Source organism: Microbacterium sp. NPDC087665, assembly GCF_044743285.1.
GTDB lineage: Bacteria > Actinomycetota > Actinomycetes > Actinomycetales > Microbacteriaceae > Microbacterium.
The window spans coordinates 211,166-267,133 of sequence record NZ_JBIUWD010000002.1 but is presented as its reverse complement, the minus strand read 5'-3'; the positions used below and the strand labels follow the sequence as shown (position 1 = coordinate 267,133).

Annotated in this window: 54 protein-coding genes (1 of these 54 running past the window's edge); 31 read left to right on the top strand and 23 right to left on the bottom strand. The window is 68.1% G+C overall.

Annotation, left to right across the window (positions count from 1 at the left end; translation table 11 throughout):
- Together ACIOSY_RS04810 and ACIOSY_RS04805 are read left to right on the top strand one after the other, a co-directional pair.
- Positions 1-134, top strand: partial view of a glycosyltransferase family 2 protein gene (locus tag ACIOSY_RS04810; protein ID WP_400849849.1) — the 3' end only. The gene continues 946 nt to the left of window position 1, outside the view; the window shows 134 of its 1,080 coding nt (coding positions 947-1,080); its start codon lies beyond the left edge, outside the window; the stop codon is at positions 132-134.
- Positions 131-1,222: a UDP-N-acetylglucosamine 2-epimerase gene (locus ACIOSY_RS04805; protein ID WP_400849846.1), complete on the top strand. Its 1,092-nt coding sequence runs from the start codon at positions 131-133 to the stop codon at positions 1,220-1,222. The genes ACIOSY_RS04810 and ACIOSY_RS04805 overlap by 4 nt, the downstream gene beginning before the upstream one ends.
- Positions 1,223-1,235: 13 nt before the next feature.
- Here the strand turns inward: ACIOSY_RS04805 and ACIOSY_RS04800 are convergent, their stop codons facing one another.
- Positions 1,236-2,534, bottom strand: coding sequence for a lipopolysaccharide biosynthesis protein (locus ACIOSY_RS04800; RefSeq protein WP_400849843.1), 1,299 nt, complete (start codon positions 2,532-2,534; stop codon positions 1,236-1,238).
- 193 nt (positions 2,535-2,727) lie between these two features.
- Between ACIOSY_RS04800 and ACIOSY_RS04795 the strand changes: the two genes are divergently transcribed.
- From ACIOSY_RS04795 to ACIOSY_RS04775, 5 genes are read left to right on the top strand one after another with little or no spacing between them, the layout of a single operon-like run.
- Positions 2,728-3,339: an acyltransferase gene (locus tag ACIOSY_RS04795; protein WP_400849840.1), complete on the top strand. Its 612-nt coding sequence runs from the start codon at positions 2,728-2,730 to the stop codon at positions 3,337-3,339.
- Positions 3,336-4,433: a DegT/DnrJ/EryC1/StrS family aminotransferase gene (locus ACIOSY_RS04790; RefSeq protein WP_400849837.1), complete on the top strand. Its 1,098-nt coding sequence runs from the start codon at positions 3,336-3,338 to the stop codon at positions 4,431-4,433. Before ACIOSY_RS04795 ends, ACIOSY_RS04790 begins: the two co-directional genes overlap by 4 nt.
- Positions 4,433-5,437, top strand: a complete 1,005-nt coding sequence (locus ACIOSY_RS04785) for a Gfo/Idh/MocA family oxidoreductase (protein ID WP_400849834.1) — start codon at positions 4,433-4,435, stop codon at positions 5,435-5,437. The genes ACIOSY_RS04790 and ACIOSY_RS04785 overlap by 1 nt, the downstream gene beginning before the upstream one ends.
- A 44-nt stretch (positions 5,438-5,481) precedes the next feature.
- Positions 5,482-6,618 carry a UDP-galactopyranose mutase gene (gene glf, locus ACIOSY_RS04780; RefSeq protein WP_400849831.1) on the top strand — a complete coding sequence of 379 codons (1,137 nt, stop codon included), beginning with the start codon at positions 5,482-5,484 and terminating at the stop codon, positions 6,616-6,618.
- A 60-nt stretch (positions 6,619-6,678) separates the two neighbouring features.
- Entirely contained in the window at positions 6,679-8,832 is a 2,154-nt protein-coding gene (locus ACIOSY_RS04775) for a hypothetical protein (RefSeq protein ID WP_400849828.1), read from the top strand.
- 34 nt (positions 8,833-8,866) lie between these two features.
- On the opposite strand, the gene ACIOSY_RS04770 is transcribed toward ACIOSY_RS04775, so the two are convergent.
- Together ACIOSY_RS04770 and ACIOSY_RS04765 are read right to left on the bottom strand one after the other, a co-directional pair.
- Positions 8,867-9,805 carry an NAD-dependent epimerase/dehydratase family protein gene (locus tag ACIOSY_RS04770; RefSeq protein ID WP_400849825.1) on the bottom strand — a complete coding sequence of 313 codons (939 nt, stop codon included), beginning with the start codon at positions 9,803-9,805 and terminating at the stop codon, positions 8,867-8,869.
- Positions 9,802-10,803: a glycosyltransferase gene (locus ACIOSY_RS04765; RefSeq protein WP_400849822.1), complete on the bottom strand. Its 1,002-nt coding sequence runs from the start codon at positions 10,801-10,803 to the stop codon at positions 9,802-9,804. Before ACIOSY_RS04765 ends, ACIOSY_RS04770 begins: the two co-directional genes overlap by 4 nt.
- A 138-nt stretch (positions 10,804-10,941) precedes the next feature.
- Between ACIOSY_RS04765 and ACIOSY_RS04760 the strand changes: the two genes are divergently transcribed.
- From ACIOSY_RS04760 to ACIOSY_RS04750, 3 genes are read left to right on the top strand one after another with little or no spacing between them, the layout of a single operon-like run.
- Positions 10,942-11,421 (top strand): GtrA family protein, encoded by a 480-nt coding sequence (locus tag ACIOSY_RS04760; RefSeq protein ID WP_400849819.1) that lies wholly within the window; start codon positions 10,942-10,944, stop codon positions 11,419-11,421.
- Entirely contained in the window at positions 11,418-12,212 is a 795-nt protein-coding gene (locus ACIOSY_RS04755; RefSeq protein ID WP_400849816.1) for an ABC transporter permease, read from the top strand. The genes ACIOSY_RS04760 and ACIOSY_RS04755 overlap by 4 nt, the downstream gene beginning before the upstream one ends.
- Entirely contained in the window at positions 12,212-12,946 is a 735-nt protein-coding gene (locus tag ACIOSY_RS04750; RefSeq protein WP_400849813.1) for an ABC transporter ATP-binding protein, read from the top strand. The genes ACIOSY_RS04755 and ACIOSY_RS04750 overlap by 1 nt, the downstream gene beginning before the upstream one ends.
- A 15-nt stretch (positions 12,947-12,961) precedes the next feature.
- Here the strand turns inward: ACIOSY_RS04750 and ACIOSY_RS04745 are convergent, their stop codons facing one another.
- Together ACIOSY_RS04745 and ACIOSY_RS04740 are read right to left on the bottom strand one after the other, a co-directional pair.
- A complete protein-coding gene (locus tag ACIOSY_RS04745) occupies positions 12,962-13,555 on the bottom strand; it encodes a hypothetical protein (protein ID WP_400849810.1) in 594 nt (197 codons plus the stop codon).
- A 2-nt stretch (positions 13,556-13,557) separates the two neighbouring features.
- Positions 13,558-14,526: a glycosyltransferase family 2 protein gene (locus ACIOSY_RS04740; RefSeq protein ID WP_400849807.1), complete on the bottom strand. Its 969-nt coding sequence runs from the start codon at positions 14,524-14,526 to the stop codon at positions 13,558-13,560.
- 141 nt (positions 14,527-14,667) lie between these two features.
- Here ACIOSY_RS04740 and galE point away from each other — a divergent pair, with 141 nt between their 5' ends.
- On the top strand, positions 14,668-15,657 hold the full coding sequence (gene galE / locus ACIOSY_RS04735) for a UDP-glucose 4-epimerase GalE (RefSeq protein ID WP_400849804.1): 990 nt from the start codon (positions 14,668-14,670) through the stop codon (positions 15,655-15,657).
- A gap of 22 nt (positions 15,658-15,679) precedes the next feature.
- Here galE and ACIOSY_RS04730 read toward each other — a convergent pair whose 3' ends face one another.
- Both ACIOSY_RS04730 and ACIOSY_RS04725 read right to left on the bottom strand, forming a co-directional pair.
- Entirely contained in the window at positions 15,680-16,978 is a 1,299-nt protein-coding gene (locus tag ACIOSY_RS04730) for an O-antigen ligase family protein (RefSeq protein ID WP_400849801.1), read from the bottom strand.
- Entirely contained in the window at positions 16,975-18,390 is a 1,416-nt protein-coding gene (locus ACIOSY_RS04725; RefSeq protein WP_400849798.1) for an O-antigen ligase family protein, read from the bottom strand. The genes ACIOSY_RS04730 and ACIOSY_RS04725 overlap by 4 nt, the downstream gene beginning before the upstream one ends.
- 70 nt (positions 18,391-18,460) lie before the next feature.
- Between ACIOSY_RS04725 and manA the strand changes: the two genes are divergently transcribed.
- The 4 genes from manA (at position 18,461) to ACIOSY_RS04705 (ending at position 24,598) form a co-directional block, all read left to right on the top strand.
- A complete protein-coding gene (gene manA / locus ACIOSY_RS04720; RefSeq protein ID WP_400849796.1) occupies positions 18,461-19,588 on the top strand; it encodes a mannose-6-phosphate isomerase, class I in 1,128 nt (375 codons plus the stop codon).
- Positions 19,589-19,766: 178 nt separating this feature from the next.
- Positions 19,767-20,084: a WhiB family transcriptional regulator gene (locus ACIOSY_RS04715; RefSeq protein ID WP_400849793.1), complete on the top strand. Its 318-nt coding sequence runs from the start codon at positions 19,767-19,769 to the stop codon at positions 20,082-20,084.
- A 99-nt stretch (positions 20,085-20,183) separates the two neighbouring features.
- On the top strand, positions 20,184-23,219 hold the full coding sequence (locus ACIOSY_RS04710; protein ID WP_400849790.1) for a glycosyltransferase: 3,036 nt from the start codon (positions 20,184-20,186) through the stop codon (positions 23,217-23,219).
- Positions 23,216-24,598 carry a DUF5719 family protein gene (locus tag ACIOSY_RS04705; RefSeq protein WP_400849787.1) on the top strand — a complete coding sequence of 461 codons (1,383 nt, stop codon included), beginning with the start codon at positions 23,216-23,218 and terminating at the stop codon, positions 24,596-24,598. Before ACIOSY_RS04710 ends, ACIOSY_RS04705 begins: the two co-directional genes overlap by 4 nt.
- A gap of 30 nt (positions 24,599-24,628) precedes the next feature.
- On the opposite strand, the gene ACIOSY_RS04700 is transcribed toward ACIOSY_RS04705, so the two are convergent.
- On the bottom strand, positions 24,629-25,057 hold the full coding sequence (locus tag ACIOSY_RS04700) for a hypothetical protein (protein WP_400849784.1): 429 nt from the start codon (positions 25,055-25,057) through the stop codon (positions 24,629-24,631).
- Between the two features lie 79 nt (positions 25,058-25,136).
- Here ACIOSY_RS04700 and ACIOSY_RS04695 point away from each other — a divergent pair, with 79 nt between their 5' ends.
- A complete protein-coding gene (locus tag ACIOSY_RS04695; RefSeq protein ID WP_400849781.1) occupies positions 25,137-25,343 on the top strand; it encodes a DUF3499 family protein in 207 nt (68 codons plus the stop codon).
- 36 nt (positions 25,344-25,379) lie between these two features.
- Here the strand turns inward: ACIOSY_RS04695 and ACIOSY_RS04690 are convergent, their stop codons facing one another.
- The gene (locus ACIOSY_RS04690; protein ID WP_400849778.1) at positions 25,380-26,189 is read right to left on the bottom strand and encodes an RDD family protein; all 810 of its coding nucleotides are present in this window, start codon (positions 26,187-26,189) and stop codon (positions 25,380-25,382) included.
- Between the two features lie 16 nt (positions 26,190-26,205).
- Between ACIOSY_RS04690 and ACIOSY_RS04685 the strand changes: the two genes are divergently transcribed.
- A complete protein-coding gene (locus ACIOSY_RS04685; RefSeq protein WP_400850923.1) occupies positions 26,206-27,198 on the top strand; it encodes a stage II sporulation protein M in 993 nt (330 codons plus the stop codon).
- Positions 27,199-27,224: 26 nt separating this feature from the next.
- On the opposite strand, the gene ACIOSY_RS04680 is transcribed toward ACIOSY_RS04685, so the two are convergent.
- The 5 genes from ACIOSY_RS04680 to ACIOSY_RS04660 form a co-directional block, all read right to left on the bottom strand.
- The gene (locus tag ACIOSY_RS04680) at positions 27,225-28,532 is read right to left on the bottom strand and encodes a DUF58 domain-containing protein (RefSeq protein WP_400849775.1); all 1,308 of its coding nucleotides are present in this window, start codon (positions 28,530-28,532) and stop codon (positions 27,225-27,227) included.
- Positions 28,533-29,456: an AAA family ATPase gene (locus ACIOSY_RS04675; RefSeq protein WP_400850920.1), complete on the bottom strand. Its 924-nt coding sequence runs from the start codon at positions 29,454-29,456 to the stop codon at positions 28,533-28,535. It abuts the gene before it with no gap.
- A gap of 87 nt (positions 29,457-29,543) precedes the next feature.
- Positions 29,544-30,728 (bottom strand): DUF4350 domain-containing protein, encoded by a 1,185-nt coding sequence (locus tag ACIOSY_RS04670; RefSeq protein WP_400849772.1) that lies wholly within the window; start codon positions 30,726-30,728, stop codon positions 29,544-29,546.
- Positions 30,725-31,366, bottom strand: a complete 642-nt coding sequence (locus ACIOSY_RS04665; protein WP_400849769.1) for a DUF4129 domain-containing protein — start codon at positions 31,364-31,366, stop codon at positions 30,725-30,727. Before ACIOSY_RS04665 ends, ACIOSY_RS04670 begins: the two co-directional genes overlap by 4 nt.
- Entirely contained in the window at positions 31,363-32,829 is a 1,467-nt protein-coding gene (locus tag ACIOSY_RS04660; protein WP_400849766.1) for a hypothetical protein, read from the bottom strand. Before ACIOSY_RS04660 ends, ACIOSY_RS04665 begins: the two co-directional genes overlap by 4 nt.
- Positions 32,830-32,926: 97 nt before the next feature.
- Between ACIOSY_RS04660 and mtrA the strand changes: the two genes are divergently transcribed.
- The 5 genes from mtrA to hpf all read left to right on the top strand — a co-directional run bounded on the left by mtrA (position 32,927) and on the right by hpf (position 38,569).
- Positions 32,927-33,607, top strand: a complete 681-nt coding sequence (mtrA, locus tag ACIOSY_RS04655) for an MtrAB system response regulator MtrA (RefSeq protein ID WP_400849763.1) — start codon at positions 32,927-32,929, stop codon at positions 33,605-33,607.
- Positions 33,608-33,614: 7 nt separating this feature from the next.
- On the top strand, positions 33,615-35,294 hold the full coding sequence (mtrB, locus tag ACIOSY_RS04650) for an MtrAB system histidine kinase MtrB (protein ID WP_400849760.1): 1,680 nt from the start codon (positions 33,615-33,617) through the stop codon (positions 35,292-35,294).
- An 8-nt stretch (positions 35,295-35,302) separates the two neighbouring features.
- The gene (locus tag ACIOSY_RS04645; RefSeq protein ID WP_400849757.1) at positions 35,303-37,048 is read left to right on the top strand and encodes an LpqB family beta-propeller domain-containing protein; all 1,746 of its coding nucleotides are present in this window, start codon (positions 35,303-35,305) and stop codon (positions 37,046-37,048) included.
- 99 nt (positions 37,049-37,147) lie between these two features.
- On the top strand, positions 37,148-37,819 hold the full coding sequence (locus ACIOSY_RS04640) for a ComF family protein (protein WP_400849754.1): 672 nt from the start codon (positions 37,148-37,150) through the stop codon (positions 37,817-37,819).
- Between the two features lie 93 nt (positions 37,820-37,912).
- Complete coding sequence (gene hpf / locus ACIOSY_RS04635; protein ID WP_400849751.1) at positions 37,913-38,569, top strand: ribosome hibernation-promoting factor, HPF/YfiA family; 657 nt, start codon at positions 37,913-37,915, stop codon at positions 38,567-38,569.
- A gap of 63 nt (positions 38,570-38,632) precedes the next feature.
- Here the strand turns inward: hpf and ACIOSY_RS04630 are convergent, their stop codons facing one another.
- Entirely contained in the window at positions 38,633-39,961 is a 1,329-nt protein-coding gene (locus ACIOSY_RS04630) for a hypothetical protein (RefSeq protein WP_400849748.1), read from the bottom strand.
- Between the two features lie 76 nt (positions 39,962-40,037).
- The gene (locus tag ACIOSY_RS04625) at positions 40,038-40,652 is read right to left on the bottom strand and encodes a PadR family transcriptional regulator (protein ID WP_400849745.1); all 615 of its coding nucleotides are present in this window, start codon (positions 40,650-40,652) and stop codon (positions 40,038-40,040) included.
- Between the two features lie 166 nt (positions 40,653-40,818).
- Between ACIOSY_RS04625 and secA the strand changes: the two genes are divergently transcribed.
- Both secA and ACIOSY_RS04615 read left to right on the top strand, forming a co-directional pair.
- Positions 40,819-43,623, top strand: coding sequence for a preprotein translocase subunit SecA (gene secA / locus ACIOSY_RS04620; RefSeq protein WP_400849742.1), 2,805 nt, complete (start codon positions 40,819-40,821; stop codon positions 43,621-43,623).
- A gap of 66 nt (positions 43,624-43,689) precedes the next feature.
- Complete coding sequence (locus tag ACIOSY_RS04615; protein WP_400849740.1) at positions 43,690-44,919, top strand: pyridoxal phosphate-dependent aminotransferase; 1,230 nt, start codon at positions 43,690-43,692, stop codon at positions 44,917-44,919.
- Here ACIOSY_RS04615 and ACIOSY_RS04610 read toward each other — a convergent pair.
- A complete protein-coding gene (locus ACIOSY_RS04610; protein WP_400849738.1) occupies positions 44,840-46,087 on the bottom strand; it encodes a CpaE family protein in 1,248 nt (415 codons plus the stop codon). The genes ACIOSY_RS04615 and ACIOSY_RS04610 overlap by 80 nt on opposite strands.
- Entirely contained in the window at positions 46,084-46,704 is a 621-nt protein-coding gene (locus ACIOSY_RS04605; RefSeq protein WP_400849735.1) for an SAF domain-containing protein, read from the bottom strand. Before ACIOSY_RS04605 ends, ACIOSY_RS04610 begins: the two co-directional genes overlap by 4 nt.
- Before the next feature lie 99 nt (positions 46,705-46,803).
- Between ACIOSY_RS04605 and ACIOSY_RS04600 the strand changes: the two genes are divergently transcribed.
- On the top strand, positions 46,804-47,082 hold the full coding sequence (locus ACIOSY_RS04600; RefSeq protein ID WP_400849732.1) for a helix-turn-helix domain-containing protein: 279 nt from the start codon (positions 46,804-46,806) through the stop codon (positions 47,080-47,082).
- Here ACIOSY_RS04600 and ACIOSY_RS04595 read toward each other — a convergent pair.
- Positions 47,070-47,681 (bottom strand): hypothetical protein, encoded by a 612-nt coding sequence (locus ACIOSY_RS04595; protein ID WP_400849729.1) that lies wholly within the window; start codon positions 47,679-47,681, stop codon positions 47,070-47,072. The genes ACIOSY_RS04600 and ACIOSY_RS04595 overlap by 13 nt on opposite strands.
- 127 nt (positions 47,682-47,808) lie before the next feature.
- Between ACIOSY_RS04595 and ACIOSY_RS04590 the strand changes: the two genes are divergently transcribed.
- Positions 47,809-48,195 (top strand): Rv3235 family protein, encoded by a 387-nt coding sequence (locus ACIOSY_RS04590; protein ID WP_400849726.1) that lies wholly within the window; start codon positions 47,809-47,811, stop codon positions 48,193-48,195.
- A 24-nt stretch (positions 48,196-48,219) separates the two neighbouring features.
- The gene (locus tag ACIOSY_RS04585) at positions 48,220-49,704 is read left to right on the top strand and encodes a sensor histidine kinase (RefSeq protein WP_400849723.1); all 1,485 of its coding nucleotides are present in this window, start codon (positions 48,220-48,222) and stop codon (positions 49,702-49,704) included.
- A gap of 84 nt (positions 49,705-49,788) precedes the next feature.
- On the opposite strand, the gene ACIOSY_RS04580 is transcribed toward ACIOSY_RS04585, so the two are convergent.
- Positions 49,789-50,037, bottom strand: coding sequence for a WhiB family transcriptional regulator (locus ACIOSY_RS04580; protein ID WP_017203224.1), 249 nt, complete (start codon positions 50,035-50,037; stop codon positions 49,789-49,791).
- Between the two features lie 232 nt (positions 50,038-50,269).
- Between ACIOSY_RS04580 and ACIOSY_RS04575 the strand changes: the two genes are divergently transcribed.
- Complete coding sequence (locus ACIOSY_RS04575) at positions 50,270-50,656, top strand: hypothetical protein (RefSeq protein ID WP_400849720.1); 387 nt, start codon at positions 50,270-50,272, stop codon at positions 50,654-50,656.
- Between the two features lie 18 nt (positions 50,657-50,674).
- Here the strand turns inward: ACIOSY_RS04575 and bcp are convergent, their stop codons facing one another.
- Genes bcp through aroA form a run of 3 tightly spaced genes read right to left on the bottom strand, consistent with a single transcriptional unit; the run spans position 50,675 to position 53,550 of the window.
- The gene (bcp, locus tag ACIOSY_RS04570) at positions 50,675-51,148 is read right to left on the bottom strand and encodes a thioredoxin-dependent thiol peroxidase (protein WP_400849717.1); all 474 of its coding nucleotides are present in this window, start codon (positions 51,146-51,148) and stop codon (positions 50,675-50,677) included.
- 9 nt (positions 51,149-51,157) lie between these two features.
- Positions 51,158-52,228, bottom strand: coding sequence for a ribosome small subunit-dependent GTPase A (gene rsgA, locus ACIOSY_RS04565; RefSeq protein ID WP_400849714.1), 1,071 nt, complete (start codon positions 52,226-52,228; stop codon positions 51,158-51,160).
- Positions 52,225-53,550, bottom strand: coding sequence for a 3-phosphoshikimate 1-carboxyvinyltransferase (gene aroA, locus ACIOSY_RS04560; protein ID WP_400849711.1), 1,326 nt, complete (start codon positions 53,548-53,550; stop codon positions 52,225-52,227). Before aroA ends, rsgA begins: the two co-directional genes overlap by 4 nt.
- 49 nt (positions 53,551-53,599) lie before the next feature.
- Between aroA and ACIOSY_RS04555 the strand changes: the two genes are divergently transcribed.
- The 3 genes from ACIOSY_RS04555 to ACIOSY_RS04545 are packed head-to-tail and all read left to right on the top strand — an operon-like array spanning position 53,600 to position 55,851.
- Complete coding sequence (locus tag ACIOSY_RS04555; RefSeq protein ID WP_400849708.1) at positions 53,600-54,262, top strand: sigma-70 family RNA polymerase sigma factor; 663 nt, start codon at positions 53,600-53,602, stop codon at positions 54,260-54,262.
- A complete protein-coding gene (locus ACIOSY_RS04550; RefSeq protein WP_400849705.1) occupies positions 54,259-54,504 on the top strand; it encodes a zf-HC2 domain-containing protein in 246 nt (81 codons plus the stop codon). Before ACIOSY_RS04555 ends, ACIOSY_RS04550 begins: the two co-directional genes overlap by 4 nt.
- A gap of 42 nt (positions 54,505-54,546) precedes the next feature.
- Entirely contained in the window at positions 54,547-55,851 is a 1,305-nt protein-coding gene (locus ACIOSY_RS04545) for a GNAT family N-acetyltransferase (protein WP_400849702.1), read from the top strand.
- The last annotated feature ends 117 nt before the right edge of the window (positions 55,852-55,968 follow it).

Below are 55,968 nucleotides of genomic sequence, written 5' to 3'. Positions count from 1 at the left end.
CCTACCTTCTCTTCCTCCCCGTCTTCATCATCCCGTTCTGGCTCGGACTCGCGCGCGGCGTGCTGGTCCATCGCCGCGCGTTCTCGCGTCGCAGCGGGAAACGACAGGACTCCGCCGGAAAGGCAGATTCATGATCATCTTCATCTACGGAACCACGGCCGAAGCGATCAAACTGGCGCCGGTCGTTCGTCGACTCGACGCGCAGGGCATCCCGTACCGCCACTGGGTGACGCAGCAGCACACCGAGTCGCTGCGCAAGGCGATTCCCGAGCTGGGGTTCACCCAGCCCGACGAGGTCATCGCGAACGGGCACAAGGGCAAGCCGCTGAAGTCTCCGGTTCAGATGGTGAGCTGGATCTTCGACGTGCTCACCTGGTCGGCGTCGAACGTGCGCCGCATCCGCAAGACCCTGCCTCCCGGCTCCGTGGTGATCGTCCACGGCGACACGATGACGACGGTCCTCGGGACCTTCATCGGTCGCTGGCTCAAGGTTCCGGTGGCGCACATCGAGGCAGGTCTCCGATCGGGGAACTGGCGCCACCCGTTCCCGGAAGAGCTCGACCGGCGCATCGTCGGCCGCTTCGCCCACATCCACTACGCGCCGACCGAAGAGTCCGCCGCGAACCTCTCGAAGCGCCGGAACGTCGTCCTGACCCACGGCAACACGGCGAAGGATGCCGTGCGCGACGCCGCAGGAGACTCCGAGGCGATCATCGAGGCGTACGGGCTGGTGCTCCTGCATCGGTTCGAGTTCATCTCGAACACGGCACTCGTCGCCGAGACGCTCAAGACTCTCGACAAGAACACGCCGTTGCCGTTGCGACTGATCGTCGACGCCTATTCGCGTGACGCGATCGAGCAGACGATCGCCGAACTCGGGCTCACGAACTTCACTGTCATGCCCAAGCTCGAGCACGGCGACTTCGTCGCTGCCTTGCGGGCTGCGAGCTTCGTGGTCACGGACTCGGGTGGTGTGCAGCAGGAGGCCGCCGTGTTCGGCATCCCGACACTGGTGCATCGCAAGGTCTCCGAAAGCCGGGAAGGCATCGGCACCAGCGCGATCCTGTCGGGCTGGGAGCAGAGCGCGGTCGCCGAGTTCCTGGCGAACGCGCAGGACTACCGCGTGATCGATCTCGATCCGGGCGAGTCGCCGTCGGACATCATCGTCGCCGACCTCATCGAGCGCGGGCTCGCTCGACCGGTGAAGACTCCCTCCGCCTGACGGAGGGCTGGGCTCACTTGGCCGAGCTCGCCGCGGTCGCGGAGAGAGTGCTGCGAAGGCGACGCGCGTTGCGCACGTCGATCGCGAAGAATGCGATGAGGACCACGGCGCCGATCACGCCGTAAGCGGTGAGCATCGCCGTCACGTCCGGAATCGTGATCGTGAAGGTGATCCACTGGGCGACGGCCGCCAGGAGAAGGATGCCGGCGGCTCCGCGCGACGCGGAGCTCGTCATCTTGATCATCATGCCCTGAGCCGCGATCCACGGCAGGTAGGCGAGGGTCGTCGGCACCAGGAGAGCCGCAGCCGCGGCGTACGCGGGCTTGTAGATCAATGCGATGATCCAGTCGCCGAGCAGCAAGAACACGACGAGCATCGCCACGCTCGTCGCCAGCGAGAGACCGAGTGTTGCGAGCACGCCCACGCGCGAGATGTTCGGGTTGTCGCGATGCTTCACGAATCGCGGGAGCAGATACAGGGACAACGTCGAGGGGATGAGGAAGCCCGTCTTCACGAGCACGATCGCCGCCGCGTAGATGCCGGCCAGATCCTCGGGCGCGCCGGCCCGGAGGAAGATCACGTCGGAACTCGTCAACCACGCGAACGCCACGGTGAGGATCACGATCGTGATTCCGGCAGAGCTGAAGACGCCGTTGAGAGGTCGCGGCACCCGGCGCGCGGTCCACACGCCTCCGACCACCGCGACGACGAGCGCAGCCAGCACAGCGCCGATGATTCCACCGAGGCCCGTGCCGATCGCGATCGCGAGCACGGCGAAGAGCACTCGGGCGATCTGGGAGAACGTCGACCACCACACCGCCTGCGCGACCTGTCCCGATCCTTGGAGCAGCCCCATGGCGTCGGCGAAGACGAAACTCAGCGGGATGGTGACCGCTGCGGCGAGGATGACGAGCGGCGTGGTGTTCAGGGCTGTGGCGAGCCACGGCGAGAGCACGGCGATCACGGCACCGCCGCCCACCCCGAGCAGGATGGCATCGAGCGGCACCCGGCGACGGGCTCTGCGCGCTTCGTCGGGCAGGGTCAAGGTCGAGGCCGTCTGAACCGTCACCGTGCTCTGGAGCGAGGCGCTACCGATGGCGGCGACGTTGACGATCACGAAGAAGGCGGCGAGCAGGCCGAAGTCGGCGGGAGAGACGAAGCGCGCGCTGACGAGCTGGAAGGCGAAGGAGGCGATGATGCCGAGACCGCTCGCCACCCCGACGGCGAGGAGGGCCTTCCCGTGCGAGCGGACGTGGACGCCGAGTCCTGTCCGCTCCGGCTTCGGGTTCGTCCGCGTGCCGTTTTCGGCCATCTGGTGGTCATCCTGACGTCGGTTCTGCCGGGGGAGTGCCACCGGAGAAGGGCGGCGGCGCGAGTCGCTCGTGCCGCCGCCATGATACTCAACGGCGCTGGGCGGGTGCTGTCGGAGGCGGTTCTCCGACGGGGTTCGCGAGCACGGGAGGGTAAGCTTCTTCGTTGTGACACTCTCCCAGAACTCTGATCCTGTGGCACCAGCCGCGGCCCGGACGCGAATCGCTGCGAGCGCCGACGTCTCGGCCGAAGCGACGCTCGGGAACGGCACGTCGATCTGGCACCTGGCACAGGTTCGCGAGAGCGCGGTCCTCGGCGAGAACTGCATCGTCGGGCGCGGAGCCTACATCGGCACCGGCGTGCAGATGGGTGACAACTGCAAGGTGCAGAACTACGCGCTCGTGTACGAGCCGGCGGTGCTCGGCAACGGTGTGTTCATCGGCCCGGCGGTCGTGCTCACGAACGACACGTATCCGCGCGCGATCACGCCGGACGGGTCGTTGAAGTCCGCAGACGACTGGGAGCCGGTCGGCGTCGTGATCGACGAAGGCGCCTCGATCGGTGCGCGTGCGACCTGCGTCGCTCCTGTGCGCATCGGCGAGTGGGCCACAGTCGCGGCCGGAGCAGTCGTCGTCAAAGATGTCCTTCCCTTCGCCCTCGTGGCCGGGGTGCCCGCTCGGCGCATCGGCTGGGTGGGAAAAGCGGGTGTACCGCTCACGGAGTCCGAACCCGGCGTGTGGCTCTGCCCCTCGACGGGCACCCGCTATATCGAGACAGAAGGCGTTCTCGCATTGGAGGAACAATGACGGAATTCATCCCGGCGGCCAAGCCGCTGATCGGTGACGAGGAACGAGCGGCAGTCGACCGCGTGCTGCAGAGCGGCATGGTCGCACAGGGCCCCGAGGTCGCGGCATTCGAGCGCGAGTTCGCCGAGCACTTCGTCGAGGGGCTCCCCGTCATCGCGGTGAACTCCGGCACCTCCGGTCTGCACCTGGGCCTTCTCGCTGCAGGCGTGGGCCCGGGCGATGAGGTCATCGTGCCATCCTTCACCTTCGCCGCGACGGCGAACGCCGTTGCGCTGACCGGTGCGACGCCCGTCTTCGCCGACATCGAGCCCGAGACGTTCACTCTCGACCCCGAGGCCGTCGCCGCGGCCGTCACCGACCGTACGCGCGGCATCCTTCCCGTTCACCTTTACGGGCACCCCGCACGCATGACGGAACTCGGCGCGCTCGCCGAGGAACGTGGCCTGTCGCTCTATGAGGATGCGGCGCAGGCGCACGGCGCCGCGTTGCACGGCCGCCCGGTCGGAACGTTCGGTGCGATGACGATGTTCTCGCTCTACCCGACAAAGAACATGACCAGCGGCGAGGGCGGAATGGTCGTGACGGCCGATGAAGCGACAGCGCGCCGGGTCCGCCTGCTGCGCAACCAGGGCATGGAGCGTCAGTACGAGAACGAACTCATCGGGTTCAACGCACGGATGACCGACATCCACGCGGCCATCGGCCGTGTGCAGCTGACCAAGGTCGATGCATGGACGGCGGCACGTCAGTCGAACGCCGCATTCCTCGACGCCCATCTTCGCGGCGTCGTAGTGCCGCCGGTGGCCGAAGGTGCGACCCACGTGTACCACCAGTACACGATCCGTGTCACGGAGGATCGCGATCGCATCGTGCAGGCCCTCAAAGAGGAGTACAACATCGGGAGCGGCGTCTACTACCCGATCCCGAATCATCGGTTGCCATCGCTCGCGCACTACGCACCGGACCTCGAGCTCCCGGAGACCGAGCGCGCGGCGAGCGAGGTCATCTCCCTTCCCGTGCACCCGTCGCTCTCCGCCGACGACCTCGAGCGGATCGTCACGGCCGTGAACGCCCTCACAGCGGCGGGAAGCTGATGACTTCGCTGCGGGCCGGTCTTCTCGGCGTCGGGTCGATGGGCCGCCACCATGCCCGGATTCTCCGCGAGATCGAGGGCGTCGATCTGGTCGCCGTGGCAGACCCGGGCGGCGACCCGCACCGAGTGGCCCAGGGCATCCCTCTTCTCGCCGATGTCGACGCGCTCATCCGCGAGAAGATCGATATCGCCGTCGTCGCGATCCCGACGCGTTTCCACGCTCAGGCAGCCCTCGCGCTCGCCGATGCCGGCATCCACACGCTCGTCGAGAAGCCCATCGCGGATGACAGTGCCTCGGGCCGCGAGGTCAGCGCTCGATTCCGTGAACGCGGGCTCGTCGGCGTCGTCGGACATGTCGAGCGCTTCAACCCCGCGCTTCAGCAGTTGCGTGCCCGCCTCGCCGCCGGAGACATCGGGTCCGTCTACCAGATCGCCACGCGCCGGCAGAGCACGTTCCCCGCGCGGATCGGCGATGTGGGTGTCGCGAAGGATCTCGGCACCCATGACATCGACCTGACCGCCTGGGTCGCGCAGTCGGTGTACTCGGCCGTCAGCGCCCAGACCGCGTTCCAGAGCGGACGCGCGTTCGAAGACATGATCGCGATGACAGGCCGTCTGCAGAACGGCATCATCACCAACCACCTCATCAACTGGCTCAGCCCCATGAAGGAGCGCGTCACCGTCGTGACCGGCGAACGCGGCACCTTCGTGGCCGACACCGCCACGGGCGACCTGACCCTCCATGCCAACGGCACGGTCCCGCTGGAGTGGGAATCGGTCTCGACCTTCCGGGGAGTCTCCGAGGGCGACGTGACGCGGTTCGCCTTCGCGAAGCGCGAGCCGCTCCGCAGCGAACTCGAAGCGTTCCGCGATGCCGTCCTGGGCGAGGACACCGAACTCTCGACGATGGACGAGGCCGCCCACACGCTCGAGGTCGTCGAATCCGCTCTCGAGTCCGCTCAGCACGGCGGGACGATGATCGCCATCGATTCCGCCGCCCGCTGATCGCATCACCCCCCGCGTCTCACGCTGCACCGAAAGTGACTGCAATGGATCTCCTCGTCGTCGGATCGGGCTTCTTCGGCCTCACGATCGCAGAGCGCGCCGCGAACGCCGGCCGTAAAGTCACCGTCATCGATCGACGACCCCACATCGGGGGCAACGCCTACAGCGAGCGAGAGCCCGAGACGGGGATCGAGGTGCACCGATACGGCGCGCACCTCTTCCACACGTCGAACGAGACGGTGTGGGAGTACGCCAACCGCTTCACCTCGTTCACGAACTACGTGCACCGCGTGTACACGACCCACGAGGGCACGGTCTTCCCGATGCCGGTGAATCTCGGCACGATCAACCAGTTCTTCCACGCGGCCTACACTCCGGACCAGGCTCGGGCGCTGGTCAAGGAACAGGCGGGGGAGTTCGACGTCAAGACCGCGAGCAACTTCGAGGAGAAGGGCATCGCGCTGGTCGGGCGTCCGCTGTTCGAGGCCTTCTTCCGGGACTACACGGCGAAGCAGTGGCAGACCGATCCGCAGAAGCTGTCGGGCGACATCATCAGTCGGCTGCCGGTGCGCTACACCTACGACAACCGCTACTTCAACGACACGTGGGAAGGTCTTCCCACCGACGGATACACCGCGTGGCTCGAACGGATGGCCGACCACCCCAACATCGAGGTGAAGCTGAACGTCGACTACTTCGACGATGCGCAGCCGTTGAGCAAGAAAGCCACGGTCGGGCAGCTTCCGATCGTCTACACCGGGCCCGTCGACCGCTACTTCGACTACACGGCGGGTGCGCTCAGCTGGCGGACGCTCGATTTTGAGCAGGAAGTGCTCGACATCGGCGATTTCCAGGGCACGACGGTGATGAACTACCCCGACATGGATGTGCCGTACACGCGCATCCATGAGTTCAAGCACTTCCACCCGGAACGCAAAGACGTCTACGAGTCGGACAAGACCGTCATCATGCGGGAGTTCTCCCGGTTCGCGACGCGCGACGACGAGCCGTACTACCCGGTGAACACCTCGGCCGACCGCGAGGGCCTCCTCGCGTACCGAGAACTCACCAAGGGGGAGGACGGGGTGCTCTTCGGCGGGCGCCTCGGCACCTACCAGTACCTCGACATGCACATGGCCATCGGCTCGGCGCTGTCGATGTGGAACAACCAGCTGGCGTGAGCGGCGTCCGCCGGGAGCGCGATTCGAGTGCGCTCCGGGCCGATGGGTAGGATCGGAGTCATGCCTCATTCGCCTGCGCCTGTCGACATGCCCTCCGAGACGGAGGCCTCACGGGCCCAGGTATCGTCACGTCGCGAGGGTGGTCGGCTCTGGCCGCGAGCGACTACGGCGCTTCTGCTGCTCGTGGGCATCGCCATGGGGCTGATCGGGTTCGTGACGGTGATGTCTCTCGGCGACCTGGGGTGGCACGGGGCGCGCGATGCGGAACTTCGCGCGACGTACGAGGCGTACCAGGACACCGGAACCCTCCTCATCAAGGAGACCGGCTCGGGGTCCTACGGTGTGCAGGCTCCGGCCGACGGGCCGTTGACCTTCGCCACCTGGGACGACGACCCCGGTTCGTACATCATCGCGAGCCTCATGTACAACATCACCGGATCTGACTCCCCGTATCCCGGTCTGCGCGTCGCCCAGGCCCTGCTCGTCGCCATTCCGCTCGTCTGGCTTCCGCTCGCGGTCGCACGCGTCGTCGGTCGGGCGCGTGCGGGATACGCGATGGTCCTCCTCCCTCTGGTCGTCTGGTTGTTCAACCACGGGGCGACTCTCGTCGGCACCGAGTACGGGCTCTCCGACCGGGTCAACACGCTCCCGGTTTACTCCCTGTACGGCACGGCTGCGTCACTCGCTTTCCTCTCCCTCGCCCTCATCGTTCTTCTCAGCACGTACCGTCTGCGCTGGCTCGGTCTGGTCGGCGCCACTGTGGGCATCTCGGTGCTCGCCGCATTCGGCAACATGTCGCGGTCGTTGTCGGGCATGGGCATCGCCGCCGCCGTCGGAGTGCTGTGGTGGATCTTCGCGCGCGGCCGCTGGCGGTGGGCCGCAGCGCTCGGCGGCGCACTCATCGCCGTGCTCCTCGCCTCGGTGATCCAGACCGGCCTCATGGCGGCGATCAACGTCGATCGATCCGAGACCACGGGTCAGGCCATGACCGAGGTTCCCGACGCCCACACGGCGTGGCATTCGCTGTACCTCGGGCTGTCGTACCCCACCCCTCTCAACGGAGAACCCTCTCATTTCGCGGTGACCTGGGCGGATGAGTACGGATGGGCCAAGGCGCGGGAGATCGACCCGGACGTGCTCGTCGCCAGTGAGGAGTACGACAAGATCCTCCAGGGGCTGTACCTCGACGAGGTGCTCGGTGATCCCGTCGGTGCCGTGAAGCTCTATCTGCAGAAGGCTCTTTACGTCGCGAAGCACTTCGGCGGCCTCGTCCTCTTCATCATCATCGGTTTCGCGGTGGGGATGTCGATCCGATCGGGCCCGCGTCCGCGACTGGGCCGCGTGCTGGCGATCGTCACACCGCTGTTCCTCCTCGGTCTGGTCCCCGCCATCATGGTGATGCCGATGCTCTACTACTACTCGGAGCTCTCGGCCGCTCTCGGCCTGCTGGCCGCGGTGTCGCTGGGCGTCATCGTCTGGGCCGCGACCTCTTGGCCGGCTCGCGTCCGCGCCCGCGAGCAGCAGCGGACCGCCGCCGACCTGTCGCAGCCGAAGAGTCGCGCCGGTGTCAGCGTCGTCGTCGACGACACCTTCCTGCGGGAGGGAGACGTCGAGCGGATCGCCGCGGCCCTCTCCGCAGGCGACGAGGTCGTCGTCGTCGGTGGGGCATCGCCGGCAGATGGCGACAGCGCTGCGCCCGTACCGACGCATGCGCCCGTGCACAGGGTCGCGAGCGTGCCGGAAGACGGTATCGGCCGACGTCTGCGTGCCGGGGTGCTCTCGAGCGTCGGCGAACGAGTGATCGTCGTCGGCGGCCCGCTCGATGCGGAACCGAGCGCTCTCGCTCAGCTCGCTGCCGCCGAGGGCGCATCCGAGGCCGACCACGACGCAGACCGAGAGGCGCCGGCAGGAGTGCTGCGAAGCATCCTGCTCGGAGCGCGCACGTCGCTCCGGGGACGGGTGATCGTGCTCGACGGCGACGCGGGACGAGCGATCGTCCGCGCGTCGAAGGAGACCGACGACCTCTGGTTCGACGAGATCGCCTTCGGGCTCGAGGCGCGCGGCGTGCGACCGGAAGTCCTCGACTTCGGGACCGCGGCCGCTGCCGGCGACTCGGAGCCCCCGGGTTCCCGGGGCGCCTTCCGGACTGCTCGGCGTCTCAGCCGGATCGCGCTCCGTCGCGAGGAGTTCGCCTCGGCCCGCCCGGCGCGCTGATCGGCCGAGACGCGCGCCGGAGGTTCGCTGCTCGTCAGCGGCCGCGGACCACGGTCGCCCGAACGTCCTGGAGGGTTCGCGCGATGCCGTCGGAGAGGTTGGTCATCGCCCGGTGATCGAGCTCCGGCCACAGCGTGGACCGCATACGCAGGTCCCGACTCTGGAGCGAGGAGACCGCAGAGCTGCCCATCACGATCTCCGGACGGCGACTGACCACGCGTCGGAACTCGCCCAGCAGCGCCCCCACGCTGACGGAGCGCCCCGACGCGAGGATCTTCACGTGGTAGCCGGGCTCGCTCTCCGCGAGCCGCTGGCAGGCATCCACGATGAGCGCGGCGCAGTCGTCGACGAAGATGTAATCGCGCAGAGTGTCGAGCGGCACGTAGACGGACAGCGGCGTGCGATTGACGTACGCGCGGCACAGGTGCGAGATCAGCCCCTGGGGCTTGCTGAGGCTCTGCCCGGGTCCGTACAGGTTCGCGATGCGACCGACCAGGCATCGCACCCCGCTCGTCGCGGAGAAGCCGCGCGCGGCGTCCTCGATCGCGAGCTTCGCATGCCCGTAGTCACCGAGCGGGGCGGGCGTCGACGTCTCATCGAACGGCGCGCCGTGCGCTCCGGCGAACATGGCGCCGGCGGATGACGCGACGAAGACCAGACCTCGTGCGCGTACAGCCTCGGGAAGAGCGGTGATCGCTGCGAGCAGAGTCTCGAAACGGCTGACCTCGGTGCGCAACGACTCGGCGCTCGAGCCGGTGACGCCGACTCCGGCGCACCAGAACACACGCCAGGAATCGTCGCCTGCCTGCGCGACGAGCTGCGCGATTCCGAGCCGGATATCGTCTTCGGCGTCGGGTGTGCTCCAGCGGATTCGGGGGCCCGAGAACACCGGTGCGTCGAGCGCGGCGAGCCTTCGCGCGACGGCGGACCCGAGCAGGCCCCGGGCTCCGACCACCCAGTCCAGAGAGGTCATTCCGGGCGGCGCCTGCCGAGGGGGCCGTCGGCAGGGTCGCTGACGATGAGGTACGACGGCTTGCCCATGGCCATGTTCACCGCGGTGCCGAGGTATTCGGCGACCATGCCGAGCGAGATCAGGAGCGCTCCGGATGTGATCAGAATCACCGTCATCATCGAGGTCCAGCCCGCGGGGAAGTGCGCCCCCAGGAACCACTGGACGATGAAGACGATGGCCATCACCACGCCGATGGCGGCAAGGGTCGCACCCGCGACCGCGACGAAGCGCAGCGCTCGGGTGCCGCTCGAGAGGACCAGCCTCCAGAAGTGGCTGAGCAGCTTGCGGCCGGAGTAGCCCGAGACCCGCTGTCCTTCATCCCGGAAGTGCACGTCGGCGGTCACGACTCGTGAGGCCACCCAGCCGAAGGCGATGTCGAGGTAGACGCCGCTGCCGGCATAGGCGGCGACGCTGCGACCGATCTCGCCGAGGATCAGGCGGAAGCTCTGGAAGTCGGACGCCTTCTGCCCGTTCGACAACCCGGTGATGAGCGCCTTCGCCCCGCGGGACGAGGCATTGCGCAGTGCGCCGTGGGGCTTGGCGTTCGTCGGCTTGGCGTACACGAGCGGCGCCGCATTCTCGACGGCTGCGTCGAGCAGGCGTCCGATGTCGACGGGATCGTGCTGTCCGTCCTCGTCGATCGTGGCGATCCATTCCGACCCGCTCGACGCCATTCCGGCGAGAGTGGCAGAGTGCTGGCCGAAGTTGCGGCTCAGCCAGACGGGACGCACGAAGTCGTATTCGGCCGCGAGGGTGCGGATCACTTCGGCCGAGCGATCCGGTCCGTTGTCGTGCACGAGCAGCACCTCGGTCACCCGCCACGGGATGCCGGTGGGGGTCTGCGTCACCTCGGTCACTGCGACGATCTCGGCGATGAGGGATCGAAGAGTCAGCTCGCCTTTGTAGACGGGGACCACGATGGATATCTCGTGCGGATCGGAAGTGACGTCTGAGGACATGGGGGCCTTCGCGGTCGAGCGAGGAGAGTTCGTCGCCGCACTAGACTAACAATCCGGGACAATCGTACGAAATCGGTGAGCGGGTCCATGGGAGTATCTTTTCGGCGTCTGATCGCGAGATTGATCGCGGATCAACGTGTGCGCTTCCTCGCGGTCGGCGGCGTGAACACCGTCCTGGGATATGCGATCTACGCGGCCCTCGCTCAGTGGGTGTTCGCGCACGTGCCGTTCGGTTATCTCATCGCCCTCGTGATCTCGTACGCCATCTCGATCACCGTCGCATTCGTGCTGTATCGCCGCTTCGTGTTCGTGGTCAAGGGCAATGTCCTGATCGATTTCCTGCGGTTCGTCGGCGTCTACGCGGTGTCGATCCTCGCCAACGCCGTGGCGCTCCCTCTTCTCGTCGAGTTCGGCGGACTCAACCCGCTGCTCGCGCAGGCGATCGTGCTCGTGGTGACCACGCTGATCAGCTTCGTCGGGCACAAGTACTTCTCGTTCCGCCGCAAACCCGACGGGGCGGCCGGTGCGTCGGAGGCGCCGTCGTCGCCGATTCCGACGGATTCGCCCGCCCGTCCTTCAGGTTCTTCAGTCGGTGGCCCCGTAGACTCGGCATCGTGAGTCACACTGCTGTTGGGGCGCCCGGGACGCCCCGGCGTTATCTGCATTCGCTGTGGCTTCTCTCAGCTCGAGATCTGCGCGTGCGGTACTCGACGAGCTTCCTCGGATACCTGTGGTCGGTTCTCGACCCACTGGTGATGAGCGCCATCTACTGGTTCGTCTTCACCCAGATCTTCAAGCGCGACGTGGGCGAAGAGCCGTACATCGTCTTCCTCATCAGCGCGCTTCTGCCGTGGGTGTGGTTCAACGCCTCGGTCTCGGACTTCACCCGCGCCTTCAAGAAGGACGCCCGACTGGTGCGGTCGACGGCGATCCCTCGATCGATCTGGGTGAACCGTATCGTGCTCAGCAAGGGCATGGAGTATCTCTTCTCGCTGCCCGTCCTCGTGGTGTTCGCGGTCTTCGCTCCCGGCACGCAGTTCGGCTGGGGAGTGCTCTGGATGCCCGTGGCGATGCTGTTGCAGACCATCCTGCTCGTCGGCCTCGGTCTGTTGATCGCGCCGCTCTGCGTGCTCTACGTCGACCTCGAACGCACGACGGCCCTGATCCTGCGGGCGATGTTCTACGCGACCCCGATCATCTACAACGTGACCGACCTCCCGAGCAACTTCCAGATCCTGGGAGCCTTCAACCCGCTCGCCGGGATCTTCATGCTCTATCGGATGCCGTTCTTCCCGGACCAGTGGAACCTGCTCACCCTGCTGATCAGCGTGTTCATGAGTTTCGCCATTCTCGCTCTCGGCATGTGGGTCTTCCGCGTCATGGAGCGACCTGTGCTGAAGGAGCTGTGATGGCAGCGGCGATCGCAGTCGAAAACCTCGGCGTTCATTTCCGGCGCAACCGTCGAGGACGTCGGAGCTTCAAGGACCTCTTCGCGGGAGCCTCGCGGCGTTCGCGTCCCGGAGAGTTCTGGGCGCTGCGCGGCGTCTCCTTCACGGTTCAGCCCGGAGAGTCGATCGGCGTCGTCGGTCGCAACGGTCAGGGAAAGTCGACGCTGCTGCGTCTGGTGGCCGGCGTGCTGCTCTCCGATGAGGGCACGGTGACAGTGAACGGCGGGGTCGCCCCGCTCATCGAGATCACGGGTGGTTTCGTCGGAGATCTCACGGTGCGGGAGAACGTCCGCCTCACGGCAGGACTGCATGGAATGTCGCGCGAGGAGGTCTCGCGTCGCTACGACGACATCATCGCGTTCGCGGAACTTGCCGGGTTCGAGGATGCCCCGTACAAGCACCTGTCGAACGGGATGAAGGTGCGGCTGGCCTTCTCCGTGGTGTCGCAGCTCGACGAACCGATCCTGCTCGTCGACGAAGTGCTGGCCGTCGGCGACAAGGCTTTCCGCGATAAGTGCTACAAGCGCATCGACGAGCTTCTCGCCGAAGGGCGCACGTTGTTCTTCGTGAGCCACAACGAGCGGGATCTGCGTCGCTTCTGCACGCGCGGCCTCTACCTCGACAAGGGCGCCCTCGTGCTGGACGCGCCGATCGCCGACGTTCTCGACCGTTACAACGCCGACCACACGGTCTGAGCGTCTCGCGTTCCGTCAGAGGCCGACCAGGCTCCGGAGGTTCTGCACGGCCGAACGCGCCGCTTCGACGGCGCCGGAGGTGTTCCCCGACTCCGAGATCGCAGTGCGGAGCTCGTTCAGGCGTTCCGCGTACGCGCTGACACCGTCGCGCCATTGCGCGTCGAGAGACGACGGAGGCTGGGTGTCGGACATGCGCTGAGCATCCTGCACGAGGGAGTCGACCACGGAGAGAGCATCGGTGCCGCTCGAGCCCGCAATGATGTCGAGGCCCTGAGGTGCATCCGTCAACCATCCGCTGACCTGATCACGGAACGCGTCGATGGTCGGCTCCACGGGCGCGGGCGGAGTGATCGCCGGCGGTTCCGACGGGTCGGTCGTCGACGTCGCGCCGGGAGTCGGACTGCTCGTCTCGGTCGGAGACGACGACGGCCCCGGCGATCCGCTCGCACCGGGTTCCGGCGCATCTCCGCGGGGGAGCAGGAAGAACAGCAGCGCGCCGACGATCGCCAGTGCGGCGACGGAGATCCCGACGATCAGCCAGATGCGGCCGCGATTCTTCGGCTTCGGTTCGATCGGGGCCCAACGGACCTCGGGCTGCTCATCGCTCATCGTCATGTCTCCAGGGCGGGCATCGGCGTCCAGGAACGGTCGCGGCCGATCTTGCCGCCCTCCTTGAGCCCGCGGAACAGGTTGCTCGTGCCGCGCACAGTGCGCTCGACGAAGACCAGCCGGATCAGTTCCTTGGCGAAGGTCATGGCCGTGCCGAGACCGAAGAGCACCGGGTTGTAGTTGCGGTGGATGCGGTAGTAGTGCTTGATGTATGCGCGATTGCGCATGATGTAGAAGCGGTACGCGTTGCTGGACGCGTTCATGTGGCGGATGCCCATGTCCCACTGCTTGATCTCTCGCGTGCGACGCAGCACGAACTCGTCGACGATCACGGCGGTCGTCTTGCGCGACGCGAGCCAGCCGTACATCTGGTCATCCCAGTAGATGAAGAACCGGTGATCGGGGAGCCCGATCTGCTTCACGATCGAGCGGTGGATGAACATGCCCTCGAAGCATCCGCTGTTCATCTCCTTGTAGCCGGACGAGTCGAACCCGGAGGGCGCGAACGGGATGGGAATGCCCATGCGCTCGGCGATGCGGTACTGCCAGTAGAACTCGCTGCCGTCGTAGTCGTAGCGCCGGCCCTGGATGCTCTTGAAGCGCGGCGTCCACTTGCCCATCCGGGCCAGGCCGTCGGGCAGGACCTCGACGTCGTCGTCCATCATCCAGATCCACTCGGATCCGAGCTCGTACGCGGTGCGCATGCCCTCGCTGAAGCCACCGGAACCGCCGGTGTTCGTGTCGAGGCGTCGGTAGACGAGTTCGGTGCCGAGCGTCGGGCGGAACGTCTCGACGACCTCGGTGGTGTCGTCGGACGAGGCGTTGTCGATGATGACGACGTGACCGGGCTTCGGATCCATCGCGGTGATGCTCGTGAGGAGGCCCGTGAGCAGGTGCGAGCGGTTGTAGGTGACGATGACGATCGTCGCCGTGCTCGGATCGAAAACGGCGTTCTGCGGGACGTTTGCCACGGGGGTGTTCTCCGGAGGGGTTGCGCCAACTGCCGATGGGCGGTGGACTCTGTGAGCAGAGATCAGCCTACCCTCCGCAGCTGAGGTATCCCGGGAGCGAGCGCCTCGGCGAGCAGGATTCCGGGCGATAGGATGGCCCCGATGAAGGTATTGATCACCGGCGGTGCGGGATACATCGGATCGACAGTAGCCACGGCCTGCCTGGAAGCCGGCATCGAAACGGTGCTGGTCGACGACCTGTCGACCGGCCTCGAGGCGTTCGGAGACGGGCGGTCGCTGTACGTCGGTGACATCGCCGACGTCCCGTTCCTCGATCGCGTGCTGGCCGACCATCCCGACATCGACGCCGTCGTGCACTGCGCCGCGAGGATCGTCGTTTCGGAGTCGGTCTCCGACCCTCTGGGCTACTACGACTCGAACGTCGGGAAGACGGTCGTCCTCCTTCGGCGTCTGCGGACGGCCGGCATCGATCGGGTCGTCTTCAGTTCGTCGGCCGCGATCTACGCGGGGGAGGACGGCGGGGGCGTCGACGAGCGCAGCGCGCTGGCGCCGTCCAGCCCCTACGCCGCCACGAAGGCCATGGTTGAGCACATCCTCGGTGACGCCGCTGCGGCAGGCGACTTCCGCGCGATCGCGCTCCGTTACTTCAACCCAATCGGCGCGGACCCGCGCCTGCGCACCGGGCTGCAGAATCCCACCCCCTCGCACGCGCTCGGCAAGATCATGCAGGCGCGCACCGAGGGAATCCCGTTCTCCATCACGGGAACCGACTGGCCCACGCGGGACGGATCGGGCCTCCGCGACTACATCCACGTGTGGGATCTGGCACTCGCCCATGTGGCCGCCGTGCAGAGGTTCGACACGATCGCCTCGACCGATGCGCCGTACCAGGCCATCAATCTCGGCACCGGCGACGGCGTCACGGTGCGAGAGCTCGTGGCCGCCTTCGAGCGCGTCACCGGTGAGCCGCTCCCCGTCGTCGAAGCGCCTCGTCGTCCGGGGGATCAGGCCGGTGCCTTCGCGATCGTCGAGCGCGCAGCCGAGCTCTTGGAGTGGCGCGCGAGCCGGTCGATCGACGACGGCGTGCGCGACTCGCTCGCCTGGGCCGAGAAGTTCCGCTCCGGGCGCTGAACCCGCCGGCCGCTGAACCCGCTCAGCTCTGCGAGCGCAGTGTCGGGATGACGCCGGTGTGCGCCGCGTCGACGTTCTCCCGCCACGAGCGCGACTGACCGGCGCGCAACGCGCACAGCACGAGCAGGAACCACCCGGCCCCCGCGAGGGTGAAGCTCTCGAACATGGAGTCGACGGCCAGGGTGACCAGCGTGATCGGCGTCCAGGCGTAGACCACCGACCTGCGCACGCTGGCGACGAGCCAGGAGCGGACGAGGGCGACGCCACCGAGCAGGAGGAACAGGACGAGACCCGCCGCCCCGAGTTGGAGCAGCACGTCGAAGTAGGCGTTGAGGGCGCTCTGGTGACGATCGTCGAGCTGGAAGTTGATGTAGGTGAACGGGTATTCGCCCCGCGCCCAGGAGCCGAACCATCCCCAGCCCTGTACCGGCTTGAGAGCCACGAAGTCCAACACCTTGTTCCACAGCGTCGCGCGGATCGAGAAGTCTGATCCTGCATCGAGCAGGGCGATGATCTGGTGGCGGAAGAGGAACGCGACCGTCAGCGCGACGGTGACCAGCGCCCCGAGCGTCCACTGAACGATGTTCCGGCGCTCCGGTGACGCATGTCGGACCAGGGTCAGCGCGGTCGTGACGATGCCGACGGCCGCCGCGAGCACGATGACCGTCGGGGACGAGGAGAGGAAGGCCAGCGCCGCGGCGAGAGCGATCGAGGGGATCGCGATCGGTCGGGTGACGGACTGCGTGCGCCACTCGATGACGAAGGTGATGAGGGCCAGCACGGCGATGAACCCGAGCATGTTGCGGCTGCCGAAGATGCCCTGGATCGGTCCTCCGACGGCGAGGTTGCCCTGGATTCCGAGCACCACGATCGGCAGGTCGAGCAGGATTCCTGACAGGATCTCGACGCCGAGCGACACCGCGAGGAGTGCACGGAACGTGTCGCCGAGAGCGCGCACGGTCTGAAGCGTGTCACGGATATGCCCGATGGTCAGCGCGAGGAAGGCGTAGCCGAAGAGCGAGAACCATCCGAAGAGGGTCTCGGATTTGTCGGATGTCCAGACGAGACTCACCAGCGCCCAGCCGAGGAATGCGTAGAGCGACGAGGGGGCGATCCGCAAGGGGGAGAGTTCCTCGCGTCGGACCCACAGGATGGCTCCGCCGAGCAGGCACAGCACCGCGACGATCGTTGCGAGCGTGGCGGGAGAGCTCAACCGCTCGATGGCGAAGGAACCGAACACCGCCCCGAGGGCGGCGAGGGTGAACGCTCTCGCCATCTCGACGGAGCCGAGGAGCCGGGTCGCCCGATGCGCTGTCGTCACGGAATCCGCCGGGCCGGCGCTCCGCGTTCGAACACCTGGTCGCGTTCGCCGACGCCCACGTGCGGCACCGACTTCAGCTTGAAGCTGAGGAGGATCACCAGCATCCAGCCCCAGAGCATGATCGGCGTCGATTCGGACAGCCCCTGAACGAGGAGCACCACGGTGAACAGGCTGGGCAGGAGAGTGAGGGGCGAGTAGTTCCTCGCAGAGTTCAGGTCCCACCGCGGCCGATCGACGGCGAAGAACCAGGAACGCCAGAGCAGGCTCAGGTACGCCAGGGCCATCAGCACGACTCCGAGCGCACCGAGCTGCAGAAGCACGTCGAGCCACATGTTGTGCGCGTGGAAGACGGTGATGTGGTGATCTTCGATCCATCCCGCGAAGGCAGGGTCCCACGGCACCCAGGGGCTCGAGAAGCCGTTGCCGAACACCGGATGCTCCGCGGCGCGTTCGAGTACCTTCGTCCAGATCTTGTCCGAGCGTCCGGTGAGGTCGGCGCTGCGCCCCAGCAGGGAGAAGAGGGGTTCGCGCAGCAGCCAGAACGCCAGAGCCGCCAGCGCGGACCCGCCGATGGCGACCACGTAGACGCGCGTCCGGGCACTGGGGGTACGCGCGCGTCGCATGAACAGCGCGACGACGAGCACGACGGCGGCGGCGGCGGCGCACACCAGCGCGGTCGCGGATGCGGTCCGGAAGAGGAAGTACGCGGCCAGCAGCATCCAGAGGGCGAGCGTCGTCCGCCACCTCGAGCGCGCTGCGAAGAGCACGCCGAAGGTGATGAGCGCGAACAGAGAGATGATCGCGAGCGTGTTCGCGTTGCCCACGATGCCCTGGATCCGACCTCCGTCGAAGAGGTTGTCCCGCACCCAGTACCACTGCGCGTCGACCTCGCCGTCGGGGCGGTCGAAGAAGTTCGGCCACAGCGGCTCGTGCAGGAACAACGAGACCCACAGCTCGATGGCGAGCGAGAGGCCCAGAATCCACTTGAACGCGGATGACAGGGCGCGCACGATCTCATGCCAGGTGAGCACGTGCGCGATGAAGAGTCCGTTCACGGTCACGGCGGCCAGCAGCAGCCCCGTCACGATGGTCGGTCCTCGCCACTGGGACCAGGCGACCGAGACGAGCGCGAGGGTCATGTAACCCAGAGCGGCCCAGGGCAGCCGACGCCAGCGGAACGGCTGCGGAAGATTGCGTGCGAGCTGGGGGACGCCGATGGCTGCCGTCGCGAGCGTGAACACGACGATCGTCGCGCCGGCGCCGACTTGACCGAGGAGGTTGTAGACCGCCGTGTGGGCGAACGTGACGAACAGGACGAGGATGATGTAAGCGCGCAACAGCAAGTGCCCCGTCGATTCGCGCTCGGGGGCGCTCGGCGGGGCTTTGACCGGATGCTTGGTGTACTGGGCCATCGCGTTCAGGCTACCGCGACCCGCCTGAAATCGTCTCGGAGTGTCTGCGCTCGGCTCTACGCTGGGGAGCATGCTGCTGCACCTCACGAATGCACCCCGCGACTACGCGTGGGGATCCGACTCCCTCCTCGCCGAACTCGAAGGCCGCGAGCCCACCGGCGCTCCGGAAGCAGAGGTGTGGTTCGGAGACCACCCCGGCGATCCCGCCGACGTCACAGACGGCGGCACACTCGATACCGTGACCGGTGGAAAGCTGCCGTACCTGTTGAAGCTGCTGGCGGCAGCGCAGCCGCTGTCCATCCAGGTGCATCCCACGATCGATCAGGCGCGTGACGGCTGGCGCCGGGAGAGCGCGCTCGCACCGGATGCTCCGGAGCGCAACTACCGTGACGCGAACCACAAGCCCGAACTCCTGGTCGCGCTGAGCGATCGATTCGAGTCGCTGAGCGGCCTGCGACCCGTGGCCGAAACCCTCGCCCTGCTCGACGCCCTCGAGGCGACGCCGGGAGTGGTCGCGCTGCGCGCCCGTCTCTCGACCGACGGCGATGCCCTGCGCGAGACGATCGAATGGCTCCTCGACGGGAGTGCGGGTGATGCCGTCGACGAGATCATCGATGCCGTCGTGCAGTCCGCCGGTGGCGAAGCCGCGGGGGAGTGGGCCACCACCCTCCGGGCGGTCGCGACGATCGCAGAGACCTACCCGGGCGACCCGGGTGTGGTCGTGGCCCTGCTGATGAACCACGTCGTCCTCCGACGCGGACAGGGTGTCTTCCTGCGGGCCGGCCTTCTGCACGCTTACCTGTCCGGGCTGGGCGTCGAGATCATGGCCGCGAGCGACAACGTGCTGCGCGGAGGACTCACTCCCAAGCGCATCGATGTGCCGGAGCTCCTCGCCATCGTCGATACGACTCCGGGAGTCGTCCCCGTGCTGCGGCCCGAGGCCGCGGGCCCCGTGGCGTCATACGACGTTCCCGTCTCCGATTTCGCGCTGCGCCGGGTGACGTTGTCGGGCGACCCCGTCACGATCGACGTCGAAGGCCCGGCGATGGTGCTCTCGACCGCGGGCGACGTCTCCGTCGGAGGGGTCGATGCGACCGTGGACATCGCCGTCGGGTCGGTCGCCTACGCATCGCGCGAGGAGAACTCTCTGACGCTGTCAGGGGTCGGCGAAGCCTTCGTGGCCACGCCGGGGCACTGAGCCGGCTGCTCTGCCTCCGATACGGAGGCAATCGAGCGCGACACGCCGAGGAACGGCCAAAAACCTTCAAGAGGTGATTGAGGGTTTACGATCCGCGACTTGACCGATGCGAATGACACGGGTGTAATTAGTCATGCACGGCCCGGCGGGGGGCGCGAGAGAGGGCTTGGAGGTCGAGATGACGGGATACAGATCCGACGTTCCGGAGAACTGGTTCGTCGACCCGGTCAACCTCGGAGTACCCGGGGTTCGCAAGGTCGAAGCAGATGATGACAGTGCTCTCTCCTGGCAGACCGATGCGCTCTGCTCGCAGACGGACCCTGAGGCGTTCTTCCCGGAGAAGGGCGGATCCACGCGCGATGCGAAGCGGATCTGCACCTCCTGCGACGTGCGAGGCGAGTGCCTCGAGTATGCGTTGAACAACGACGAGCGGTTCGGCATCTGGGGCGGGCTCTCCGAGCGCGAGCGTCGCAAACTCAAGCGCCGCGCCAGCTGACCACGCATCGCGAACGGCCGCAGCTTGCTGAGAAGCTTCGCGGGCGCGCCGACTCGGCTCCTTCGACGACGGGTCCGGCGCGCATAGGCTGACGATGTCATGCCAGCCCGAGTTCACGCCATCATCGTTGCGCGCCCTGGATCATCCGCCCGGGCGCAACTGCTCCGCACGCTGGAAGCGATACGCGCCCAGACCGCTCCGGTCGCCGCCGTCACCCTCGTGGTGTGCGGCAACGCCGCATCCGCACGCGAGAGCGACGCCGTCGCGCGCACCGTCGAGGGCATCATCGAAGCTCGGCATTCCACGTCTTTCGCCGAGGCGGTGGAACTGGCCAGGCCGCGCGTCACCGACGGCCACGCCGTCTGGCTCCTCGCCCACGACACCGCACCTCACCCTCGCGCGTTGGAGCGCCTGAGCGGAATGCTCGAGCGCTCCCCGTCCGCCGCGATCGTCGCCCCCAAGCTCGTGTCGACCGACAACGAGAGGGAGATCGTGTCGCTGGGTGTGACCATGACCAGCCTCGGTCGCACGGTCGAACTCTCCGCAGGCGAACTCGACCAGGGCCAGCACGATGGTCTCGATGAGGCACTGGGCTCCGACATCCGCGGCATCCTGATCCGCAACGAAGTGCGCGACGCGCTGCGTCCCGACACTGCGCTCGCCGGTGCCGACGAAGGCCTCGACCTCGGCGTCCGTGCACGTCTCGGCGGGGGACGAGTGGTCCTGGCACCCACAGCACGCGTTTCTGTCTCGCCGGACGGCCCCGCGGCACTCCCGTCGGGTCGCACACGCCGCGCGTACGTCACCCGCCTTGCGCAGCTCCATCGTCGACTGGCGTACGCGCCCGCGATCGTGCTCCCGCTGCACTGGCTGGCGCTGCTGCCGATCGCGCTCTGGAGGTCGGTGACCCACCTCGTCGGCAAGCGGCCCGAAGCCGTTCTGCCCGAGTGGGGCGCCGCGCTCGTCGCCATGCTCAGATTCGGTGCGGTCGCCCGCTCGCGCGCACGCATCCGTTCCTTCCGCACTTCGACGTGGGCGAGTATCTCGCCGCTCCGTGTCACGTCCTCCGAGCTGCGTCGCAGGCTCGATGACGGTCACGGCAGCGAAGGCGGAGCAGCCAGCGAACTGCACTTCTTCTCCGGTGGTGGCGCCTGGGCGGTGCTGACCGCACTCGTCGTGAGCCTCGCCTCGTTCACCTCGCTCCTCGCCTGGCCGGCGCTCGGTGGGGGCGCGATTCTGCCCCTCCGCCAGACCGTGGCCGCGCTCTGGGCGGATGCCGCTTGGGGTGTGCGAGGACTCGGTCTCGACATCGTCGGCCCCGCCGACCCGTTCTCCGCCGTGATCGCCGTCGTCGGCTCGATCTGGCCGGGCGCGCCGTCGTTCTCCCTCGTGCTGCTGTGGATCCTCGCGCTTCCCCTCGCCGTGCTCGGCGGATGGTTCGCCGCAACGCGTGTGACGGATCGTGCCGGACTCCGGATCTTCGCCGGCATCGCCTGGGCGCTCGCTCCGACCTTCCTCACCGCCCTCATCGACGGGCGCCCGACCGGCGTCCTCGTGCATCTGCTTCTGCCCTGGCTCTTCCACGCGGCCGTGGTGGCTCACCGCTCATGGGGTGCTTCCGGGGCGGCTTCCTTGCTCTTCGCCGCCGTCGCGGCCTGCTCGCCGTCGCTCATCCCCGCTCTCCTGCTGCTGTGGGTCGTGGGGCTCGGCATCACGCTCGGATCGGCGCGCTTCCGGGGCGCCGTCCGGCTTCTGTGGCTGCCGATTCCCGCCGCGGTTCTCTTCGCCCCGCTCATCTTCTGGCAGCTCGCCCATGGCTCGGCGCTGGCGCTCCTCGGTGACCCCGGGCTGATCTGGGCAGGGCCTGCGGGTGCCGCGGATGCGGTGGGCCGGACAGCGATCGCCACGGGCTTCCCGACGGCGGACTTCGCCGAGTGGGCCGACTTCGCACTCCTCCCGCTCGGGTCGTGGGCCGCGCTCCTGTGCGCCCCGCTGGGCATCCTCGCGCTCTGCGCGGCGATCGCCCCGCGTTGGCGTGCGGGAATCACTCTGCTCGTCGTGGCGCTCGCCGGTCTCGCGACGGCGTTCCTCGCTGTGGGCGTCGCCGTGAGTTTCGCCCAGGGGGCACCGGTCGCCGTGTGGCCCGGCGCCGGTCTCTCGCTCGCCTGGATCGGCGTCGTGGGTGCGGCCCTCGTGACTCTCGACACCGCCGTCTCGCTCCCGCGCATCAGGACGGCGGTGACGGCCATCGCGGCAGTCGCGCTGATCGTCTGCGCAATGCCGGCTCTCACGGCCTTCCACATGCAGCGTTCCGTGCTCACGGATGGGCCGGCGTCCACTCTCCCCGCCTACGTCGCGGCGCAGGCAGCGGGGGATCAGCGCATCAGCACCCTCGTGCTCACCCCGCAGAACGACGGCGGGCTCTCGGCAGAGGTCATCTGGGGGGCGAGCGAGACGCTCGGTGCCCAGACGACCATCATCTCCACGGCCGAAGAGACTCGGGGCACGGACATCTCGACGCTGTCCGTCGACCTCCTCTCCGGTCGCGACTTCGATGCGCCGGGCGAGCTCGCAGCGCACGGGATCAGCTACGTCCTCCTCGCGAAGGTCCCGAACGATGAAGCCGATCGGGCGCGCGCGCTGCGCACCTCTGCGGTCACGTCGATCGATCAGCGGGCGGGCTTCGTGCACGCGGGGACCACGGACCGTGGCGTGCTGTGGCGCATCGAAGCGGATGTGAGCGCACCGCCCGCGCTCACGAGCGCACAGGCGCAACAGGCGCACCTCGTCGTGACGCTGCAGCTCGTGTTCGTCTTCGCCGCTCTGCTGCTGTCGCTCCCGACGCGATCGTCTCGCCGGGCCGCACGAGCGCACTCGCGCATCGTGGGACGCGCGAAAGACGAACCGCTCGTGCTTCCCCGTCACCACGAGGATTCGCAGGGTGATGAGTTCGGCGACGTGTCGTACGCGTCCGGCGGAGTCGACCCCGTGCACGAGGGAGAGGTCGCCGATCCTGTCGCGCCGACCGTCGACCGCTCCACCGACGCGGACGAGGTCGCCGAGAGCGATGCCCGCGACATGCCCGCCGGGGACGAACCCGTGAGGGACGCGAACCCCGAGGAGGAGCAGCGATGAGCCGTACGCGCGTTTTCCGCGTCGTCGCCACCAGCGCGCGACTGACCATCGGTGCGGCTGTCGCGGTGGCGTGCGCAGTCGGAGTTGTCGCTGCGATCCATGCTCCGTGGCCCGAGGTCGCTCACACACCGGCGCAGGTCGAGGTCGATCCCATTCCGAGCGATCCTGTGCTCGTGTGCAACGGCGACTTCCGGGCACTCGGTCGGGATTCGTCGAATCCGCTGAGCATGCGTTCCGCGGGATCGCCGTCGTTGACCGAGGGGGGGACCAGCGGAGCTATGTCATCGACCTCGCTCTCCGCTCCCGATCTCGCCGATGCCGGCGAAGTGCGCCGGTTGACGGATGCCGTCGACGACCGCATGGCTCCGCTGATCGCGGCGACGGAATCCCTCACTCTGACATCGTCGGATCTCGCCGGCTTCGCCGCACTCCCGTGCGGGGAGAGCGCGATGGAGTCGTGGCTGGTCGGGGGCAGCGTCGATACCGGCACGAAGGATCTGATCACTCTCACGAACGCCTCGGCCGTCACCTCGACGGTGACGCTCGCGGTGTACGGAGAGTCACGCAGCACCCGCACGGTCATCGTGCCGGCTATGACGCAGGTCGCGCTCTCGCTCGCGTCGGTCGCCGCAGGCAATGAGGCGCCGATCGTCAAGGTCTCCACGGTCGGTGCGCCCGTGCGCGCGGTGCTGCAGTCGTCGTTCGTGCGAACGCTCGATCCCGCAGGCATCGATCTTCAGGACGCGGTCGCCGGCCCGCAGCAGCATCCGGTGATCGTGGGCGTGCAGTCCTTCGACGGCGACGGAGACAGCACCGACCAGACGGTCCTGCGCATGCTGTCGCCCGGCGTCGACACGCAGGCGACGGTGAGCGTGCACGCGACGGGTTCGACGGCCGTCGTCGACGAGTTCTCGGTGCCGTTGCCGGCCGACACGCCCACAGAGGTCTCGCTTCCCGACCTCGATCCCGGCTCGTACAGCGTCGAGATCGCGGCGGAGGCTCCGGTCGTGGCCGCCGTACGTCAGCAGCAGGGATTCGGCAGCGGATCGGACTTCGCGTGGGTTACACCGGCGCCGGAGATCAGCACCGACGTGCTCTTCGCCGTGCCGGCGGGCCCGACGCCCGTTCTCCAGCTCGTCAACACCGACGACGCCGAGGCGCGCGTCACGATCGAAGCGATCGAGGGCGGCACGGATCAGGAGATCGTCGTCCCCGCGGGTGGCTCGGCGACCGTCGATCTCGCCGAGGAGACGGTCTATCGACTCCGCACCTCGGATCCGGTGCGAGCCGCGGTGACGATGATCGGTGACGGTGCTGTCGCGGCATGGCCGCTCCAGCCGAGTGCGAGCGCCGCGCAGAGCATCACGGTTTACCCGTAACAGTCCGCGGACCCGACGAGCGTCGTCTGGTCAGTGGTCGTGGCCGAGATCCCAGGGCTCGCGGCCCACGTACTCCGCGGCAGCGCGGAACACGGCGCTCTCGACGGCCATCCGTCGGTGCGTCGCATCGTCGTGCCCGGGCGGTAGCAACCGTTCGATCGGCAGCCGGAAGAGGATGATCCGAGCGTTGTCGCGGTCGAGATGCCACCGGGGAACCTCTTCGCCCGCATCGAAACCGGGCATGGCCCCGATCTCGAACCGCACCTGCTGAAGTTCCGGCCAGGTGCCGCGCAGGAACTCCACGGCCGTCCCGACAGCGAGATCGAAGCGATCGAGGCGGCCGTCCAGCGGCGCGAGTGGTGGCTTCACGACCTCGCTGCGGCCCAACCGTCCGTGTCGGCCATGACGGGCACCTCGCCGAGGTGCGGCAGGAGTGCGGGTCGCGCGTCGACGGGGCATGACGAAAGTCTAGGCCGTGTCTTCCGCGATGCGGCGCGGCGACCTGGTGCCGCACCCCTGCCCGCGTAGCCTGACCGGGATGGACGGACGAATCTGCTCGAAAGTGGCCTGCGCGCGCGAGGCCGTCGCCACGCTCACGTACGACTACGGCGACCAGATGGCGGCGCTCGGTCCGCTGGGCCTCGCCCAGCACCCCCATGCGCACGATCTCTGCGCCCCGCACGCCGATCGGCTGTCGGTACCGGCCGGGTGGCTGGTCGTGCGGCACGAGGCGCTGCGCGCCTGATCGGGCAGCCGCGGCATCCGCTCACGGCCGTGGACGTCACACGCCGACGCGGCGCCCGGTGAGCTTCTCGGCTCGGCGATCGGAGTTCTGAAGCGCCCGGAACTCGCGTTCGCGGCGCACGCAGGTGATGGCGATGAGCACCCGTTCCGGATTGGCTGCGGGCAGGGGCGACACGAACGGCGATGCATCGATGAGAAGCTCCTGCGCAACCCGTGCGCGGGCGCCCGGAACGAGTTGCGGTGCGCTCGCCAAGAACTGCGAGATGCGGCGCGCGAGGCGATCGGGGAGTCGAGCGACGTCGGCGATCTGCGCCCATCCTGCAAGCTCCGACGGCATCATCGGCACATGGGGGATCAGCTTCGGGGTGCGCACTCGCTGGCTGTAGGTACCGGCGACGAGATCGCCCAGGCGCTGCGAGCGCGCGGTGAGCGCGCCGCTCAGGATGGCGATCGAGCCGACCGTCATGTAGATCTCCAACACCCCGAGCAGGCCGCGGATGAAGGCGTGGCGGAAGCCGGTGGCACCACCGTCGACGCGCACGATGCGCCCCCCGACAGCGAGTTTGCCGAGGCTGCGGCCCTTGGTGAGCATCTCGACCGTGATCGGGATGATGAGGAAGCTCACCGCCATCGACGCGATGTTGGCGATACGATCGGTCGCTTCCGTGAGCACGCCCTCGTTGACCAGCCAGTTGCGGAGGAAGAGCCACAGGACGAAGATCGCGTAGCCGATCAGCATGTCGATCAGGGCGCCGAGCGCCCGGAGCAGGAATCCGAGGGGCAGCGCGTCGATCGCGACGGCTTCTCCGGAGAGCACCTCTTCAGAGGTATCGATCGGCGCGGACATGAGTACAGTAAATCAGGTGGATGCCGATGCGTTGACAGATGCACGCCGTGCCGAATGGGCGCGACTCGACGAACTCAGCCGCGCCCGGCTCGATGGCGCGGGCGTGGACGAACTCATCATCCGCTATCGCGCGGCATCGGCCGACCTCGCCGAGCTGAAGACGTCGGTGGGGGATTCCCCGCAGGGGGCGCATCTCTCGACGATGCTCGTGCGCGCGCGCCTGCGGCTCACAGGGGCGACGGACAGCATCCTCACGCAGGTCTCTCGGTTCTTCGTCCTCCAGCTGCCCGCAGCGCTGTACCGGCTGCGCTGGACGACGCTGGTGATCGCCCTGGCGTTCATCGCGATCGCGGTCGGGTACGCGGCGTGGATCTCGAGCGACCCCGAGCTCGTCGCCACGCTCGGACCGCCGGAGCTCTTGGCGCAGTACGCCGACGAGAGCTTCACGGGGTACTACACCGAGAACCCGGCCGCGGTGTTCATGGGCATGGTCTGGACCAACAATGCCTGGCTGGCGATGCAATGCGTGCTGTTCGGCATCACCGGTCTGTGGCCCATCTACATCATGGTCGAGAATGCGAAGGGTCTGGGTACTTCGGGGGCGGTCATGGCGGCGCACGATCAGGCCGATGTCATGGTGCTGTACATCCTGCCGCACGGGATGCTGGAGATGACCTGCCTGTTCGTCGCGGCAGCTGGAGGCCTGCACCTCTTCTGGTCCTGGGTCGCACCCGGCAATCGGTCGCGCGGCGAGTCACTCGCGGCCGAGGGGCGGGCGCTCGCGACCGTCTCACTCGGGCTGGTCTTCGCCCTTTTCCTCGCCGGTCTCGTCGAGGGTTTCGTCACCGGATGGGCGCTTCCCTGGCCCGTCAAGATCGGCATCGGTGCGGCGGCACTCGCCGTGTTCCTGATCTACATGCTCGTGATCGGCGGTCGCGCGTACCGCCGAGGCGAGACGGGCGACCTCGTGGAGTACGAGGCCGGAACCCCGCGCCTCGTCGCCGGCTGAGGCGTGACCGCGCGCGGCCCCGGCCGTCAGAGGCGTCCTGCGGCTTTGAGTTCCAGGTAGCGGTCGGCGATGCGCGGCGGCAGCGCCTCGGGATCGGCGGCGATCGCCTCGCCACCGGCGCGACGGATCGCATCTGCGACGACCTCCGCATCACGAAGTGCGCGCTCGGCAGCGGCAGCCAGGTATACCTCTTCGCGCGACCCCCGCTGCTGAGCGAGCGCCGCGATGTCGTCGTCGGTGACTGATCCCACGAGGATCGTCGTCGATCGCGATGCGTTGGGGAAGGCCCCGAGGAAACTCCGAGAGGACTCCGCAGCATCCTGCGCCGTCAGCACCACGATCAGCGATGGACGGGTCGTCAGGGTGCGCACTGCCGCGAACGCGCCATGCCAGTCGGTGTCGACGAGGCGCGCGTGCACCGGTGCCATCGCATCGGTGAGGGCGGGGAGCAGGGCATTGCCCTCGACGCCGGTCACTCGCGCACGAACGACGCGGTCGTACATCAGCAGGTGCACGTGGTCGCCGGCCCGAGCGGCGAGGGCGGAGAGCAGAAGGGCGGCTTCGAGCGACGCATCCGCTCGGGTGCCGTCGCCGACGCGCGCCGCGGCCGTGCGCCCGGTGTCGATGATGATCACGACGTGACGGTCGCGCTCGGGACGCCACGTGCGCAGCATCGTGGCTCCGGCGCGCGCACTCGCACGCCAGTCGATCGACCGCACGTCGTCGCCGCGCACGTACTCGCGCAGGGAGTCGAATTCGGTGCCCTGTCCTCGCACCTGGATGCTCGTGTTGCCGTCGAGCTCGCGCAGCCGGGCGAGGCGAGACGGCAGGTGCTTGCGCGAGGAGAACGCCGGCAGCACCCGGATGGCTCCTCGCACACGGTGCGTGGCCTGCCGACCGGCGAGACCGAGCGGGCCGCGGGAGCGGATGACCACGAACTCGCTCACCAGCTCGCCGCGTCGGCGGGGGACCAGGGGGAGCGCGATGCGGCGACGCTCACCGGTCGGCACGTCGAGTGAGATGCGCGACGACGGTGCACCCGCGGTCGGCTGCCAGGCATCACGGATCAGCGCGCGCAGGTCGCGCGGACCGTGGTTGTGCAGGGCGATGCTCACCGGCACCGGCTCACCCTGGCGAGTGCGCGTGGGGACACGGCGACTCACCGTGACTGCGCGCGGGCTCGCGGAGAGCGTGACGTCGAGGGCGACGAGCACGAGGCACAGAGCGATCCACGCACCCAGTACCGCGTACGGCGGATAGCCCGCCAGCCCGGTCAGGACCAGCGGGACGACGCCGACCGCGACCGCGATGGCAAGACGCCCGGTGACGAACACTTAGATCGGCACCCGGGTCTGCTGCACGACGGACGTCAGCACCGCATCGGCGGAGACGCCCTCCATCTGGGCATCCGGCCGCAGCTGAAGTCGGTGGCGCCAGACGGGGACGAGCATCGTCTGCACGTGATCGGGGGTGACGGCGGTGGAGCTGTTGAGCCAGGCCCATGCCTTCGCGGCCGCGAGCAGGCCGGTCGACGCGCGGGGGCTCGCTCCGAGCTCGACGGAGGGGGACTGCCGTGTGGCACGTGCGAGATCGACCACGTAACCGAGTACGTCGTCGGTGACCTCGACGCGCCCTGCGGCCGCCTGCGCGGCGCGGATCTCGTCTGCGGACACGACGGCCTCGACGCCGGTCAGCTCGCGCGGCGAGAAGCCGGACGCGTGCTTGCGCAGCACCTGCACCTCGGCATCGCGCTCGGGCATGCCGACGACCAGTTTCATGAGGAAGCGGTCGAGCTGAGCCTCGGGCAGGGAGTACGTGCCCTCGTGCTCGATCGGGTTCTGCGTCGCCGCGACCAGGAAGGGGTCGGGAAGCGCGCGGCTCACACCGTCTGCCGACACCTGACGCTCCTCCATGGCCTCCAGGAGGGCGGCCTGGGTCTTCGGAGGCGTGCGGTTGATCTCGTCGGCCAGCAGGATGTTGGTGAAGACGGGACCCGCACGGAAGTCGAACTCGCCGGTGCGGGCGTCGTACACCAGCGAGCCCGTCACATCGCCCGGCATCAGGTCGGGGGTGAACTGGACGCGCTTGGTGTCGAGGCCCAACGCTCGTGCGAACGATCGCACGACGAGCGTCTTCGCCACACCCGGCACGCCCTCGAGGAGCACGTGGCCCCGGGCGAGCAGGGAGACGAGCAGGCCCGTCACCGTGCCGGCCTGACCGACCACGGCCTTGTCGACCTCGGTGCGCACGCGGTGCATGGCGTGACGCAGCGCGGCGTCGTCGGCGGGATTGTACTCAGCGGTCACGTGATGCCCTCGGCTTCCGTCGTGTGGGTGTGTGATGGTTCATTCGTCGCTCCGCCTCGTGCGCAGCGTCTTCTCCACGGCCGCTTCGAGGTCGGCCAGTGCGCGCGCGAACTCGATGAGTCCCGGGTCGTCGAGGGGGAGCGGGCCCGCCAGTACCGATTGCAGGGTTCCGCGCGGAATGCCCAGACGGTCGGATGCCGCATCCGCCACCTCGTCGGAGGTCGCCCTGGCCGTCAGCCCGAGTCGGCGCGCCAGGCGTCGCTGCGACCCTTCGCGGAGCACCCGAGCAGCGTGCGCAGCGTCTCCCGCCTTCGCGGTCAGACGAGCCCGCCCATGCATGGTCTCGGAGGCGCGCACGGTGACCGGCAGAGTCTCGGCAACGAGCGGCCCGAAGCGCTGTCCGCGCCAGAGCGCCGCGGCGATCCCCGCGGCGATCAGCAGCAGAATCGCCGGCGTCACCCAACCCGGGGTCAGATCGCCGAGGGTGTCGGGGGACTGCGCCTCGATGTCGGTGTCGGCGAGCGTGGGCACGTACCAGACCACCCGCTCGGTCTGCCCCAGCAGTGCGAGGGCGAGGGCCGCGTTCCCGTCTTCGGCGAGGTAGGCGTTGCTGAAGAGCGTCGTGCCGTCGACCACGGTGGTGTGCGCACCATCGGTGTCATCGATGAGCACCGCAGCGCCGTCGTCGTCGCCGAAGCACGCCATCACTCCCTCGGCGGGTTCGAGAAGGCGGTCGGGTCGGATCGAGCCCACGTCGGCGAACTCGCGGGCGGCGCAGTCGGCATCCACCGAATCGAGGTTTCCGGGTGCGTAGTCGCCCATGCCGAGTTCACCGAGGAGGTGGGAGCCCGTCGAAAGGAACACGATCCGATCGGCCGGCGACATGAGCTCGGCGAGCGCCTCGTCGGAGAGCGTGTAGGGATTGGTCATCACGAGCGTCGTGTCGTCGTCGATGGCTGCACGGGCATCCGTCCGCGAACGGAACACCTGGACGTCGACGCCCTGGTCGCGCAGGATCTCGGCGAGAGCGAGGGCCCCGACGCCGTTGCGTCCCTCGGGGTCGAGCGAGCGGGTCGCGCTCGGAGGATTCGCCGTGACCTGCAGGCCCACCCAGGCGACGACCAGGACGAGCGCGGCCACGGCCACCCAGCCGAGAAGTCCGCGCACGCGTCGGGGGCGCGGCTCTGCGGTCGACGGCTCGACGATCTCTTCCGCTGTCGTCATGCCGTGACCAACTCGGGCCGTCGTGAGCGCAGCCGGTCGTCGGTCGCGGCCAACTCGGCGTAGGAATCGGCTGTCGCCGGGTGACGGAGGTAGCGCACGTCGTCGAAGGCCGTCGCCGCCGCCCGCATCGCGGCGGTCTCGTCGGAGAACGTTCGGCTCGCCTCGCGGGCGATGGCTTGCGCGGTCGCCCCGGGCGCGGGATCGATCAGATCCCGTTCGAGGAGGTCTTTCGCGATCGCTCGGAACCGCAGGATGGTGGCGGTGTCCCAATCACTGTCGCGCGCGCTGCGTTCCGCATCCGCACGCAGCTGCGCGGCAGAACGATCATCGTCGACGCCGAGGAGATCGGTACGTGCCCGTCTCACCGCCTGCGATCGTCTCGGCCGGCCCCAGATGATGAGTGCGGCGACCAGTGCGGCGACGATGAGGATGCTGACGATGATCAGAGCGGACGGTCCGACTGCGGCGCTGTTGTCGGAATTGAAGAGATCCGCGAAGAAGCGCCCGATATCGCGGGCGACGTAGTCGAACCAGGTCGGTTCGGCCTCGTCGTAGCGCGAGTTGCTGAGTTCTTCTTCCGCCCAGCGCCGGGCTTCGTCGCCATCCGGCACGAACAGATCGTCGAGCGGTCGGATCATGCCGATGCGTCGCCGTCACCCGGCGAGGGCTGCGCGGGACGAGGTGCAGGTGGCGCAGGAGCCAGGGGCGGCTGCGCGGAGAAGGGCGGAGGGGAAGCAGGAGCGGCGTAGGGCTGAGGGGGCTGAGCGCCATACGGCTGCGGCTGCTGCGGGGCGCCGTAGCTCTGCGGGGCGTACTGCGGCTGCGACGGAACACCCTGGCCCGGATAGATCTGCCCGCCGTAGCCCTGCTGGTTCGGGTAGCCCTGCTGGTTCGGGTACCCCTGCTGGTTCGGGTACCCCTGCTGGTTGGGGTACCCCTGTCCGGCGTAACCGGGGGCCCCGTACGGCTGCGGGTATGCGTAGCCCTGTGCGGCCAGCACGTACTCCGGCACCTGCTTCGGCGGAGGAGTGCTCGTGACCGCGCGTGCGGGGTCGACGGCGTAGGGGTCGCCGAGCTGGTCGTCCGTCCAGCCGAGGTCGCGACGCTCCACGTGCGACACGAGAGTCTGGTCGAGGCCTTCGTAGCGCATACGGCAGTCGAGATAGATGAGTGCCGCACCGGTGCTCTGCACGACCGACGACACCGCCTGCACGGCGAGCACGAGAATCTGGGGGGCCAGGGTCAGGAGCACGATACCGATGACTGCGCTCGCATCCGGGGCGCCTGTCGGCGCGATGACCCCGCCGAGCATCGGCGCAAGGAGTGTCGTGGGGATGCTGATGACCTGGGTGGCCGCTCCCATGATCAGAGCGATCAGGAAGCTGACTCCGAAGGCCACCCAGAAACGGCCGCGGGTCAGCCGCCACGATCGGACGAGCGCGCTGCGCAGCGTGGCGCGCTCGAGTACCAGGATCGTCGGGACGAGCAGGAGCTTGGTTCCGAGCCAGACGAAGAGCGGCACGCAGCCGAGGAACAGCAGCACGACCAAGAGGACGATCAGCCCGACGTAGTCCGCGCCGCTGGCGACGCCACCCGCGATCAGGCCGAAGAGGATGAGCACGATCACGAAGAACACGGCGAACACCGCGACCCCCACGAGGAGCGAGTATGCGACGAGCCTCCAGAACGAGGGAAGCATCTTGCGCCACAGCATCCCCAGGTTCGCCTTCACGCCGATGGTCGCGTAGCCGATGTCGGACGCGACGACACCCTGCATCATCGCGGTGAATGCGAGCGAGGCGAGGCTGACCACGAGGACCGCAACGATGTTGAGCCCGATGGTGCCGCTCAGCACGGCTTCGAAATCGGACGACCCGGGTGCAAGGGTGTAAAGGCGGGAGAACGTCGTGTAGAAGACGAGGAGCATCGCCGCAGATGTCACGACGACCACGACGAGCTGCACGACGACCGCGAAACCGAACAGCACCTTCGGGTTGTGGCGGAGCGCGACGAAGGCTTTCCCCAGCAGAGTGCCGAATCCCAGCGGATGCAGCGGAATGATGCCCTTCTTCGGGGCAGGGGTCCAGCCTTGTGCGCTCACTGGCGCTCCCTCCGTTGTGCGCTCCCATCGTGCCATATCCCTCCGCGTGGTGCGCGGACCTGCGGATGGTGACACCGGGTGCCATAAGGTAACTGTTATGACCTCACGCATCCTCGTGGTCGACGACGACACTGCGCTCGCCGAGATGATCGGCATCGTGCTGCGCACCGAGGGTTTTGAACCGGTGTTCTGCGCAGACGGCGCGCGCGCCGTCGACGAATGGCGCGCGCAGCGCCCCGACCTCGTGCTGCTCGATCTCATGCTGCCCGGCATGGACGGGATCGAGATCTGCACGCGGATCCGCAACGAGTCCGGCGTTCCGATCATCATGCTGACCGCACGCACCGACACCGCCGATGTGGTTCGGGGGCTCGAGGTCGGTGCGGACGACTACATGGTCAAGCCGTTCAACCCCAAAGAACTCGTCGCGCGCATCCGCACCCGTCTTCGTCCCGTCCCGCAGACTACGAGCGAGCAGTTGCGGGTCGGTGACCTGACGGTCGACGTCGATGCGCACGAGGTGCGTCGCGGCACCGCTCCGATCGCCTTGACGCCGCTGGAGTTCCAGTTGCTCGTCGCGCTCGCATCGAAGCCCCAGCAGGTCTTCTCGCGCGAGATGCTCCTCGAGCAGGTGTGGGGCTACCACTACAAAGCCGACACGCGCCTCGTGAACGTGCATGTGCAGCGCCTTCGGGCGAAGGTCGAGCTCGATCCCGACAACCCGAAGATCGTCATGACCGTTCGTGGGGTCGGGTATCGCGCCGGGAGTGCCGTCTAGGCGGACCATGGCCGCGACGACAGCGACCACCACGGCGGTCGCGGTGATACGCGACTGGCGCGGATGGCCGACGGTTCTCGCTGCCCTCTGGCGGCGCTCGCTGCGCTTCCGCACGCTGGCCGTCACTCTTCTCGCCACCACCCTGGCGATCCTCATCACCTGCATCACCATGGCGCTCGTGATCCAGAACGATCTCTTCGTGTCGCAGAAGAACCAAGCGCTCGAAGACGCTCGGCGCGCGGTCGACGTCGCTCAGAGCACGCTCGATGTGGCGGAGGTCGGAGACGATCCGGCGGCGCTCACCGACCTCTGGAACACGATTCAGGCGGGTCTTGCCCGTAACTCCAATGCGGATCAGCTCACCGGCATCCGCATCGACTCCGACGCCGACGGCGTTCGCCTCAACGGATTCACCGCCGGCCTGAACGCCAATCTGCTCACCGCGGGCCTCCGTGCGCGCGTCGAGGAATTCGACGACCGTCAGGCGTGGCAGTCGGTCGCCCTGCCCGTCGAGGGCGGCGGCGAGGTTCCGGGGATCGTCGTGGGGCAGCAGATCATGGTGCCGGAGGCCGGTCCCTTCGAGATCTACTTCGCGTACGACCTGTCCGACGCCAATCAGACGCTCGTGTTCGTGCAGCGCACGCTGTGGATCGCGGGAATCGGGCTGATCGCGATCGTGGCGGCGATCTCGTGGTTCGTGCTGCGAACGGTGTCGACCCCGATCATCCAGGCGGCCGAGACCAGCGCGCGGCTCGCGTCCGGTGATCTCGGCGTGCGACTCGAGGTGCATGGGGAAGACGAGCTCGCGACACTCGGACGTTCTTTCAACGCGATGGCCGACAGCATCGAGGCGCAGATCAAAGAGCTCGGCGAGCTCTCGATGGTGCAACAGCGATTCGTCTCCGATGTCTCGCACGAGCTCCGCACGCCCCTGACGACGATCCGCTTGGCGGCGGACATGCTCAACGACCAGCGCGCCGACTTCGACCCGGTGACCGCCCGCGCGGCGGAGCTGATGCATGCGCAGGTGCAGCGGTTCGAGATCCTGCTCTCCGACCTCCTCGAGATCAGCCGGTACGACGCCGGCTCCGTGCAGCTGGAACTCGAAGCCACGAGCCTGGCGCACGTCGCCGAAGACGTGATCGAACAGATGCGCCCCTTGGCGGACGGCCACGGCACCGAGCTGAGGCTGGTCGCTCCCGGCGGATACTCTCCGGTCGATATGGACCCGCGCCGCGTGCGGCGGGTGCTGCGCAACCTGATCGGGAACGCGATCGAGCACGGCGAGGGCCGCCCGATCGTCGTGACCGTCGACAGCAACCAGCACGCCGTGGCCGCGGGAGTGCGCGACTTCGGACTGGGAATGGAACCGGCGGATGCCGAGAGGGTGTTCGACCGCTTCTGGAGGGCTGATCCGTCGCGCCAGCGCACCATCGGCGGCACCGGTCTGGGACTGTCGATCGCGCTCGGCGATGCCATGCTGCACGGGGGGAACCTCTCGGTGTGGTCGGAGATCGGCGTCGGAACGAACTTCGTGCTCACGCTTCCGCGTCACGGCATGACCATCGACGGCCCGGGCCCGGTGCCCGTCGAACCGCAGGAGCCGCTGGCCGAGTTGGGCGACGCGACGCAGCCGATCTCGCTCGTCGATCTTTCCGAATTCGACGAGGGGGGTGGCCGAGCATGAGGGGACGGATGCTTCGCCGGGCGATGGCGACGATCGCGATCGCGGCGAGCAGCGCGATGCTCTTGGGTGCTTGTGCGGGGCTGCCCACGACGGGCGATGTGAACGTCGGGCTCGAGCTCGGCGAAACGACCGACGACACCGATTTCCTGCCGCTCGCCTCCGGACCGGCGACCGGTGCAGGCGCGCAGGAGATCGTCGAGGGGTTCATGGAGGCGGCGATCACCCCGGCGGACAACTGGGAGATCGCGCGTCGATTCCTCACACCGGAGATGCAGCGGTCTTGGCGTCCGGGCACCGGCGTCTCGGTCGACACGTCGGCGATCGATCGCACCGTGACGTCGTCCGTCGCCGAAGACGGCGACGGTGAAGAGGACGGCGACGATACCGACGCAGCCGAGAAGGCCCAGACCGCCGACGTGACGGTGCTGCTGAATCAGGTCGCCAGCGTCGACGAGTCGGGGGAGTACTCGTCGGCACCCGGGCCGTCGAACCTCGCGTTCGTGCTCGAACGGGCGGCGAACGGCGAATGGCGCATCGCGCAGGCTCCGGACGGCGTCGTGATCGATCAGGACCTGTTCGCGAAGGTCTTCGAGGGCTATCCGCTGCAGTACTTCGATCGCACGTGGACGCGCCTGGTGCCGGACGTGCGTTGGTTCCCGCGACGCGCCAGCATCGCGACCACGGTCGTGCAGGCGCTGATCGGCGGATCGCCCAGCTCCTGGTTGGATCCGGCGGTGCAATCCGCCTTCCCCGCAGACGTGCAGCTCGCCCAGGATGCTGTGCCCATCAACGCGTCCCAAGTGGCGGAGGTCGCGCTCACGCGCCCCGCCGCGAGCCTTGATCGGGAGACGCTCGGCCGGATGCGCACCCAGTTGCAGGAGACCTTGAACGCCGCGGGCGTGCACGTCTCGCAGGTGCGTTTCACGGTCGACGGTCGCAGCTTGGACGCGGGCGTCGTCGATGTCGCGGAGACGCCGCCGGATACGGGACCCCTGGTTCTCGTGGACGGGGCCTTCGGCACGGTCGTGGGAGACGAGGTCTCACCGGTCGAGGGCATCAGCGACGAGATCCTCGCGATCACCTCGCCGATCGGCTCGATCGATGTCGCAGCCGATCAGTCGCAGGCGGCGGTGCAACTGACGGACGGACCGGTCTACCTCGTCGGCGACGGGCGGGTCGACGAGCTCGACGCGCGCGCGGGCTTGGTGGCCCCCTCGCTCGACCCCTACGGGTACACCTGGACCGTGCCGGCCGATGAACCCACAGCGCTGCAGGCGTGGGGGAGCGACGTGACCGCGCATCCGATCACCGATGCGTGGCCGGAGGCCTCGTCGGTGCAGCGCATCCGCGTGTCCGCGGACGGCGCGAGGATCGCCGCGGTGATCGTCGTGGGCGGTCAGCGCTGGGTCGTGGTGGCGGCGGTCGTCCGCGATGACAAAGGGCTCCCGACCCAGCTCGGCCCCATCAAGCAACTCACCCGCGCAGAGGGCGAGGTGGAGGGCCTGGTGTGGATCGGAGACTACCGGCTCGGCGTCCTCGCCGACCCCCAGGACCCCGACCTGCTGACGCAGATGGTCGGTGGTGTGGGATTCGCGGAGCTCGCGCCGAGCGGCGCGACCGCGCTTTCCGGGGCTCGGAGCGTCTCCGGCCTGCGGGTGCTGGACGTCGAAGGGGTGTTGTTCGCGCATGCGGGGTCCGCATGGCGCGAGGTCGCGACCGGCGTGATCGTGCTCGCGACACGTTCCGGCCAGTGACCGCAGACCTCTCCTGCACATCCGGTGGATGGGCGCACTCGTGCGCCGATGCTGTCGACCGTTCGCAACGCGGACCCCGTGGTGCCGCAGGATCGACGGATGCTCGACACCACTCGCCTTCGCTCTCTCGGCGACGAACTCCTCGCCTTCGCTCTCGGCGCGTCCTGCGCGGGATGCGATCGGGGTGGCACGGTCCTCTGCACGTCGTGCCGGCGCATGATGCGCCCGAAGCCCTTCGTGGTGCGCACACCGGGCGGGCTCCCGGTCGAGGCGGCGCTGCCGTTCACCGGGGTGGCCGCACGCTGCATCCGACGCCTCAAGGGCGAAGGCGAAACGCTTCTCGCCCGTCCGCTCGGTGAGGCGCTCAGCGGAGTACTCGCGACCGAGGCGGTCTCAGCCGCTCTGATCGTGCCGGTGCCCACCTCCCGCGCGGCGCATCGCCGCCGCGGATACCGGGTGCCCGACCTCCTCGTCCGCCGGGCGGGCTTTCGCCCGCAGCGACTCCTGCGAACGATCGCCCAGCGGTCCGATCAGCGTGGCCTCGGCATCCAGGACCGCGCGGCGAACGTCTTCGAGAGCATGCACGCCACTCGACGAGGGAGCGAGCGCGTCATCGTCCTGGACGACGTCATCACGACGGGAGCGACGCTCGATGAGGCCGCGCGCGCACTTCGCGTGGCCGGGTACGACGTGTTGTGCGGCATGGCGCTCGCCGCCACGCCGCGTCACAGAGGACTCATCGGAGACTCTTCGGCGACACGGAGGATCTGACCCGTGACTTCCGCTGGATACCGGACTACGGTGGGGATTCACAAGGCGACCACGGTCCGCCCTTGGCCGGTGGACCGGGACAAGGAGGCAGCAATGGAAACAAGCATCGTTGGCGTCGGAGTGGGTATCACCGATCGCTTCCGAACCGTTGTCGAAGAGAAGATCGCCCGAATCGAGACGTTCGCCGCTCGTGCGCAACGCCTGGATGTGAAGGTCACTCACCGGGTCTACCGCAACGGACAGATTCCCGAGGAGACGGTCGAGCTCACTCTCGTGAGCAAGGGGCCGGTCGTTCGTGCAGAGGCCACCGATGGCGACAAATTCGTCGCTCTCGACCTCGCCGTCGACAAGATGGCGGAGCAGTTGCGCCGTGCGAAGGAGAAGCGAGTCGACGGGCGGCAACACCCGCGAGGAGCGCACTTCGAGAAGGGCAGCGGTTCTCTCGAGGGAATCGATGTCGTGCCGGCATCCGTCGAGGTGCTGCAGGCTGTGGCGACCGGCACCGTGCCGATCCAGAACAGCACGGAAGAGGAATACTCTCCGGTCGTCATCCGGACGAAGAGTTTCGACGCAGAGTGGATGACGGTCGAAGAAGCCGTCGACCGCATGGAATTGGTCGGCCACGACTTCTTCCTCTTCGTCGATGTGCGCACCGATCACCCCAGCGTCGTATACCGCCGCAAGGGATGGGACTACGGTGTCATCGCACTGAGCACGCAGGCGCCGCCCGAAGAAGCGCTCGCGTCCTGAGCTGAGAAAAGCCCGGCCCCACAGGGGGCCGGGCTTTTTCGTCGTCTGCGACGCGTGTTTCGGTCAGTCGAAGATCCCGTCGAGGAGGCTGCCGATCACCAGTCCGCCGAGGATGCCGGACGCGATGTCGCCACCGCCGCCTCCACGGCGACCGCCACCGCCCCAGCCTCCGCCTCCGCCCCATCCGTCGTCCTGCGGGGGCCGGGACGAGTCGATGTCGCGCTGGGCGAGCTGCAGGGCCTCGGACGCGAGGTGAGCGACGCGTCGGGCGCCGGCCAGAGCCTGCTCACGAGTCTCTTCGGCCGGGAGGAGATCGGAGAGATCGACCCGGAGACGCTCGGCTTCGGCGAAGCGCGTGCGTGCGTCGGCGCCGATCCATCCGCGATGTCCGGAGATCAGCCCGCGTGCCACACCGAGTTGCCGATCTGCATCGTCGATCGCGTGCTGCACCAGCTGGATCGACGGAAGCGGGTTGGCGGCGCGATGCTCAGCGGTCGCGATCGCCTGGTCGAGCGCAGTGTTCGCCGTGCGCAACTGGGAGAGCTCGGCGAACGGATCGTTGGGGGTGCCGGCCGGCGACAGCGCGGCCAGAGCCGCCTGCAACGCGGTCACGGCCGATGCGACGGCGGGAGACGGGGGAGCGTTGCGCGCGGCGATCAGATCGCCACGGGAATCCGCGATCACCTCGGCCAGGGTGGATTCCGCCCGCAGCGCTTCGATCTCGAAGTCCTCGACGGCATCGAGGAGCGTCGCCGCGCGCCGAGTCGCTTCCGTCGCCGTCTCCAGCGCGAGGTTCGCCTCTTCGTTCTGTCTGGCGGCCCGGCGCCTCTCCGACACGGTCGCGCCGTGTACGGCGAAGGCGATCAGCTGCTCCGCCTCTTTGGCGCTCGCGGCGATCTGGGTCATGGCGGAGTCCGCGTAGCGGGAGGACAGCCGCTCGATGGTCGCTGCGGTCACGGGGATCCGTGCGCTCAGCGTCTCGGCATCCGCGCGCACCTGCGCGATCACCTCGGGAGCGCGGCGCACCTTCGCGATCGAGTCGGCGAGGACCGTCGTCTTCTCGTCGAGGAGGTCCTGCGCCCAGTCGCAGAGCTGGATGATGCGCGCGTTGCGCGTGCGCAGCTCTTCGGGGGTGTCGGGGATCTCGTCGTGGTTGAGCTGATGGAGCTGGAATGCCTCGCGCAGGTGCGTGCGCACGGCGGCCAGCGCTTTCTTCAGGTCGCCCGTGAGCGACTCGCCGAGCTCGGCCTCGGCGAAGGAGAGCTCGTCCGACGTCGTGCGGATGCGCTCATCGGCCGAGACCAGCGCCTGCTCTGCGCGCCGCGCGAGATCGGCATCCTGCACCGCGAGGGCTTCTTGCTCACGTTTACGCTTGCCCCAGATTCCTGCCATGCCCCGATCCTACGTTCCGCAGGGGCACCGGTGCCTGTACATCCGCTTCGGGCGAACGCCGATCGGAGATCGCGTCTCACGCCAGGACGGTCGGCGGCCGGCCGTCGGTCTTCGACGGGCGGCCACGTTTCGGATGCTGCGTCGTCAGCGCCAATGCGAGAGCATGCGTCGGATGCCCCGACAGGCGTGTCTCGACGTGGTCGAGCCAGCGCTCCTCTGCCTCCGCCGTGAAGATCATCGAATCCCGTACCAGAGACCGCGCGAGTTCTTCCGGTGTCTCGTGGTCGCTGGGCGCGGAGGACTGCGCTGCGAGGGATTCCCGACGCAGCCTCGTAGCCTCTCGCTGCGCCGCGATGGTCGCGAACACGTCGACGCCGGGCAGAGTGGCTGCGAGCGCGAGCTTGACCGCGATCTCGTCCCTCGTCGCCGCGGTGCGGATCACCGGCGACGAGAGCCAGTGCGCGACCTCGGCGGACCCGGCATCCGTGATCTGCCAGTACACATGCCCGCGATCATCCGCCTCTCCGCGGCGAACCAGGCGATCGCGCTCGAGCCGCTCAAGGGTGTTGTAGATCTGGCCGACGTTGAGCGGCCAGCTCGACCCGGTGCGCCGATCGAATTCGTGGCGCAGCTGATAGCCGTAGCAGGGACCCTGATCGAGGATCGCGAGCAGGCTCTGGCGTACCGACATGACTGACCTCCTGAAGTGCTTTCCCAGCATATGCATACTCGGAAAACGGTGAGAGCGCGTTCATGCAGGCGACGTGGAGGTCACAGCCCGGTAACATGACAAAGTATGCCTGGCGTTCGCTATGTGGCGAGCCGGCTCTTTACCCACCAACAGGGAGATGACATCCGTGGCCAATCCTCTTGAGAAGCTGCTGCGCGCTGGCGAGGGGCGGGTCATCCGCCGCCTGAACCAGGTGGTCAAAGCCGTGGGAGCGCTGGAAGAGGACATCTCCAAGCTCACCGACGACGAGCTGCGCAACGAGACCACCGAACTGCGCGCCCGCTTCGAGAAGGGCGAGACGCTCGATCAGCTCATGCCCGAGGCGTTCGCCGCAGTTCGCGAAGCGGCGAAGCGCACGCTCGGAATGCGGGCGTACGACGTGCAGATCATGGGTGGTGCGGCCCTTCACCTCGGCAACATCGCCGAGATGAAGACCGGTGAGGGAAAGACCCTGGTCGCCACCTTCCCGGCGTATCTCAATGCGATCGCCGGCCAGGGCGTGCACGTCATCACAGTCAACGACTTCCTCGCCAGCTACCAGGCCGAGCTGATGGGCCGCGTCTTCCGCGCCCTCGGAATGTCGACCGGCATCATCGTCTCGGGCCAGACCCCGGCTGTCCGTCGCGAGCAGTACGCGGCCGACATCACCTACGGCACGAACAACGAGTTCGGCTTCGACTACCTGCGCGACAACATGGCGTGGCGCAAGGAAGACCTCGTGCAGCGGGCGCACTTCTTCGCCATCGTCGACGAGGTCGACTCGATCCTCATCGACGAGTCCCGTACTCCGCTCATCATCTCCGGCCCGTCGTCGGGCGAGGCCAACCGGTGGTTCGCCGAGTTCGCGAAGATCGCACGCACGCTCGAGGTCGGCGTCGACTACGAGGTCGATGAGAAGAAGCGCACCGTCGGCGTCCTCGAACCCGGCATCGAGAAGGTCGAGGACTACCTCGGCATCGACAACCTGTACGAGTCCGCGAACACTCCGCTGATCTCTTTCCTCAACAACTCGATCAAGGCGCTCGCGCTCTTCAAGAAGGACACCGACTACGTCGTCATGAACGACGAGGTCATGATCGTCGACGAGCACACCGGTCGCATCCTCGTCGGACGCCGCTACAACGAGGGCATCCACCAGGCGATCGAGGCCAAAGAGGCCGTTCCGGTCAAGGCCGAGAACCAGACCCTCGCGACCGTCACGCTGCAGAACTACTTCCGCCTCTACGACAAGCTCGCCGGCATGACCGGTACCGCCGAGACCGAGGCGGCCGAGTTCATGTCGACCTACAAGCTCGGCGTCATCCCGATCCCGACGAACAAGCCCATGATCCGCAAGGACCAGTCGGACCTCGTCTACAAGAACGAGACGGCCAAGTTCGCCCAGGTCGTCGAAGACATCGCGGAACGCCACACGAGCGGCCAGCCGGTGCTGGTCGGTACGGTCAGCGTCGAGAAGAGCGAGTACCTCTCGCGCCTGCTCGCGAAGAAGGGCATCAAGCACGAAGTCCTCAACGCGAAGAACCACGCGCGCGAAGCCGAGATCGTCGCACGCGCCGGCCGCCTCGGTGCGGTGACCGTGGCGACGAACATGGCCGGTCGTGGTACCGACATCATGCTCGGAGGAAACGCCGAGTTCCTCGCCGTGCAGGACCTCAAGAGCAAGGGTCTCGACCCGGTGGAGACGCCGGAGGAGTACGAGATCGCGTGGGACGAGTCCTACGAGGCCATGAAGGCCACGGTCGCCGAAGAGGCGTCGAAGGTCATCGACGCGGGCGGTCTCTACGTGCTCGGTACCGAGCGCCACGAATCCCGCCGCATCGACAACCAGCTCCGCGGTCGCTCCGGCCGTCAGGGTGACCCGGGCGAGAGCCGGTTCTACCTGAGCCTCACCGACGACCTGATGCGCCTGTTCCAGTCGGGTGCGGCAGAAGCGATCCTCGCGCGCACGAACTTCCCGGACGATGTGCCGATCGAGTCCGGCCTGGTCTCGCGCGCCATCCGCAGCGCGCAGTCGCAGGTCGAAGCGCGCAACGCCGAGATGCGCAAGAACGTGCTCAAGTACGACGACGTCCTCAACCGTCAGCGTGAGGCGATCTACACCGATCGACGCCACATCCTGCAGGGCGATGACATCGCCGACCGTGTGCAGCACTTCATCGAAGATGCGATCAGCGGCGTCGTGAAGGACCACACGGGCGAGGGACACAACGAGAGCTGGGACTTCGACGCGCTCTGGACCGAGCTCAAGACCCTGTACCCGGTGAGCGTCACGATCGACGAGGTCGTGTCCGAAGCTGCGGGACGCAAGGGCGGCATCACCGCAGACGGTCTCACCCGGGAGCTCCTCTCCGACGCGAAGATCGCCTACGAGGCGCGCGAGGAGACGCTGGGAGAGGCTGCGACTCGCGAGCTCGAGCGTCGCGTCGTGCTGCAGGTGCTCGACCGCCGCTGGCGCGATCACCTCTACGAGATGGACTACCTCAAGGACGGCATCGGCCTCCGCGCGATGGCGCAGCGCGACCCGCTGATCGAGTACCAGCGCGAGGGATACGCGATGTTCCAGTCGATGATGGGGCAGATCAAGGAGGAGACGGTCGGCTACCTCTACAACCTCGAGGTCGAGGTGCGCCGCGCCGGAGACTCGGAGGTCACCGAGGTCGAGGCCAAGGGTCTCTCCGAGGGCGGTGCCGAGCAGCGTCTCGAGTACTCCGCTGCGAACGACGCCGGCGAGGTCGAGGTGCGCAACGACCGCGGACAGGTGCAGCAGGCAGCCACGGACCGCGTCCGCCAGGCAGCCGCTCGCACCCAGGTCCCGCAGGCCGAGCCCGAGAAGGAGGCGCCGCGTGGCGCCTTCGGACAGCGGACGGATGCCGCGGAGCCGACGGCCGGCAACCGCGAGCAACGTCGCGCGCAGGGCAAGAAGAAGAAGTAGCTTCTGCAGCGAAAGAGGGCCAATCCGTGTGGATTGGCCCTCTTTCCGTCCCTGTAGGCTTGCTCAATGACACCATCGCGCCACTTCGACCAGTCGTCGAAGCTCAAGAACGTCCTGTACGAGATTCGCGGAAACGCCCTCGTCGAGGCGGCGCGGCTGGAAGCCGAGGGTCACAAGATCCTCAAGCTCAACACGGGCAACCCGGCGATCTTCGGGTTCGACGCACCCCACCAGATCGTGCACGACATGTTGGCGGCGCTCCCCACCGCCCACGGCTACAGCGACAGCAAGGGCATCGTGTCCGCTCGCCGCGCGGTCGTCAGCCGCTATGAGGAGATCGAAGACTTCCCGCGGTTCGGCCCGGAAGACGTCTACCTCGGCAACGGCGTCTCCGAACTGATCACGATGACCATGCAGGCGCTGCTGGACGAGGGCGATGAGGTCCTCATCCCGGCTCCCGACTATCCGCTCTGGACGGCCATGACGAGTCTGGCCGGCGGCACTCCCGTGCACTACCTGTGCGACGAGGAGAACGGCTGGCAGCCCGATCTCGAAGACATCCGGTCGAAGATCACCCCGCGCACGAAGGCGCTCGTCATCATCAACCCGAACAACCCCACGGGAGTCGTGTACTCACGAGAGGTGCTCGAGGGGCTGGTGCAGATCGCCAGGGAGCATCAGCTTCTTCTTCTCTCCGACGAGATCTACGACCGCATCCTCTTCGACGATGCCGTGCACATTCCCACCGCGACGCTGGCTCCGGACCTGCTCTGCCTGACGTTCAACGGTCTGTCGAAGACGTACCGGGTCGCGGGCTATCGTTCCGGCTGGCTCGTGATCACGGGGCCGCAGGAGCACGCCAAGGGCTTCCTCGAAGGCATCACCCTGCTCGCCTCCACTCGTCTGTGCCCGAACGTGCCGTCGCAGTATGCGGTGCAGGCCGCGCTCTCCGGTGTGCAGTCGATCGATGCCCTCATCGCCCCGACCGGTCGGCTGCACGAGCAGCGCGACGTCGCCTGGAAAGGTCTGGAGTCGATTCCCGGTGTGTCGTGCGTCAAGCCCGAGGGCGCCCTCTACGCGTTCCCCAAGCTCGATCCCAACGTGCACGAGATCCGTGACGACGCACGGCTCGTCTACGACCTGCTCGTGTCCGAGCACATCCTTCTCGTGCAGGGGACGGGATTCAACTGGCCCACCCCCGATCATCTCCGCGTCGTCACGCTCCCCGAGCCGCGCGTCTTGAGCGAATCGATCGAGCGACTCGGGAACTTCCTGGCGAGCTACCGGCAGAACTGACCTCCGCCGGGGTGATCCCGGTCATCGCCGACGCCAGTCGGCGTGTCGCGGCGACGAGCGGCGAGCGCGGGACGACATCGGACATCGGCCGGGCGTGCAGCAGGGACGCGTCGGTCGCGCGCTGGTCGAAGGGGAGAAAGGCGATGTCGGTGACGCCGGCGAACCTGTCGAGGGTGCGCCGAATCTGTCCGCGCGCATCGATCCCGAGCGGACCCGGTCGCAGCTGATTCACGACCACGACGATCGGTGTCGGAGCCGTGAGACGCCGGAGTTCCGCATGCTCCCGGACGAACCTGCTGATCCCGAGCGGATCTGCGGATGCCACGGCGATGATCGTGTCGGCTTCTCGGAGCGTCGCCGTGGTCGCCGCGTGCCGACGAGGCCCCACGACGTCGTACGTCGCCTCCTCATCGGCGTCGAATGCGCCGGCGACGTCGACGACCGTCTCCTCCGCCCATTCTCGGCAGGCCTGCAGGGTGCGACTCAGCCGCCCCGCGGACAACTCCGGCCACCGGTTGGGACGATTGATCCCGGGGAGCACGTCGAGGGTCCCGGCGCTGCTGTCGAGCGTCGTCGCCAGTCGGGTGAGCTCTGCGCTGTCGAGACCGCCGAGTTCCGCGCGGCGGCAGGCCGCGGCGATTCCCGGGGTGTCCTCGCCGAGCCCGAGGAGGAGAGCGAGCGAGGGAGCGACCGTGTCGGCGTCGACCAGCGCGGCGCGCCGCCCGGCACGTGTCAGCTCGACGGCGAGAAGCGCGGCGACGGTCGACCGCCCGGGCGAGCCATGCGGCCCCCACACCGCGGTCACCCGGTGGGGTCGTTCCGCCGACGCTCGCGGAGTCTGCGGAACATGCGATTCGAGTGCCGCAAGAACCTGCCACCCCGCGGCGTTCGGAGCGAGCGCGTCCGCCAGGCCGAAGCGCGCGAGCAGGCGGCTGTCGGCGCCTCCGAGAGCGAGCACGCGGACGCCTGATCGGTCGCATGCGGTGATGAGTTCGGGCGTCAGGATGTGTCGCGACGCCGGCACGATGAGGGCTTGCGCGTCGGCGAGCAGCGAGGAGAGCGTGGTCGACGGGGTGGTCACCGCGACGACGGAGGCTCCTTCCAGCTCGAGTTCGCGAGCGAGCTCGCTCGCCCGCGGCTCGTCGAGAGCGATGACGATCGCCGTCACGAGCCCGCGCCGATCGGGACGATGGAGAGCGAGGCTCCGCTCGTGATCGCCGCGAGCACCTCGGCGACATCGGCGCGGTCGATCACCAGTTCGACGGCGCTCCCCGAATCCGCGAGCATCCCCTCGGACTCGAGCACCTCACCCACGATGACGTCGGCGACCAGGATGCGCGGCGCGTCATGCGCCCTCCCGTCCTCGAGCAGCGGGGCCTGCCAGAGTTCGACGACGGTGCCAGCATCCACATCGTCAGGGATCCCGGTGGTGCTCTCGACGACGATCGTCGTGCTGCGGCTGTCGTCAGCGTCCGCCGACGCCGTTCGGGGCACGAGTTCTCCACTGACGATGGTTCGCGCAGCGACGCGACCGGCCTCGAGGTCTTCCGGTGCGAGATAGTCGTCCGTGAGGCCGCCGAGCCCGACATCCACCACCTGGAAGTCGCTCGACACCATCGCCTCTCCCTGCACGATCGTGCGGGTCGCCTGCAGAACAGGGGTCGCGGAGTCGGATGACGAGAGGATCATCCAGACGCCGGTGATGGAGATCGCCACGAGTGCGATACCGATGAGAAAGCGCACATCGCCCCAGAAGGCGCGCCGCGGGCGAGAAATGGTGGTCATGGCGATACATGCTCACAGATTTGCGCGCACGACCCTCCGAGTTATCCACAGCGAGCGGTTGGCGTCGAGACGTCGGCGTCGGTGGGGGACAATGGGGACATGTCCGACTCGTCCCGTTCCGTTCCGCGGTTCCTCGCCCCTGCGCAGGTGGCGGAGCTGCTGGGTATCGAGGTCGACGAGGTGATCTCACTCGTGCTGGAGGGGCGGCTCCGCGGTTCGCAGCTCGGTACGCCGGCCCGCTGGCGGGTCGAGGAGTCCAGCCTCGAAGGATACTTGGCGGAGCAGTCGGAGCAGTCGCGCCGGATGGCCCTGTGGCGGCAGTCGAACGAAGCGAGTTTCCCCGAGGTCTGGGGAACGTCGTCCGCTTACAGCGGTTGATCGCCGGTCGTCCGCACCGATACGACGGCCTCGAACGGCACGATCCGAAATCCTTGCACGGCGCCCGCGAGCCTCGCCGTCCCGGCATCATGGAGCGCGAGATCGAGGTGGTCGGAGCCCGCTCGATCGATCGTTCCGTGGATGTCTTCGGCGTTGGCGGTGCTCAGATGCAACGGCACGCGTCGTCTCGCGAGATCGCGCAGGATGAATCCGAGGGTCATCCGCTCGCGGAGCGGCGAAGACGCAGCGGCCTGCTCGTCGAGGCTCCCGAGCACCATGCCGTGATCGGTGCTGATGGCGTGCACCGCGTGCAGTGGAATCACGAGCATCGACTGAGCTGATCCCCCTCCTCTCGCCGTCGTCGAGTCGGCGGCGATCCAGTCTGCGCCGACGGTGCGAAGCGTCAACGGCAGCCGACGCCCGTTGGCGAGATCCATGACGATCGACGCCTGCCGCTCGCAGAGGAACCGGAGTCTGCTGCGGAGCGTCAGCTGCGCGATGCGCAGGCGCTCGGATTCGGCATCGCGTGCGGCGCGCTCGGCTTCCCACTCCGAGGCGAGCTGCCCTTCGAGGTCTTCGAACAATCGGTCCCAGTTCACGGGAACGAGCGTAGGGGAGCACGTGCGGGCATATACGAGTTATCCACATACCTTCCCGGGAGTGGCTCTCCGGCACCTCACCTCGTGCTCTACTGGCACGCGATCTTCCCCGACTGAGAGTGTGACGATGACGCTTCATGAGTACTTCGCCCGGCAGCCGACACCGACGACCGAGCTGCCGGATCCGGCTCCGCTGCTGCGCAGCCTCACCCAGGGAGTGCTCGAGGTGCTGGCGGGCGTGCGCGAAGTCGACCAACTCGCGCGGTGGTTCAGCGAGGATGCGTTTCGCAGCCTCGTGACCCGGGCCAACCTGTCTTCGCGTGCCCGGAGCGCCCGGGGCGCCGCTCCGGCGCGCCCCACGTTCGAGATCCGCTCGCTGCGCACATCCGAGCCGCTGGACGGCGTGATCGAGGCGGTCGTCATCGTCGCGGGCCCGGGACGGACGCGCGCGGTGGCCATCCGTCTGGAGGGCATGGATCGGCGCTGGCGTGCCACTTCGCTGGCCGTGCTCTAGGCCGACTGACCGTAGGCTGGTGAGGTGTCAACGCTTACTGATCTCGCCCATGCCCAGGGCCGTCTGACCGACGGCGACGTGGAATGGCTGCACCGCCTCGCGGGCGATGGGCAGCTTCTCGCCGACCTCGCCTCCGCCGACATCGTCGTGTGGGTGCAGACCGATGACGGCTCGTTCATCGCGGTGGCGCACGCGCGTCCCAGCGGGGCGGCGACGCTCTTCTACCGCAACATCGTCGGCGAGCGGGTGCGACCCCAGTGGCGTACGCAGGTGCAGGGAGCGTTCGACACCGCGGAGATCGTCGATTCGTCATCGCCCGACTGGTTCGAGGAGACACCGACGCGGGTTCGAGCGGTGCCCATCGTGAGCGAGCGTCGCGGAAAGGACGCATCCTCCACGGTGATCGGTGTGGTCACGCGGCACACGAACCTCGGAGAGGCGCGCACTCCTTCGCGCCAGCAGATCACCTTCGACGACTGCGCGAACGACCTCTTCCGGATGATCGCCGACGGGAGCTTCCCGGATCTCGCGGCACCGACATCTCCGCGCCGAGGCGCCCCCCGAGCATCCGACGGCCTGATCCGGATCGATGTCGACGGCATCACCACCTTCGCGAGCCCCAACGCCCTTTCGGCCTTCAACCGCATGGGGTTCGACGACGAGCTCGAGGGGGAGTCGCTCGCCGAGGTGACCACGCGTCTCGTGCCTCCGTCGCGGCAGGTCGATGAGTCGCTGCCCGTCGTCGTCACCGGGCGCGCGCCCTGGCGCACCGATATCGAGGCTCGGGGCGTGACCGTCTCATTGCGTGCGATTCCGCTGAAGGACCACGGCACCCGCATCGGCGCGATCCTGCTCTGCCGCGACGTGTCGGAGCTCCGCCACCAGGAGCAGGAGCTCATCACCAAGGACGCCACGATCCGCGAAATCCACCACCGCGTCAAGAACAACCTGCAGACGGTCGCCTCGCTGCTGCGCATCCAGGCGCGCCGGACCCACTCCGACGAGGCGCGGGATGCGCTCACCCAGGCGATGCGCCGCGTCGACGCCATCGCCGTCGTGCACGACACGCTCGCGCAGGGACTCACGCAGAAGGTCGACTTCGACGAGGTCTTCCATCGGGTCCTCAAGCTGGTGGCCGAGGTCGCCTCGGCCCCGAACACCCGGGCCCGTACTCAGTCCACGGGACGATTCGGCGTGCTTCCGAGCGAGTACGCGACGCCGCTCGCCCTCGCTCTCACCGAGGTCGTCACGAACGCGGTCGAGCACGGACTGGCGGGCCAGGAGGGCATGGTCACGATCGATGCCGCGCGCACCGAGGAGAACCTGAGGGTCACGGTGCGCGACACCGGCCGAGGGCTCCCCGAAGGGCGGATCGGCCAGGGGCTCGGCACCCAGATCATCCGCACGCTCATTCAGGGCGAACTCGGCGGCACCATCGAGTGGCGCGGGAGCGAGGGGGAGGGGACCGAAGTGATCATCGACATCCCCCTGCGGTGGCTCGAGAAGTGACCGATCACCCGACCGTCTGACCGACGGACAAGACGAAACCCCGTCGACGCGAGAGACCTCGCGGGGCGGGGTTTTCGTTGTGGATCAGGAAGCGCGGCGTGCGCGTGCGGCGCGGCGCTTCAGGGCGCGACGCTCGTCTTCGGAGAGGCCACCCCAGACGCCGGAGTCCTGGCTGGTCTCGAGCGCGTACTGCAAGCAGATCTCGGTGACCGTGCACGTGGCGCAGACGGTCTTTGCCTTCTCGATCTGGTCGACAGCCGGTCCGGTGTTGCCGACCGGGAAGAACAGCTCAGGGTCGACAGTCAGGCAGGCGGCTTTGTCGCGCCAGTCCATGGGGGCTCCTCGGTGTGGATTTCAAGAGTGATCGAGAGACGATGACTCGGATTCGGGTGACGGCTCGGGATCCGCTACCCTGTTCAGATGCGGACGGATGCCCGCGATTTGTGATGCGAGCGAAACGCTCGCCCCACGCCGCTGTGGGAGCACATGACTGTTTCTATTGTGTTACAGGAAACCTTCGAAATCAAGGCTTTCCGCTTTTCATACTCGATTCTCAGGAGACTTCGTGCGCGCACCGGGACTCGGACGTGCGGCCGCTGCCGTGCTCGCAGCGGAGGGCCTCGTACTCCTCGTGTTCGCCGCCATCGAGGTGGCCGGGCTCGGAGCGGGTGATGCCGCCTCGATGCCGACTGCGGTCGCGCTCATCGTCCTCACCGCGATCGGTGCGGTCGCCCTGCTGGCCTTCGCCGGAGGAGCCCGCGTCGGGCGTTCGTGGGCTCGATCGGGCGGTGTGGTGTTCCAGATCCTCGCCGTGGTCCTCGCGCTTGCCGCTCTGACCCTGCAGCCCATTCCCTGGGCATTCGTCGCAGGCGTCGGCCTCCCGGGCATCCTCGGGTTCGTGCTGCTGATCGCCAGCGCGCGTCGCGAGGGCGAGCAGCCGCGCAGCGAGTGAGGGTGCGGTGTCGGCGCTTCAGGCGTCGATGCCCAGGATCTTGCGCAGTCGGGCCACGTGACCGGTCGCCTTGACGTTGTACTGGGCGAGCGAGATGTCGCCGGCTTCGTCGAGGACGAACGTCGAACGGATGACACCCTCGACGACCTTGCCGTAGTTCATCTTCTCGCCCCAAGCGCCGTACGCCGAGTGCACGGAGTGGTCGGGGTCGCTGAGCAGCGTGAAGGTGAGCCCATCGCGTTCGCGGAACGCGGCGAGCTTGGCCGGTTCGTCGCGAGAGATCCCGATCACCCGGTACCCCGCACCCTGCAGCGACGAAATGCTGTCGCGGAAGTCGCACGCCTGCGTCGTGCACCCGGGAGTCATGGCGGCGGGGTAGAAGTAAAGCACCGTCTTCTGACCGCGGAGGTCGGCGAGACGAACGCTCGCACCGTCCTGGTCGAGGAGGGTGAAATCGGGGGCTGCGGTACCGGGTTCCAGGCGCTGAGTCACCCGACCACCCTACCGGCCCGGGGTGTTCTCGGCCTTGTCGGCGAAAGTCTGCAAGAGGCGCTGGAGCGAGTCGAGTCGGGCGAGTCCCGTTTCGCTGAGCTCTCCGCGCTCGGCGGCTTCGATCAGCGCGCAGTCGGGAGCATCGGCGAGGTGGGTGCATCCTCGTGGGCAGTTCTCGGCGATCGCAGCCAACTCGGTGAACGCCGCCAGGATGTTCGCCGGGTCGACGTGCCCGAGACCGAACGACCGGACGCCCGGCGTGTCGATCACCCAGCCGGTGCCGAGGGCGCTCTCGTACCGCAGTGACACCGTCGACGACGAGGTGTGGCGGCCTCGCCCGGTGACCTGGTTGACGTGTCCGGTCGCGCGCCCCGCGCTCGGGACGAGTGCGTTGACGAGCGTGGACTTGCCGACGCCCGAGTGGCCGACGAAGACGGTCGAATGTCCGACCAGCGCGGCTCCGATCCGATCGATCGGCATCACGTCCTGTGCGCTCGTGAAGACCTCGAGTCCGAGCCCGTCGAAGTGGGCGAGGAACGCCGTCGGGTCGGCCAGGTCGGTCTTGGTCACGACGAGCAGTGGCCGTACCCCGGCGTCGAGCGCGGCCACGAGGTACCGGTCGACCAGGCGAGCGCGCGGTTCGGGATCGGCCGCGGCGACGACGATCAGCATCTGATCGGCGTTCGCCACGATCACCCGTTCGACCTGGTCGGTGTCATCGGCGCTGCGCCGCAGCAGCGACGACCGCTCGACGATCCCGACGATCCGCCCCAGGGTTCCGTCGTCGCCCGAGACATCGCCGACGACGCGGGCCTGGTCTCCGGTGACGATCTGCATGCGCTTCAGGTCGCGGGCCCGGGTGGTGGTGACCATCCGCTCCGTTTCGGTTCCCTCGTCGAGCATCACCGAATACCGGCCGCGGTCGACACCGAGGACTCGGCCGATCTGGGCATCCTCATGCGCAGGCCGTCGCTTCGTGCGGGGGCGGTTGGCCTTGGGATTCGGCCGCGAACGGATGCTGCTCTCGTCGAAGTCCTCGAAGTCGCCATCGAGGTCGTCGGAGTCGTCGAGCCAGCTCACGCTGCTGCGCCTCGCAGCATCCGCTCCCACAGCAGGGTGAACTCGGGGAGCGTCTTCGCGGTGGTGCCGACGTCGTCGATCTCCACGCCGGGTACCCGCAGGCCGATGAGAGCCCCCGTGGTCGCCATGCGGTGGTCGTGGTGCGCAGCCCAGGTGCCGCCGTGCAGGGCGCGGGGAATGATGCGCAGTCCGTCGGGGAGTTCTTCGGCGTCGCCGCCGAGAGCGCGGATGTTGCCGATGAGAGCGGCGATCCGATCGGTTTCGTGCAGCCGGATGTGACCGATGCCGCGAATGGTCGTCGGCGTCTCTGCGAAGGCGGCGAGCCCGACGAGCGTCGGCGTCAGCTCGCTGGCGGCGGACAGGTCGAGGTCGAGACCCCGGATGCTGGTGCCTGCGCGCACGGTGAGGGCTCCGCCGTGCCGGCTGGTGTGCGCCCCCATCGCCTGCAGGATCTCGGGGAGGAGCGCGCCCGGTTGCGTCGAATGGGCCGGCCACCCGGTGATCGAGACCGAACCGCCGGTGACGAGGGCCGCCGCGAGGAACGGGGCGGCGTTCGAGAGATCGGGCTCGATCGCGACCTCTTTTGCACGGGGGACGCCGGCTTCGACGAGCCACTCGCCGACGGCGGGGCGCTCGATGCGGATGCCGCGGCGGCTCAGAGCTTCGATCGTCATGTCGATGTGCGGCAGGCTCGGGAGGTGCTCACCGGTGTGCACCAGATGCAGTCCCACGTCGAACCGCGGCGCGGCGAGGAGCAGACCCGAGACGAACTGGCTCGAGGCCGAGGCATCGATCTCGACACGGCCGCCGCGGATCCGGCCGTGACCGCGAATCGTGAACGGCAGCGCCCATGTGCCCTCGTCGTCGATGTCGACGCCGAGATCGCGGAGGGCGCTGATCAGGCCGCCCATCGGTCTGTGCAGGGCGGTCTCGTGCGCGGTCAGGTGCACGTCGTGGGCGGCGAGGCCGGCCAACGGCGCGATGAAGCGCATCACCGTCCCGGCCTGACCGCAATCGACCGTGGTTCCCCCGGTGAGCTTCGCCGGCGTCACGATGAGGTCGGGTCCGAACTCGCCACCGGCGTCGACCTCTTCGATCCCGACGCCGAGCGCGCGCAGCGCATCGACCATGCGGCGCGAATCATCGGAGTGGAGAGGGTTCAGTAGACGGCCGGGGCCATCGGCGATCGCGGCGATGATGAGTTCGCGGTTCGTGAGGGACTTCGAGCCGGGAATGGTCAGCGTCGCATGGGTCGGTTTGTCGGAAACGGGCGCGGCGTAGACGCCCTGGACCGGGGGAGGGGAATACCTGTTGGCGCTCATCGGTTTCCACCTTAGTGAACGGCGGCGCACCCGCCGAGGAGGAGACAGGATGCTGGCGACGTTGGAACGCGTGTCGACGGACATCAGCGGCCTAGACTGGCCGGTGATGGATGACACCGCAACCGCAGGAACGCTCGGCGACTCACGGCGCGAATTCGAGGAGCAGGCGATCCCCTTCATGGATCAGCTCTACGCCGCCGCGATGCGTATGACGCGCAACCCCGCCGACGCAGCAGATCTCGTGCAGGAGACCTTCGTGAAGGCCTACGGCTCCTGGGCGACGTTCTCGCAGGGTACGAATCTCAAGGCGTGGCTCTACCGGATTCTCACGAACACCTACATCAACATCTATCGCAAGAAGCAGCGCGAGCCGTTCCAGGGAACGATCGACGAGCTCGAGGACTGGCAGCTCGGCGGTGCGGAGTCGACCACGGCGACGCGCAGCCGCTCCGCCGAGGCCGAGGCGATCGATCACATGCCCGCATCGGTCGTGAAGGACGCCCTCCAGGCGGTCCCCGAAGACTTCCGGATGGCGGTGTACCTCGCGGATGTCGAGGGGTTCGCGTACCAGGAGATCGCCGACATCATGAAGACCCCCATCGGCACCGTGATGAGCCGTCTGCATCGTGGCAGGCGGATGCTGCGGGAGCTGCTGGCAGATTACGCCGAGGAGCGGGGCTTTGCCGCGGCGGAGAAGAGGAGCGGGAAATGAGCGACTGCGGTTGCGACAAGGCGCGGCAAGATCTGGAGGAATACCTCCGCAACGAGGTGTGCAAGACCGAGCACACCGAGATCCGTGAGCACCTGGAGAACTGCCCGTCCTGCCGCGACGAGGCTCTCGTCGCCAAGACGCTCACCGAGGTCATCGCGCGTGCGTGCAAGGAGACGGCGCCCGAGGAGCTCAGGGAACAGGTGTTCGCGCGTCTGCGCGATGCTCAGGCCGCCCAGCACTGATCGGGCGGCGCAGATGTCGTGACTCGCCCATAGGCTGGAGTCATGACGCGCATCGATACACGTGACGTTCCGGCCGACGCTACCTCTCGGGAGCGCCTGGCTGCCTCCGGGCTGGACTATCGGGTGGTGGACGTCCGCGACGCCGCCCAGGGCATTCCTTTCCAGCGCGCGGTGGGGCGAGGTTTCCTGGGCGGTGAAGAGACCGAGGAGGCGCTCGCCCACGGTCGCGAGGCGCTCACCACGAGACGCACCATCGGGGTGTTCGAATCCGGGGCCGCCGCCGAGGCGCTTCCTGTGGCGACCATCGACTCCTGGGCCACGCCGCTGACCCTCCCGGGTGGCGCAGAGCTACCGATGTGGGCGATCAGCGGCGTGACCGTGTCGGCGACGCATCGCCGACGTGGCATCGCGCGCGCTCTGCTCGAGGGTGAGCTCCGTGCCGCGCACTCCGTGGGGGTGGCGATCGCCGGCCTCACGGTCTCGGAGGCGACGATCTACGGCCGCTACGGCTTCGGATCCGCCCTTCCGGCCGTGCGCTTCACCGTCGACACCCGCCGGGCCGGGTGGGCCGGCTACGAGCCGTCCGGCCGGCTGGAGTACCGCGAGCGCGAGCAGCTCGTCGGAGACCTCTCCGAGGTGCACGAGCGCGCGCGTCGGTCGCGCGCGGGTCGCATCCCGGGATGGCCCGGCCGCTGGGAGCAGTTCGCCGGTGTCGCGCCGGGAGAGACCGACCGTGAGAAGAGGCGCGGAGTGCGGTACCTCGACGAGGCCGGTGACGTGCGCGGCGTTCTCGCCTACACGGTCGACGACCGGAGCGGATCGTTCCGGTTCGGACTGAACGTGCGCATGCTCGTGGCAGAGACCGCCGACGCCCGTGCGGCACTGTGGCGGTTCGCCCTGCAGCACGACCTCGTGGACGAGGTGACCGCAGATCTGCAGACGACCGACGATCCGCTGCCCTGGCTCGTCGCGGACCCGCGGGGTGTCACCCAGGAGATCCATGACCACGGATGGCTGCGCATCCTCGATGTCGCGGGCGCATTGACGGCGCGCACGTTCTCCGCGCCGATCGACCTGGTCATCCGCGTCGATGACCCGCTGGGCTTCACCTCCGGCGATTGGCGTCTGCGCACGGACGCATCCGGCCGCGCGACCGTCGAGCCGGCGTCGCAGGTCGAACCGGACGTGACCCTGGGCGTCGCGGCGCTGTCGGTGCTCTACGCCGGGTCCGTGCGTGCGACGGCTCTGCACGGGGCCGGCCTCATCCGGGCGGATGCTGCAGCGGTCGATCTCCTCGACCGCGCCTTCGCCACGTTCCCGGCTCCTTCTCTCGACATCTGGTACTGACGGGAGTCTCCGCAGACGGCATCAGGCGATACAGAAGAGGGGCGGGGGGGGGGGGGGGGGGGGGCGCCCCCCCCCCCCCCCCCGCGGGGTTTTTGGGGTGTCGCCGCGGGGAGTGGG

Bases quoted from the DNA above. Each gene is read 5' to 3' on its own strand.
- ACIOSY_RS04545 (WP_400849702.1), top strand. From the start codon at position 54,547: ATGACGCGCATCGATACACGTGACGTTCCGGCCGACGCTACCTCTCGG.
- ACIOSY_RS04700 (WP_400849784.1), bottom strand. From the start codon at position 25,057: ATGCCCCGTCGACGCGCGACCCGCACTCCTGCCGCACCTCGGCGAGGT.
- ACIOSY_RS04750 (WP_400849813.1), top strand. From the start codon at position 12,212: ATGGCAGCGGCGATCGCAGTCGAAAACCTCGGCGTTCATTTCCGGCGC.
- ACIOSY_RS04555 (WP_400849708.1), top strand. From the start codon at position 53,600: ATGCTGGCGACGTTGGAACGCGTGTCGACGGACATCAGCGGCCTAGAC.
- ACIOSY_RS04745 (WP_400849810.1), bottom strand. From the start codon at position 13,555: ATGAGCGATGAGCAGCCCGAGGTCCGTTGGGCCCCGATCGAACCGAAG.
- ACIOSY_RS04770 (WP_400849825.1), bottom strand. From the start codon at position 9,805: ATGACCTCTCTGGACTGGGTGGTCGGAGCCCGGGGCCTGCTCGGGTCC.
- ACIOSY_RS04645 (WP_400849757.1), top strand. From the start codon at position 35,303: ATGCTTCGCCGGGCGATGGCGACGATCGCGATCGCGGCGAGCAGCGCG.
- ACIOSY_RS04675 (WP_400850920.1), bottom strand. From the start codon at position 29,456: ATGCACCGCGTGCGCACCGAGGTCGACAAGGCCGTGGTCGGTCAGGCC.
- mtrA (WP_400849763.1), top strand. From the start codon at position 32,927: ATGACCTCACGCATCCTCGTGGTCGACGACGACACTGCGCTCGCCGAG.
- ACIOSY_RS04800 (WP_400849843.1), bottom strand. From the start codon at position 2,534: ATGGCCGAAAACGGCACGCGGACGAACCCGAAGCCGGAGCGGACAGGA.
- galE (WP_400849804.1), top strand. From the start codon at position 14,668: ATGAAGGTATTGATCACCGGCGGTGCGGGATACATCGGATCGACAGTA.
- ACIOSY_RS04590 (WP_400849726.1), top strand. From the start codon at position 47,809: ATGACGCTTCATGAGTACTTCGCCCGGCAGCCGACACCGACGACCGAG.
- ACIOSY_RS04640 (WP_400849754.1), top strand. From the start codon at position 37,148: ATGCTCGACACCACTCGCCTTCGCTCTCTCGGCGACGAACTCCTCGCC.
- ACIOSY_RS04705 (WP_400849787.1), top strand. From the start codon at position 23,216: ATGAGCCGTACGCGCGTTTTCCGCGTCGTCGCCACCAGCGCGCGACTG.
- ACIOSY_RS04690 (WP_400849778.1), bottom strand. From the start codon at position 26,189: ATGTCCGCGCCGATCGATACCTCTGAAGAGGTGCTCTCCGGAGAAGCC.
- mtrB (WP_400849760.1), top strand. From the start codon at position 33,615: ATGGCCGCGACGACAGCGACCACCACGGCGGTCGCGGTGATACGCGAC.
- ACIOSY_RS04625 (WP_400849745.1), bottom strand. From the start codon at position 40,652: ATGTCGGTACGCCAGAGCCTGCTCGCGATCCTCGATCAGGGTCCCTGC.
- ACIOSY_RS04785 (WP_400849834.1), top strand. From the start codon at position 4,433: ATGACTTCGCTGCGGGCCGGTCTTCTCGGCGTCGGGTCGATGGGCCGC.
- glf (WP_400849831.1), top strand. From the start codon at position 5,482: ATGGATCTCCTCGTCGTCGGATCGGGCTTCTTCGGCCTCACGATCGCA.
- ACIOSY_RS04630 (WP_400849748.1), bottom strand. From the start codon at position 39,961: ATGGCAGGAATCTGGGGCAAGCGTAAACGTGAGCAAGAAGCCCTCGCG.
- ACIOSY_RS04550 (WP_400849705.1), top strand. From the start codon at position 54,259: ATGAGCGACTGCGGTTGCGACAAGGCGCGGCAAGATCTGGAGGAATAC.
- aroA (WP_400849711.1), bottom strand. From the start codon at position 53,550: ATGAGCGCCAACAGGTATTCCCCTCCCCCGGTCCAGGGCGTCTACGCC.
- ACIOSY_RS04725 (WP_400849798.1), bottom strand. From the start codon at position 18,390: ATGGCCCAGTACACCAAGCATCCGGTCAAAGCCCCGCCGAGCGCCCCC.
- ACIOSY_RS04710 (WP_400849790.1), top strand. From the start codon at position 20,184: ATGCCAGCCCGAGTTCACGCCATCATCGTTGCGCGCCCTGGATCATCC.
- ACIOSY_RS04695 (WP_400849781.1), top strand. From the start codon at position 25,137: ATGGACGGACGAATCTGCTCGAAAGTGGCCTGCGCGCGCGAGGCCGTC.
- ACIOSY_RS04615 (WP_400849740.1), top strand. From the start codon at position 43,690: ATGACACCATCGCGCCACTTCGACCAGTCGTCGAAGCTCAAGAACGTC.
- ACIOSY_RS04665 (WP_400849769.1), bottom strand. From the start codon at position 31,366: ATGATCCGACCGCTCGACGATCTGTTCGTGCCGGATGGCGACGAAGCC.
- ACIOSY_RS04580 (WP_017203224.1), bottom strand. From the start codon at position 50,037: ATGGACTGGCGCGACAAAGCCGCCTGCCTGACTGTCGACCCTGAGCTG.
- hpf (WP_400849751.1), top strand. From the start codon at position 37,913: ATGGAAACAAGCATCGTTGGCGTCGGAGTGGGTATCACCGATCGCTTC.
- ACIOSY_RS04775 (WP_400849828.1), top strand. From the start codon at position 6,679: ATGCCTCATTCGCCTGCGCCTGTCGACATGCCCTCCGAGACGGAGGCC.
- ACIOSY_RS04600 (WP_400849732.1), top strand. From the start codon at position 46,804: ATGTCCGACTCGTCCCGTTCCGTTCCGCGGTTCCTCGCCCCTGCGCAG.
- ACIOSY_RS04605 (WP_400849735.1), bottom strand. From the start codon at position 46,704: ATGACCACCATTTCTCGCCCGCGGCGCGCCTTCTGGGGCGATGTGCGC.
- ACIOSY_RS04790 (WP_400849837.1), top strand. From the start codon at position 3,336: ATGACGGAATTCATCCCGGCGGCCAAGCCGCTGATCGGTGACGAGGAA.
- manA (WP_400849796.1), top strand. From the start codon at position 18,461: ATGCTGCTGCACCTCACGAATGCACCCCGCGACTACGCGTGGGGATCC.
- ACIOSY_RS04715 (WP_400849793.1), top strand. From the start codon at position 19,767: ATGACGGGATACAGATCCGACGTTCCGGAGAACTGGTTCGTCGACCCG.
- ACIOSY_RS04765 (WP_400849822.1), bottom strand. From the start codon at position 10,803: ATGTCCTCAGACGTCACTTCCGATCCGCACGAGATATCCATCGTGGTC.
- ACIOSY_RS04805 (WP_400849846.1), top strand. From the start codon at position 131: ATGATCATCTTCATCTACGGAACCACGGCCGAAGCGATCAAACTGGCG.
- ACIOSY_RS04670 (WP_400849772.1), bottom strand. From the start codon at position 30,728: ATGACGACAGCGGAAGAGATCGTCGAGCCGTCGACCGCAGAGCCGCGC.